Below are 57671 nucleotides of genomic sequence, written 5' to 3' on the forward strand. Positions count from 1 at the left end.
CGTCTGGATGTCGACCGAGCCGCTCGTCACGATGGAGTCCGCCAGGTCTCCCGCGCACATGTCCTGGGCCGTGGCGCCGGGATCGCTGTAGTGCGTGCCGCACTCGAGCTGCTGGAGGGCGGGGCCCAGGAGCACCAGGCTCGGAGGCAGCGTGTCGCTCACCGTCACGGTGCGCAGCAGGGAGATTTCGTGGCCCGCACCGTCCGCCACGCTGTAGGTGAGCGGGTAGGTGCCCGGCGTCTGGATGTCGACCGAGCCGCTCGTCATGATGGAGTCCGTCAGGTCTCCCGCGCACGTGTCCTGGGCCGTTGCGCCGGGGTCGCTATAAGGAGTGCCGCACTCGAGCTGCTGGAGGGCGGGGCCCAGGAGCACCAGGCTCGGAGACAGCGTGTCGGTCACCGTCACGGTGCGCAGCAGGGAGAGCGAGTGGCCCGCACCGTCCGCCACGCTGTAGGTGAGCGGGTAGGCGCCCGGCGTCTGGATGTCGACCGAGCCGCTCGTCATGATGGAGTCCGTCAGGTCTCCCGCGCACATGTCCTGGGCCGTGGCGCCGGGGTCGCTATAAGGAGTGCCGCACTCGACACCCTCGGTGGCGGAGCCCAGGAGCACCAGGCTCGGGGGCAGCGTGTCGCTCACCGTCACGGTGCGCTCCTCGGCCGAGATGGCGGTGTTGCCCGATGGGTCCGTGGCGCTGTAGCGGAGGGTGTAGCTGCCCGGCACGTTCGGGTTGGCCCTGGAGCCCGGCACCGCGGGCAGCACGCCGGCGCACACGTCCAGCGCGGTGGCGCCCGGGTCCTCATACCCCGGCGCGCCACACTCCACCTGCAGGTGCAGCGGCCCGTTGAGGGTGATGGACGGCGGCAGCGTGTCCGCCACCGTGACGAGGCGGTTCACCGGCTCGGCGTTGTGGCCCGCGGCATCCCTCACGGTGTAGCGGAGCGGGTAGCTGCCTGGCGCCAGGGGGTTCACCGTGCCGCTGCGGAGGAGCGCCTGTGTCAGGTCCCCGGAGCACAGATCCATCGCCGTGGCACCCGGATCGGTGTAGTGCGTGCCGCACTCCAGCGCGACCTGGGACAGGCCGTTGAGGTTGATGCGCGGCGGCAACGTGTCGGACACGTCGACCGTCCGATGCTTGGGAGCAGGGCTGTTGCCGGCCGCGTCCGTCACCTTGTAGTGCAGCGGGTAGCGGGCAGGCACGCCCGCCCTCACCGAGCCGGTCCGCTCCACCTCGAGCGGGCCGTCGCAGAGATCGTTCGCGCTCGCACCTGGGTCGAAGTAGGCGCCGCCCTGGGTGCACTCCAGCGAGGGGGCCGTCGAGCCGTGGAGCACGAGCGTCGGCACCACGCGGTCCAGCACCCTCACCTCTCCCGTGCACGAGCTGCTCAGCCCCTGCTGGTCCACGCACGTCAGGGTCACCGTGGACGTGCCAATCGGGTACGGGCTCGCGGGCGTCTGCGTGCAGCCCACCAGCAGTCCATCCGGGTCATAGGAGCCGTCGTCGATGCTGGCGGAGACGCCGCAGGTGGTCTCCGCGAACGTCGTCACGTCCTTGCAGAGCGCATGCGGCGGCTGGGGCGGAGGCGGCCGGTAGGGGAGCCTGCAGAACGAGGTGCACGCGCCAATCTCTCCGCGCGCATCGCCCGTCCGGCCGTTGTTGATGCCCAGGTCACACTCCTCGCCCTGGCTCGCGTCCACGAAGCCGTCGCCGCACCAGTGGAGGTGGCACGAGAAGGAGCAGGTGCTCCCCGGCTGCTGGCCCCGCACCGCCGGCATGCCGTTGAGGGCATCGCCCAGATCGCACGTCTCGTCCGGCGACGTCTCCGGGAGTCCACAGCCGGCGCTCTGCGGCTCGGCGCCTCGCACGAGCAGGTACGGCGTGCCCACGAAGGGCGTCTCCTGCTCCGGCTCGTAGAGGAAGTCCACGTAGGTCCGCTGCCCGGGGATGGGCGTCGCGGTGCTGCTCATCGCGATCGCCGCGAACGAGAAGTCGTGGTCCGGGTACCGGGTGAACACCGAGCGCGCCGCGCACCCGTTGCCCGTGAGCAGCCCGTCCCACAGGTCGCGAGAGATGAGGTCGTTCCACATCCCAAACATGTGGCCGCTGTCGGCGCAGCCCGGCACGCCCTGCACCTCGAAGGTGCCGAAGGGCTCCAGCAGCGTCACGGGCGTGGGCGTCGGCGCGTGCTGGTAGGCGCAGCCCAGCGCGATGTACATGCCGGTCCGCTTCTGCACGGAGTTGAGCACGTACCGGATGCCGTTCTCCACCAGCTCGGGCGTCTCGTTGTTCGTCGGGTCCGTGGCGAAGAGGGCGACGTCCCCGTCGACGATGATGCCCCACTGCTTGCGGCTCTCGACCGCGGCCTGGAAGGCGGCCGGGCCGCTCTGGCACGCGGCGTCGCCGATGATGAGGGCGCGGTACTCCATGAACTGCTGGGCAGTCATGTCCTTCCACTGCTCCGGCGTCACCACGTCGATCTGGGTGGAGGGGCTCGCGGAGGCCACCGCCTGGGCCTCGCGGCTGGCGAGCCCGCCGGCCACGCTGCTGCCCAGGATGAGCACCTTGTTGGTGCTGTTGGCGTTATCGAGGGCGCTGCTCACGGTCTCGAGAGCCGGAGCGGGAGCGGACGCCCCCTGCTCCTGATTACAGGCGCTGGTCGCCAGGGTGACGACCACGAGTGAGGCTCCCCAGACACCATGGCTGACCCAGCGGCGGTGATTGTCGGTGAGAGGCGCTGTCTTCATGCCTCCTCTTAAGAGCAACACCGGTGCCGAGCCCTGGCACCCGGCCACCCCCCGGAATCCCGTCACTTACGTGCGAGGGGGGCGGCATTCCGCAGCGGGGAGCGCGTGCGCTGCGGCGTCCTGCCACAGCCCGCCTCACTCCCGCGGGCGGCGCGGAGCAGCCCCCTGCGGGCGCTCACTCTCGGCGCGGCGCTCCGCGGAGGGTGGCTCGGCACCCTCGGGGCTCTCCTCGGGCGTCCCGCGATACTCGGCGAGCTTGCGATAGAGGGTGCGCCGATCCACGCCCAGCACGGCGGCGGCGCCCGACTTGTTGCCACCCATCGCCTCCAGCACCGTGAAGATGTAGCGCCGCTCCATCTCGTGCAGGGGCAGGAAGGTGCCACCCTCGGGCCCCAGGGTCGCGGGTGCGCTGCGGTAGGTCTTCACCTTCTCCGGCAGGTCTCGCACCGAGATCGAGCCACCCGAGGAGAACGCGACCGCGCGCTCGATGCAGTTCTGCAGCTCGCGCACGTTGCCAGGCCATGGATAGGCCACCAGCCGCTCCGCCGCCTCGTCCGACAGCGAGAGCTGCTTCTTGTTCGCCAGCACCGCCGCCTGCTCCAGGAAGCGCTGGGCCAGCAGCAGCACGTCCCCGGTCCGCTCGCGCAGCGGGGGCAGGGGGATGTGGAGCACGTTGAGCCGGAAGAAGAGATCCTCCCGGAAGCGCCGCTGGCGCACGGCCTCCTCGAGGTCCACGTTCGTCGCGGAGACCACGCGCACGTCGATGGACAGCTCGGCCGAGGCGCCCACCGGGCGCACCTTGCGCTCCTGCAGCGCGCGCAGCAGCTTGGGCTGCAGCCCCAGGGGCAGCTCGCCCACCTCGTCCAGGAAGAGCGTGCCGCCGTGGGCCTGGACGAACAGGCCCTGCTTGTCCGCGCGCGCGTCCGTGAAGGCGCCCTTCACGTGGCCGAACAGCTCGCTCTCCAGCAGGTTCTCCGGCAGCGCGCTGCAGTTGATGGCCACCAGCGGCCCGTCCTTGCGCCGCGAGCGCCGGTGCAGCGCTCGCGCCACCAGCTCCTTGCCCGTGCCGCTCTCGCCCGTGACGAGCACGGAGATGTCGGTGCCGGCCACGCGCTCCAGCAAGTCATACACCTCGCGCATGGGAGCGCTGGTGCCCAGCAGGTCCTCGAACCGTCGTGTCTGGTCCACCGTGCGCCGCAGCCGGGCTACCTCCTCGCGCAGGGCGCGCAGCTGCACCGCGCGCTCCAGCGTGAGCCCCAGGGCCGCGAAGTCCAGCGGCTTGGTGATGAAGTCATACGCGCCCGCTCGAATGGCCGCCACCGCCCGCTCGATGCTGCCGTGGGCAGTCATGATGACGATGGGCAGCTCGGGGTGGCGCTCGACGACCTGGCGGCACAGCTCGATGCCATTCATTCCACCGAGCTGTAGATCAGACACCAGTACGTCTGGCAGCTCTTGCGCCAGGCGCCCGAGCGCCGCATCCGCGGTGGTGACGACAGACACCTCGAAGCCTCGGCGGCGGAGCTGAGGGCTGATGAGCGCTCCCAGCTCCACATCGTCATCCACGACCAGGATCTTGGGGGCCATGCCTCACCGTGCCGGACTCTCAGCGCCGGCTTCTCCTCTGCCACTGGATACCACGTCGAACAATCCGGGGTCCCGCCTCATCCGCGGAGAAAAGACAGACAGGGAGTGGGCGTGAAGCAAATCCGCCAGCCACGAGCGCATCCAGCCAGACAGCCAGGAGCGGCCCTGATCCGTGGTGGACGGTGAGCGAGGGGCCTCGGGCACGAGCGAGGGGTCGCTGGAGAGGCTCTGCAAGGTTTCCGCCTGCCGCAGGAGCGGCTCCATGGCTTCGGTGATGGAATTGCGCGTGCCTGGCAGCTTGGGGAGGATTCTCAGACACGGCTCCTTCCAGCCCATCATCTCCAGGAGCACGGGCAGTCCCTCTCGTCCCTCACCGCAGGCATGGGTGAGCTGGCCGAAGGTGAGGTGGAGCTCCGCGGTGTGCTCGCCGGCGCTCACCTCCAGCACGTGGGTCTGCCGCTGCTCGAAGCAGTAGCGGAGGAACTCGACCAGCGTCACGCCGTGCCGCATGGCGTTGCTCGAGGCTCGCGACGCGTGGAGCTCCTGGCAACCCCGGGACGGGCGGCTCGAGGACAGCGGGCATGCAATCCCTCGCCCAGGCGCGAGGACATAGTGCAGGGGCTGCTGCGCGCCAGGGGCGCTGGCCAGGACGATGGGCAGCTCGAAGCCGTGGTCCATCAGGTAGGACAGGAAGTGGAAGCCATCCATCACCGGCATTCGCAGCTCGGAGAGCATCCGCTCCGCCTGCCCCCCCCCACGCCTTCCGCGCCGCCCTGCTTCCACGGTCGGTCATCTTCAGCGAGAGCTCGTCCTGGTGCAGATCGAAGCCACCTCGCATCCCGGCATTCACCTGCACGTCGTCGGTCTCGGACAGCTGGAGGCAGTTCATCGTGGCGGCTCCTCGCGGTGTGTGCCCCTCTCCGTAGAGCAACTCCGGTGCCGCCGACTGCTTGATGGCCAACCCCTTGGATCCTGGGCCTCTGGCCCGATCTCCCGGGTCCGAGGCGTCTTCCCCGGGTGGCATGGCTGCTGTTTTTTGCCACCGCTGTTCCGGACAGCCAGGGGTATTCCGCTACGGACGCTCCGGGGCCGAGGCTCCGCGCCCCTCAGGCGATCTCGATGCGGTTGCGGCCGTTGGCCTTGGCTCGGTAGAGCCGCTCGTCGGCGCGCTTGACGAGCTCCTCCAGCTGGACGCCGTCGTCGGGGACCACGGCCAGGCCCGCGCTGAACGTCACCTGGAAGCGCTCGCCCTTGTCGCCCTCGAAGGTGTGCCGGGAGAGCTCGGCGGCGGTGCGTGCCAGGATGTCCCGGGCGTTCTGCGCGGACTCTCCCATGAGCGCGAGCACGAACTCCTCGCCTCCCCAGCGACCTCGCACGTCCTCCTTGCGGAAGCGCGTGAGCAGCAGCCGTCCCAGCGTCGCCAGGACGCGGTCGCCGGCCAGGTGCCCGAACCGGTCGTTCACCTTCTTGAAGTGGTCCACGTCCAGCAGGCACAGCGCCAGCGGCTTGCGCCAGCGCTGGGTCTCGCCCAGCCGGGTGTGGAGCTGCTCCAGGAAGGGGCGGCGCATCAGCAGGCCGGTGAGCGCGTCCCGCTCCGCGCGCTCGCGCGCCAGGCGCCCGCGCTCCAGCCGCGCCTGGACCCGGGCCAGCAGCTCCTCGCGCATCACGGGCTTGGAGAGGTAGTCGTCCGCGCCCGCCCGGAAGGCCGCGACGCGGAACTCGTCCGCCACCAGTCCGGTATGCAGGAGGATGGGCAGCTCCTGCCAGGCGGGCATGGAGCGTACGATGCGGCACAGGTCCAACCCGCTCAGCCCCGGCATCTCCACGTCCATCAGCAGCAGGTCCGGGCGGTGCTCGGTGAGCGCCTCGAGCAGGCGGTAGGGGTCCGACAGGCTCACCACCTCGATGTGCTCGCTGGCCAGGGTGCGGGTGAGGGCGCGCAGCGCCAGCGGGTCGTCATCCAGCGCCAGCACGCGCGAGCGCTCGGGCCGCCGGGCCGCCACCATCCGCTCGACGGCGCCCATGAACTCCAGCGGGCTGAACGGCTGTGACAGGTACAGCGAGGCGCCCGCGTGGGCCGCCGCCACGCGGTGCTCCAGCGCGCCGTCCGAGGAGAAGAAGGTGAGGGGCAGGCCATTGTGGGCCCCGCTCTCGCCGCGCAGCTGCGCCGCCAGCTCGAAGCCGCCCTGGGGTGCCCCGGCATGCACGTGCAGCAGCACGCCATCCACCCAGTGCTGCTGCGCGATGGTCATGGCGTCTTCCGCGCTGCGGGCGGGCAGCACGCGGACCAGGCGCTCACGGCCCATCCGCTCCACCTCCGCCAGCCAGCGCGGATCGTCATCCACCACCAGCACCGTGCCGAGGACGCTGTGAGACGTCTCGTCCGGAGGCGAGGACAGCGTCGCGGCGGCCAGCAATTCCTGGAGCGCGGAGTGCACCGCGCCCCAGCTGCCGTCCCCGTCCCGGAGCTGGAGCAGCTGCTTCTCCACCTGTCCGGCCGCCAGGCTCACCTGGGCGAAGCCGTAGGAGCCCGCCGTGCCGTGGAGCTTGTGGGCCAGCTTGAGGCTCTCCTCCATCGCCTCGGGGACACCCAGCTGGGCCCGCTCCACCGCGTCCGCCAGCTCCTGGTGCTTCTCGCGCAGGCGCGCGCCGTACTCGGCGCTCAGCGCGGCGATGGCGGCGGCGAGGTCATCGTCCGCCACCGCCTCCGGCGTCTTCTGGTCCTTGGCGGCCAGCACCTGCTCCACCCAGACGAGCAGCTCGTGCGGCGTGTAGGGCTTGTGGAGGATGCGGGCCACCCCCAGCTGCTTGGTGAGCAGCTCGTGGCTCTTGAGATCCCTCCAGAAGGCGGAGGCGAAGAGGATGGGCAGCTGGGGCAGGGTCTGCCGGACCTCCTGGATGTAGCTGGCGCCCGTCATGCCCGGCAGCTGTCCGTCCACGATGGCCGCGTCCACCGGCGTGTCGGCCAGGATGGAGCGGGCCTCGTGGGCACTGCGGGCGGACTTCACTTCGTAGCCCCGCTCGTGCAGGTACGTGGAGACGAGCGACTGCAGATCCTCGTCGTCCTCGAGGAAGAGCAGGGTCCTCTTGCCAGTCATGAGGTGACCTTTCCTGAAGCCATCCCTGAAGCCATCCATGTCGCCATCGCCGGAGCCGCGGCTCAATCCGAGGGTAGCAGCCGCTTGATCTCCGAGGGCAGCGTCAGGGGATCGAATGGCTTGCCAATCACGCCAATCGCTCCCAGCTCCAGGTAGCGCGCCACCTCCTGCTTCTGGATCTTCGCCGTCATGAAGATGATGGGCAGGTTCGCGGTGGCTTCCTGGGCGCGCAGCTTGCCGAAGGTGGTCGGACCATCCAGCCCGGGCATCTGCACATCCAGCAGGATGAGGTCTGGCTGCTCGCTGGCGGCCTTCGTCACGGCCTCGGTCCCCGACGCGGCCAGTACCGTCTGCCAGCCCCCCACACGGCTGAGGCTGAGCTGCCCGATGGTGCGAATGTCATCCTCGTCATCCACCAGCAGCACCTTGCGAATCAACATGGCCCGTTTCCTCCACGTCGCGAGTGGGACTCCCCGAGGGAGCCTCGAGGGTGCTTCCACACCGCTGCAACTTTCCACTGGGCGACATTAGAGCTCCTAGGCAAGTTGGATGCCGAGCCCCTCAAACCTGTCAAACCCTGGAAATGACTGGATGTCTGGGTGCGTCAAGGAGGGCGCCCGGGCAGTCAAGGGTGTGCACTGGGGCAATTTGCGACATGGAGCGGAGGGAGGGGAATGCCTGTGATTTCAGGCGCATGGTCTCCCGGAGGTGGGGAGTGTGGCGTCTTGCCTCAGCAGGGGGGCAGGCAGGTGTGGCGCGGCGGGGCTACTCCCAGGATATTTCGAAGCGGCAGTCCAGGGGGCCCAGGGGCGTGCTCTGGACGGAGACGGCCTGCGGGTGGAGCAGCTCCATCGCCGTCCGGATGGCGCCCTCGTGGTACGTGGTCGGCATGAAGTCTCGCTTCATGTCGAGCAGGCAGCTCCGTGGCCCCGTCCACTGCACGGAGCGCTCGCCGTAGCTCACCGCCGTGCGGAAGAGGACGGGCAGGTTGGTCAGCAGCCGCCGCTCGTCCGTGCCCGAGAAGCTCAGGAATGTCCTGCCGGCCATGGAGGCCAGGAAGTCCTTCATCCCGCGCTGCCCCAGCTGGAAGAGCGCATCATCGAAGTCTTGCCGGCGGTAGCTGAGAGCTTGCGCGGCCGTGAAGGTGAGCCGGAGGAAGTCGAAGACGGAGTAGCTGAAGAAGTCGAAGAAGCGGGCCTGGCTGATCGTCGAGCGGCAGCGCCGCGCCGCCTCCTCGCCCGTGACGGTGCGCACCAGATCCAGCACGCCATTGAAGAACAGTCCGCGCACCGTGTCCGCCGCCGTCGCCCGGTCCAGCCGCTCCTTGAGGCTCAGCCTCGCCAGCGCTGGCATTGCCCTCTCCGCATTCAACCCAGACGTCATCATGATGGTCCTCCCAGCCACGCAAGCCATACGCCCTCCGAGAGCAACCGGGATGCCACGGCGGGCGAGCGTCCATGCGGTTGGGATGTCGAGGCCTTGCCCGGTCCACGCCGCTCGCGGCTGTGGTGCCCTGCGACGGAGAGGAGCGGAACGCGTCAGACCCTGGCTGAAAGGGAAGCGCGCTCGACTTGTCCTCACCTCGCTGTTTCCATTATCACTTGCGGCATGAGGGGCGGCGTGCGCCCCGCTCCGACGCTTCTGTGTCTGCCTCAGGGGGCGAAGTTGAGGATGACCGCTTTGCCTCGCAAGCAGGACGCCCTCGCGCGGCCCTCCCTGGGCTGGGGGTGGGCGGCGGCCCTGGCGGCGGCCCTGGGCGTGCTGCTCGCCACGCTGCCGGTCGCCCTCGCGCTTCAGGAGGAGCGCCGGAAGCACTTCGAGAATGAGCTGAACATCGAGCTGCGGCGCGCGAAGGAGAAGGTGGAGGCGCAGATCGAGGATCGCATCCTCGCGCTGGTGCGCATGGCGCGCCGCTGGGAGCGCAGCCCCGCCTCCAAGGAGGAATGGGAGGCCGACGCCACGTTCTACTACCAGCACTTCAAGAGCTTCCAGGCCATCGAGTGGGCCGATCCCAGCCAGCACATCCGGTGGGTCATCCCGCTGGAAGGAAACGGGGCGGTGTTGGGGCTGGACCTGGGCGCCGAGGCGCGGCGGCGTGAGTCGATACGCCAGGCCGAGGAGCGCGGGGAGGTGGTGGTCTCCCGGACCGTGGAGCTGGCGCAGCGAGGAAGAGGCTTCCTCGTCCTCGTGCCCATCGCGCGGCAGGGGCCCTCCCAGGGCACGCTCATCGGTGTCTTTCGCATCCAGGACACGCTGGAGACCATCCTGGGCCAGGACTTCCAGTCGCGCTTCGCGATGACTGTCTTTGATGGCGACGAGCGCATCTACCACCGGGAGTTGCCAGGAGAGCCCGAGCGCGGTGAGTGGGCCCAGGAGGGCACCTTCCAGGTCCGCAACGTGGAGTGGCGTGTGAGGCTTCAGCCCGCGCCCTCCCGGATGGATCCCCTCTGGTCGATGCTGCCCGGAGCGGTGCTCGCCGCGGGCGGGCTGGTGAGCGTGCTGGTCTTCATCGCCGTCTCCCTGGCCTTCAAGGACCGGTGGCGGGCGCGGCAGTTCGAGGCGCTCACCCGCTTCCAGAGCGCCATCCTGGATGGGACGAACTACGCCATCGTCTCCACCCACTCCAGTGGCATCATCCGCGTCTTCAACAAGGGCGCCGAGCGCCTGACCGGCTACCGCGCGGAGGAGGTGATTGGCCGGGTCACGCCCCTGATCTTCCACGATCCCCAGGAGCTGGAGGCGCGGGCGCGGCAGCTCTCCCAGGAGCTCGGCCAGGAGGTGCCGCCCGACCAGGTCTTCCTCGCCGCGCAGCGGCTGGCGGGACGCGGGGCGGACGGCGAGTGGACCTACATCCGCAAGGATGGGAGCCGGGTGTTGATCCAGCTCTCGCTCTCGGCGATCCGCGACGCCCAGGGACACATCAGCCAGTTCGCGGGCATTGCCTTCGACGTGTCGCTGCGCAAGCAGGCGGAGCTGGCGCTGGTGCAGGCCAAGGAGGCCGCGGAGGAGGCGGCTCGGGTCAAGTCCGACTTCCTGGCGCGGATGAGCCATGAGATTCGCACCCCGCTCAATGGCGTCATCGGGATGGTGGACCTCACGCTCGGCACGCCGCTGAGCCATCAGCAGCGGGACTTCCTGGAGACGGCCCAGCACTCCGCGCACGCGCTGCTGAGGCTCATCGATGATCTGCTGCACTTCTCGAAGCTCGAGGCGAGGAAGCTCCGGCTGGAGACGCTCCCCTTCCGCCTCCGGGATCTGCTGGGAGAGACGCTCAAGCCGCTCGCGCTGCGGGCCCACGCCAAGGGGCTCGAGCTGCTGATGGCCGTGCCCGAGGACGTGCCGGATGCGCTGGTGGGGGACCCTCACCGCCTGCGCCAGGTGCTGCTCAACCTGCTGGAGAACGCGCTCAAGTTCACCGAGCGGGGAGAGGTCATCGTCTCCGTCGAGCGGGAGGGGCACCTCTCGGGCCAGGTCCGGCTGCGCTTCTCCGTGACGGACACGGGCATCGGCATCCCGGAGGACAAGCTCGCCCACGTGTTCGAGGCGTTCACGCAGGCGGATGAGGCCACCACCCGCAAGTATGGGGGCACCGGCCTGGGGCTCTCCATCTGCTCGCAGCTCGTCTCCTTGATGGGGGGCCGGCTCCAGGCGGAGAGCAAGGTCGGCCGCGGCAGTCGCTTCCACTTCGCCCTGGCGCTCCCGCTGGACGGCGAGCCCCCCGCGAGAGGCCTGATGGCCAATGGGGAGCGCCTGAGCGGCCTCTCGGTGCTCGTCATGGTGGAGAACGCGAGCCATCGGCGCATCCTGGCGGAGCTGCTGCGTGGCTGGAGGATGGTGCCCCACGAAGTCTCGGAGCCTGCCGCCGCGCTCGCCGCGCTCGAGGCCCGGCACGCGGCGGGCTCTCCCATCCAGCTGGCCATCCTGGAGGTGAAGCTGAACGAGCGCGGCGGGTGGGACACGGCCCGTGCCATGCGCGCCGATCCTCGCGGAGCGTCGGTCCCCATCATCCTGCTCCTGTCGACGAACGAGAGCCAGGTGGCCGGCGTGCCGGAGCTCGAGCCCTGCGCGTGGCTGCTCAAGCCGGTGAGCCCCTCCGTGCTGCTGGAGACGGTGCAGTCCCTGCTGAGCGGCGGGCCCCGACGCCTCGTCTCCGCCTCCCAGCCCGGCGCGGGCGCGCCGACCCGCAAGCCTCGGGAGGTCCTCGTGGTGGAGGACAACGCCGTCAACCAGCGCATCGTCACCGTCCTGCTGGAGCGGGCCGGACACCACGTGTTCTCGGTGGGCACGGGGCTCGCCGCCATCGAGGCGCTCCGGACGCGGCACTATGACGTCGTGCTCATGGATGTGCAGATGCCCGGGATGGATGGGCTCGAGGCCACGCGCATCATCCGCTCCGAGGAGGCGCTCCGGGGAGGCCACGTCCCCATCATCGCGCTGACGGCGCAGGACATGAAAGGCGACGCGCAGCGGTGCCTCGACGCGGGGATGGATGGCTACATCGCCAAGCCGCTGAAGCTGGCCACGCTCCTGAGCGCCCTCGAGGAGCTCTCCGTCCCTGGCGAGGCCCGGCCGCCACCGCGGCCCTCCAGCGGAGAGCCGATGGACCGCGAGCGCCTGCTCGGTCATGTCGGCGGGGACGTCCAGCTGATGAAGGAGGTGGTGGAGCTCTTCCTCGCCGAGCGCCCGCGGCTCTGGGCGGCCCTCGACGAGGCCATGGCCCGGGGTGATGCGCGGGAAGCGGCTCGAGCCGCACACAAAGTGAAAGGCGCCCTCCTCAACCTCACCGCCGAGCCCGCCGCCGCCGCCGCGCGCAGGCTGGAAGAGGCCGCGCACCAGGGACACATGGAGGAAGCCCGGGAGGCGCTGGAGCGACTGAGGCTGGAGCTGGTGAGACTTCAGGGGGCCCTGGAAGAGTTGAGCTCCGAGGCCTGAGCGGAGAACCGGGGTGAGCTTGACTCGCGTACCGGTTGTAGGAAAGCTGCCCAGCCCTTCCACACGAGAGGTTCATGAAGACGACGGTGCTCATCGCCGACGATGAAGCAACCTCCCGGAGGATGCTCGAGGCGACGCTTCAGCGGTATGGCTATTCGACGCTGGCCGTGAGCGACGGTGAGCAGGCGTGGCGGGTGCTCCAGGGCCAGGAGTCCCCGACGATCGCGGTGCTCGACTGGAACATGCCGGGGCTGGACGGGCCGGAGATCTGCAAGCGCGTCCGGCAGCTCCAGGGGCGGCCCTATGTCTTCCTCATCCTGATCACCTCCAGGACGGATGGCGAGGCCACGGTCGCCGGACGCGAGGCCGGCGCCGACGACTTCATCCTCAAACCCTTTCATCCCCCGGATCTGCTGGCCCGCATCCACGTGGGAGAGCGCATCATCGCCGCGGAGCGGCGGCTGGCCTCCCAGCTTCAGCGCCAGAGCGTCCTCCATGCCGTGGCGCAGGCCATGGCGGAGTCCCGCGGCCTGGAAGAGGCCATCCGCTACATCCTTCAGCTGCTGTGCGAGGAGTTCCGCTGGGAGTACGGGGCGCTCTGGAAGCTGGGGGGGGAGCCAGGCGCCCTGCGCGTGGTGGAGACGTACACGTCTCCCGCCTCCGGGCTCGGGGAGTTCGAGTCCCTGTCCAAGGCCGGGGTGCTCCAACAGGGGCAGGCCCTGCCGGGCCACGTCTGGGCCACGGGGCGGCCCGAGTGGCTCACCGCGCTCTCCCATGAGGACGAGGGCAGCGTGCCCCGGGGGAGCGCGGCGCGCCAGGCCGGGCTGAGCTCCGGCTGCGCGGTTCCCCTCGTGGCCGAGCGCGAGCTGCTGGGCGTGCTGGAGCTGTTCGGGCGGGCACCGCGGCCGGTGGACGAGGATCTGCTCCAGCTGCTCGCGCAGATTGGCCGGGAGCTGGCCCACTTCATCCTGCGCAACCAGGTCCAGGAGGCGCTGCGCGTCAGCGAGGCGCGCACCCGGGCCGTCATCGAGCACATGCCCACCGGGCTCGTCATCATCAGCGAGCTGGGGCGCATCGAGACGATGAACGGCGCGGCCGAGCGCATCTTCGGCTACCTGCGGGACGAGTGCATCGGGCAGCCCTTCTCCCTGCTGGCCGCCGAGGCCACGGGCGATCGCGGCAGGCTGCTCGAGCAGGACAAGCGGCTGGAGCCGGGGCGCATCTGGGAGTGGGAGGGGCGCCGGAAGAATGGCGAGGTGTTCCCCTTCGAGCTCGCCCTCTACGAGCTGCCGGTGACGCAGGGGTACTGGTTCGCCGCGAAGATCCGCGACATCTCGGAGCGGCGCGAGGTGGAGCGGCTGAAGAACGAGTTCGTCTCCACCGTGAGCCACGAGCTGCGCACCCCGCTCACCGCCATCCTGGGCTCGCTCTCCCTGCTGCAGGGCGGCGTCGTGGGCAGCATCGATCCCCAGGCGCGAGGGCTGATCCAGATCGCCCACGCCAACGTCGAGCGGCTCATCCGGCTGGTGAACGACATCCTCGACATCGAGAAGATCGAGGCGGGGGGGCTCGAGCTGAGGCTGGGAGAGGTGGATCCGATCCAGGTCGTCTCCACGACGGTGGACGGCATCCGCGGGATGGCGCAGATGGCCGGCGTGCAGCTGGTCTCGGAGGTGGACGCGTCGCTGCGGGCCTGGGGCGACTTCGACCGCGTCGTCCAGGTGCTCACCAACCTGGTCTCCAACGCCATCAAGTTCTCGCCGCCGCAGGGCACGGTCCTCATCCGCCTGGCGGCGGATGGGGAACAGTGGGTGCGCTTCTCCGTGGTGGATCAGGGGCGGGGAATCGCGCCGGAGCAGCGGCACAAGCTCTTCGGCAAGTTCCAGCAGCTGGACGGCTCGGACCAGCGGCAGAAGGGCGGGACGGGGCTGGGGCTCGCCATCTCGAAGGCCATCGTGGAGCTGCACCGGGGGAGGATTGGCGTGGAGAGCCAGCCCGGGAAGGGGTCCACCTTCTGGTTCGAGCTGCCCGGCGTGGATGCGTCGGGGCTGCCGGCCTCATGAGGCCGAGGGCGGACGCTCCAGCAGGGGGCCGAGCAGCTCTCGCGCCGCGCGGGTGAGCTCCTCCTCGGCCGAGGGGCGCTTGAGGATGTAGCGGGTGTTGCCGAGCGTGTGCTGGCGCAGCTCGTCCTGGGACAGCTCGCGCACGGTGAAGACGATGAGCGGGGTGCTGCGCCCCTTGCCCTGGCGGAGCAGGTCCACCACCTCGAAGCCATCCAGCAGGGGCAGCAGGACGTCCAGGACGATGAGGTCCGGCGGCGTCTCCCGGGCGAGCGCCACCGCGCGCTCTCCATCCTCGGCCTCGTAGCAGGCCGCTCCCAGCCGCTCCAGGCACGAGCGCAGCAGCCGCCGCGCGTCCACGTCGTCATCCACCAGCAGCACGCGGGCCTGGCCCGGCTGGCGGAGCACCTCGCGCAGCGCGGGCAGGAAGCGCTCCTGCTGGAGGGGACGGGCCACCCAGGCCACCCGCTGCATGCGCAGCTCCTCGGTGGAGAGAGGCTCGGCCAGCAGGACGATGGGCAGCTCCCGCGTGCGCGCCTCCGAGCGCAGCCGCCGCGCCAGCATCAGCCCCTCGCCGTCCGGCAGCAGGGGCTCGAGGACGAGCACGTCCGGCGCCCCCGCCTCGAGCAGCCGCGAGGCCTCCTCCAGCGTGCCGGCGCGCAGCACGCGGTAGCCCTCCTCCGTCAGCAGGCCCCGCAGCTGCGTGGAGAGCTCCGTGTCCGCGGTGACGACGAGGACGTTGTAGCGCGACTCATCCCTCACCACGGGGGTGGCGCCTACTTCCACCCGCACCGCCGTGAGCGAGAACGTGAAGGTGGCGCCCTGGCCCGCCTCGCTGTGCACCTCGATGTGGCCGCCGTGCTGCTCGATGATGGCCTGGGAGATGGCCAGCCCCAGCCCCGTGCCGCCCTTGGAGCGGGTGTCCGAGCTGTCCAGCTGCTGGAACTTGCCGAACAGCTTCGCGTGCTTGTCCGGAGGGATGCCCGGCCCCTGGTCCTTCACGGCGATGCGCACCAGGCCTTGCATGTCTCGCGCCGCCTGGATCTCCACCACGCTGTGGGCCGGGGAGAACTTGATGGCGTTGGAGACCAGGTTGGTGAGCACCTGGATGAGCCGATCCCGGTCCGCTCGCACCTGGCCGGCGCCATGCACACTGGAGCTCAGCTTCACCTTCGCCGCGTCCGCCATGCCCTGCAGGCCGCTGAAGGTGGCCTCCACCAGCTCCTCCACCTCCACGGACTGCAGCCGCAGCTCCAGCTTGCCGGACTCGATCTTCTCCAGGTCCAGGATGTCATTGATGAGGCGGATGAGGCGCTCGGTGTTGGTGCGGGCGATGCGCACCATCTCCTGCACGGGCTCGGGGAGCTCTCCCAGCACCCCTCCTTCCATCAGCCCCAGGGAGCCGCGGATGGAGGTGAGCGGGGTGCGCAGCTCGTGGCTGACGGTGGAGACGAACTCGCTCTTCATCCGCTCCACCTCCCGGCGCTCGGAGATGTCGCGCACGTAGGCGGTGAAGCGTGGCGGGCTCTCGGCGGTGACGCGGATGATGGTGATCTCCGCGGGGAAGACGGAGCCGTCGGCGCGCAGCCCGGACAGCTCCAGGCGCGTGGCGCGGCCGGGCTCGACGTCCGCCTGGAGCGCGCGCACCACCGTGTGTCGCTGCTCGGGCGTGGCGGAGGCCGCCAGCCCCAGGGCCAGGAAGTCGCGTCGGAGCGCCTGCGCTCGCGGTACCCGGAAGATGCGCTCGGCGGCGGGGTTGAACTCCAAAATGCGGCTGTCCGCGTCCAGGGTGATGATGGCGTCCAGCGAGCCCTCGAAGAGGGCGGCCTTGCGCGCCTCGCTGTCGCGGAGATCCTCGTGCGTGGCCGCCAGCGCCGCGGCGTACTCCTCCAGGCGGCGCTCCAGCTCCTGGCGGGAGGTGATCCGCGCACACGTGGTGGTCATGTACGTCCACCGCGCCAGGGCGACCACCGCGTACGCGCTCAACAGCGCCATGCCTCCCAGCACGAAGATGCGCACGGGAGAGATGGAGACGCTCTCGGCGTATGCCCTGGGAGGGGGTGGCGGCAGTGGCTCGGGGTCCATTCCGAGGACGCCACACAGCGAAGCCAGCACCACCATCGCAAGGCCCATGGAGCGCTTCGAGAGGTGGGTCGTCTTGGGAGAGGTCATCATGGCGGACGGTCGGGCTCCCTGAGGGCCGCGGCTCCCCTCCCACGAGAAGGTTGCCAGGACCATGCCATGAGTGGACTTGAAGCAATTCGCGGGCGCCCCGAGGGGGCTGTTGTGTTTTACGACAGGGTGGTTGTGGGGATTTGCAAAACGCCACACCCTCCCCGGAACAAGGAGGAGGGTGTGAGGAGCGGCCGCGTGTCGCGAGAGGAGCCGGGACGGACTCAGGCCCCTTCCGCGGCGAGGCCGTAGCGCTCGAGCTTGCGGTAGAGGGTGGTGCGGTCGAGGCCGAGGATGCGAGCGGCCATGGTCTTGTTGCCGCCGACGGCCTGCATGACGCGAGAGATGTAGCGGCGCTCGACTTCCTCCATGGGAACGAGCTCGGAGGGGTCATCGCTGGCGACGACGACGTGGGAGGGCTGGAAGGAGCGGATGCGCTCCGGGAGGTCGTCTGGGACGAGGTGGTCGTTGCGAGTGAGTGCGACGGCGCGCTCGACGCAGTTCTGCAGCTCGCGGACGTTGCCCGGCCAGGAGTATCCGGAGAGGGCCTTGGCGACTTCGGGAGACAGGCCCTTGACGTCCTTTGAGGCGCGGGTGGCGAAGTGTCGAAGGAAGTGCTGAGCCAGGACGAGGACGTCGGCGCCGCGAGCGCGAAGAGGGGGCAGGTCGACCTGGATGACGTTGAGGCGGAAGTAGAGGTCCTGTCGGAACTTGCCCTCGGAGATGGCGGACTCGAGGTCCTTGTTGGTGGCGGCGATGAGGCGCAGGTCGACGGGGACTTCGGCGTCAGCACCGACTGGGCGGACCTTGCGCTCCTGGAGGGCGCGAAGGACCTTGACCTGGAGGTGGATGGGCATGTCGCCAATCTCGTCGAGGAAGAGGGTGCCGCCGTCGGCCTGCTGGAAGAGGCCGGCGCGAGCGCCCTTGGCGTCGGTGAAGGCGCCCTTGGCGTGACCGAACAGCTCGCTCTCGAGGAGCTGCTCTGGGACGGCGGCGCAGTTGACGGCGATGAAGGGACCGTCCTTGCGTCGGCCCTTGCTCCACAGGGCGCGGGCGACCATCTCCTTGCCAGTGCCGCTCTCGCCGATGATGAGGACGGAGGACTCGGACTGTGCGACGCGGCCAAGCAGGTCGAACAGGCGCTGCATGGCGGGACTGGAGCCGAGCAGCTCGGCGAACTGGCCGCCTTCGGCCACCACCTGACGCAGGCGTTTGACTTCCTCGCGGAGGCGGTGGTGCTCGACGGCGCGAGAGAGCGTCATGCCCAGGGCGCCCATGTCGGGAGGCTTGACGGCGAAGTCATAGGCGCCCGCGCGAAGGGCGCCGACGGCGGAGTCGAAGGTGCCGTGCGCGGTGAGGACGACGACGGGCAGGTCCGGGCGGACGGAGGCCACGCGCTGGCAGAGCTCCAGGCCGCCCATGCCGGACATGTTGAGGTCGGTGAGGACGACATCGACCTCCTCGGACTCCAGAGCGGTGAGGGCCGCGGCGCCGGAGGTGCGGAAGACGGTGTCGAAGTCCATCGCCTTGAGCTTGAGGGCGAGCAGACGACACAGATGGTCGTCATCATCCACGATGAGCACGCGCCCCTGCATCGCGAGACCGTCCTTTCTCAGGGGCGGCCGTGCCGGAGGCCCCCCTTCCAACTCTTGCGAACTCGAGGGGATCATGAGGCCACCTTTCCTGGCACTGCCGCCCAGCCGTCATGGCGCGGCAGCAGGCCATTGAGAAACTCCTTCACGATGCGCGCCATCTCCTCCTCGGAGGAGCGGCTCTTGTGGAGGTGACAGGTGGTGCCCAGCGTGAGCTGGCGCTGATCCTCCAGGGTGAGCTCCCGTCCGGTGAAGACGATGAGCGGCGTGGTGCGGCTCTTGCCCTGGCGCAGCAGGTCCACCACCTCGAAGCCGTCCATGCGTGGCAGGTTCACGTCGAGGATGATGAGGTCGGGTGGCTTCTCGCGAGCGAGGGCCACGGCTTTGTCCCCATCGGAGGCCTCGAGGCATTGCACGCCCATGCGCTCCAGGACGGTGCATAGGATGTGCCGCAGGGACGGATCATCGTCCACCACCAGGACCCGGGCCTTGCCGGGCTCGCGCAGGGCGAACCGGAGCGTGTTGAGGAAGCGCGTCTCGTCGAAGGGCTTGACCAGCCAGTTGACGCCCAGGGGCGCCAGCAGCCCCTCGCTCTCCGGCAGGTGGGGAGACACCACGAGGATGGGGAGCTGGTGGGTGCTCGGCTCTTCGCGGAGGTGCTGGACCAGCTCCAGGACGTTGCCGTCCGGCACCTGGTTGTCGAGCACCAGGGCATCCGGTGCCCCGGCCTCGATCATCCGGCGCGCTTCCTGGAGGCACGCGGTGCGCAGGACGCGATAGCCCTCGGACTTGAGCAGGCCGCGCAGCAGGCCGTGGAGGGGCTCGTCCGCGGTGACCATGAGGACGCTGTGGCGGGACTCGTCGCGCACCGTGGGCACCGAGGAGGAGTCCATGCTGACGGCCGGGATGGCGAAGGTGAAGATGGAGCCCTGCCCCGGATCGCTGTGGACCTCGATGCGGCCGCCGTGCTGCTCGACGATGGACTGGGAGATGGCCAGCCCCAGCCCCGTGCCGCCCTTGGAGCGGGTGTCCGAGCCATCCAGCTGCTGGAACTTGCCGAACAGCCGCCCGCGCTGCTCGGCGGAGATGCCCTGGCCGCGGTCGATGACGGAGAAGCGCACGGCGCCCCGCGCGTCCCGCGTGGCGCTGACCTTGACCACGCCCCTGGCGGGGGAGAACTTGATGGCGTTGGAGACCAGGTTGGTGAGCACCTGGATGAGCCGGTCGCGATCGCCGCGCACCGGTCCAGCGCCCGCGGTGGAGGAGCGCAGCGTCACCTGCGCCGCGTCGGCCATGGCGCGCAGCCCGGCGAACGTGGCATCGATGAGGTCAGAGACGTCCAGGGCCTGGAGCTTGAGCTCCAGCTTGCCGGACTCGATCTTCTCCAGGTCGAGGATGTCGTTGATGAGGCGGATGAGGCGCTCGGTGTTGGTGCGGGCGATGCGCACCATGTCCTGGGCCTGCGGGGGCAGGGTGCCCATGATGCCGTTCTCCATCAGCCCCAGGGAGCCACGGATGGAGGTGAGCGGGGTGCGCAGCTCGTGGCTGACGGTGGAGATGAACTCGTTCTTCATGCGCTCCACCTCCTTGCGCTCGGAGATGTCACGCAGGTAGATGCTGAAGAGGATGGGGCCATCGCCCCGCACCCGGAAGACGGTGAGCTCGGCGGGGAAGAGGCTCCCGTCAACGCGCATGAGGCTCAGCTCCAGGCGTCGAGCCCGGCCGGGCTCGGCATCCGGCCGCAGCGCCCGAGCCAGGGCCTCGCGCGCTTCATTCGGCAGGGTGGCGGGGAGCGCCAGGCGCCGGAAGTCCCGTCCCACGGCCGCGGCGCCGGGCAGGCGGAAGGTGAGCTCGGCGGCGGGGTTGAACTCGAGGATGCACCCGGCCTCATCCAGGGTGATGATGCAGTCCAGCGAGCCCTCCAGGATGGCGGCCTTGCGCGCGGCGTTGTCGCGCAGCTCCGCGTTCACGGCGGAGAGGGCCGAGGTCCGCTCCGCCACCCGGCGCTCCAGCTCGCGGTTGAGCGTGTCGAGCATGCGCCCGGTCTTCCCCAGCCGTACCAGCACCGCCATGACGAAGCCGCCGAGCACCAGGGCCAGGAGGAAGAGCAGGGTGTGGGCGCGCTGGGCACGCTCCACCGCCTCGTCGTAGAGCTGGAAGTAGCCGATGACGAGCCATCGCGCCTGGGCGTTGAGGGCGTGCTTTCGCAGCGTCCGGAGCGCGTCAACCGCCTCGCGCCGGTCAGCCCCGCGTGCGTCCAGCTCCGCGAGCTTCGCCAGCTGCGCCTGGGTGATCTCCAGCGCCTGCTGGTAGTCCCCCAGCCGCTTGTCCATCCGCGCTCGATCCTGCTGTCGGAGGAAGCTCGGATAGGCCTTCAGCGCCTCGGCCTTCGCGCGCAGCGCGGCGAACTGCGCGGACCAGGAGCCGGGGGGGCTGGCCAGTCCCAGGCGGGCGTCGAGGATGCTGTCGTTGAGCGAGATGCTGTCCACCCAGAGCGCGCGCAGCTGGGAGCGGTAGCGTAGGTGCTCGGCCGGGGAGCCCTGCCGGCCGAGGATGAAGAGGACGGACAGCAGCACCAGTGCCCCCATCGCGAGCACCACGGAGCGTCTCGAGGGACGAGGGATGCGAGCCGGTGTCTCCATCACTTTGTCGGGCTGCGTCAGAGGGCAGCAGCAACCATGAGCAAGTGGGATGCCAGCTTCCACGGAGCGGTCAACCACGGGAAACCACAGGGCTCCTGCGACTCCAACGGCTCCCCCCTGGATTCCGGGCCTGTGCACCGTGGCGTTTTGCGACACGGCCCGGAGGTTGGAGAAAGCGTCTGCTTTCAGGGAGATAGGCGGCGTGCCCGAAGGCGTGTGGCATCCTGCCACAGCCAGGAGCGCTACACGCCGCGGCCCGGGTTCTAGCGGGGCTGGGCTGGCACCACGAAGAGCGTGACGCTGGCGGCCGGCACGGAGGTGAAGAGGGACGTGCCCGACAGGGGCACATCCGCCTTGCGCGTGAGGGTATTGGCAGAGGTGAGCTGCCAGACCTGAGCCGGCCTACCCGGCTGGAAGCCCGCGAGGTTGACGGCGAGGTTGGCTCCGCTCGTGAGGTGCTTGGTCACCACCATGAGGGTGAGCGCTCCGTCCGAGGAGCGCCGCGCCGCGAAGGCGGACACCGTGTCGGGGTCTGGCACCGTGGTGGATACGCTCACGTCTCCGAAGGTGGAGCGCTGGCCGTCATAGTTCCGGTAGAGCTTGATGGCCTTGTAGGTGGGCGTGCTGGCGGCGGGCGTGCCCCAGCGCACGGCCATGTCCAGGCCCTCGCGGCCGAAGATGCCCAGCAGGTCCGCCTGGGCGGTGGCGCCGTTGATGTGCCCCTCGGCTCCCCAGTTGTACTCGGTGATGGCGGTGCGCGTGCCGGGGTAGTGTGCATTCACCCAGCCGCGCAGCCGGGGGATGAGCTGCACCCTGTCGGCGATCCAGGACGCGTCCACGTAGTTCGGATCCCACAGTGAGCGGGTGGAGCGATTGCGCAGCAGCTGCATGGCCTGGGTGGTGTTGTTGCTGAACTCACCGCCCTGCGGGTAGTAGTGGACGCTCAAGACATCGAGCGCGCGCCGGCCGGTGCCGATGGAGGCGCGGCGGAGCTGATCCAGCAGCCAGGGCAGATAGTCCCACCCACCGTGCGCGGCGCGGTCGGGCAGCGCGGCGGGCGGCGGGTAGTTGTTGCGCTGGGCGTACTGCTGGTCGTACCCGCTGTAGAGGTAGCCGCTCCAGCCCCACTCCTCCGGGCCGACGAGGAGCGCGCCCGGGTCCACGGCCTTCACGGCGGCGCCGTAGTCGAGCATCCGGTCTCGCACCTGCTCCATGGTGGCGCCGGTGGGGTGCACGTCCCGGTGCGTTGCATGCCAGAGGCTGGGTTCGTTATCGAGGATGTAGTAGCGCAGCCCGCCCGCGGCCGAGACGCCCCAGCGGTTGACCAGGTGCTGCACCCAGCCGCGCTGAAAGGCAGGCGTGGAGGGTACGCTGGCATCCGTGGGATTGTTTCCTGTCACAAGCTGACCATTGGTGCGGATGCCATTGCCCGCGTCCGGGAACCACTGCCAGTCCCGGTCGGACTGGGCGCCGTATCGTGAGATGGAGAAGCTGGCGAGCTTGCCGCGGCTCGCGCCGAGCTTCGCCACCCAGCCCACCATGGGCACGGTGAGCATGGGCTGGGCCCCGGCGGCGCGGCTTCCCGTGATGAAGGTGTCGCCGGCCTCGCCAGGGGTGGCGCTGGGCTCGGGCACGCTCTGGAAATACCAGTCACTGCCACGGTTGAAGGCATTGAGCTGCCAGTTGTAGCGGCTGGTGTGGTTTCCACCGCTGCGGTGGAGCGGGATGTTGAGGTCCGCCAGCTGCGCCGGGGTGGCGTTCGCCATGCCGTAGATCTCCGGAGAGATGGGGCGCTGGCCCGCCGCCACATTGACGTTGATGCTCACCGAGAGGCGCGGTGGGGACTGGGAGGTGTCCGGGTCCGAGGCGTCGCTCGGAGCGAGCTGGGCCGCCTCCTCGAGCAGCTCGGAGCCCATCTCCTGTCCGCAGCCTTGAACCGTCAACACAGCCACCAGGCTCGTCTTCATCCATGACAGTGCGAACATTGGTGATACTCCTTCCCTCGCATGGACGTGAGACACACATGGAGCGCTGTTGTTGTCCCACGTGTGTTGCATGTTTCACGTGTGACAATGAGCAATGAGAATGCCAGCGGGACCGAGCCGCCAGAGGGTTGATATCACCGGGTATTGTTTCAAACCTGCTCGTCAGGCCATGTGGCGCGTCACGACAAGGAGGGGCAGAACGCGCCACTGGCACGGAGGGGATGGCTGCACCAGGGCACCGATCAGTTTGAGACGTAGCGCCGGCGGTAGATGGGGCTGGCAACGGGCGGGAGGGAGCGAGGCGTTCCAGGGGAGAGCCAGAGGGTCGCTGGCACCCGGGGGGAAGCACGGACACACGCTCCAGGGTCCACAGGTCGCGGGTCCCTCGTCACGGTGCGGGTCCCCCCGGCGGCTGCCGGGTCCGCCCGCACCGGCCGTCCCGCTCGCCCAAGGCCCACCGCTCTTGTGGAGCCCTCTTGAGGAACGGGCGGGCCCGGTGGTCGGAGCCCAGGGGGCCCGGGTGCCGCCGGTCCGCGGGCGCACCTGGGGCACCTGGTGGCGTTGCCCCCACTGCGCCACCCGCGCCCCCGGGGTGAGCCCCTGATCCGTGAGGGGTGGGAGAGCGGGACGCCGGGGCGGGCGGACCCGTCCAAACGGGGGGACCCGCCCCGCAGCGAGGGGCCCGCGACCTGTGGCTCCCAGCTCCGTGGATCCGTGCCTGCGGCCCTCGGGCTGAGCCTCCAGTCACAACCTCGAGGGCTCAGCCGCGCGAGGACGGAGGCTTTTCGGGAGCGCCCTCCGTGCCTTCCCCGGTGAGGGCGAAGCGCTCGAGCTTACGGTAGAGGGTGGTGCGATCGAGGCCGAGGATGCGAGCGGCCATGGTCTTGTTGCCGCCGACGGCCTGCATGACGCGAGAGATGTAGCGGCGCTCGACTTCCTCCATGGGAACGAGCTCGGAGGGGTCATCGCTGGCGACGACGACGTGGGAGGGCTGGAAGGAGCGGATGCGCTCCGGGAGGTCGTCTGGGACGAGGTGGTCGTTGCGAGTGAGTGCGACGGCGCGCTCGACGCAGTTCTGCAGCTCGCGGACGTTGCCCGGCCAGGAGTATCCGGAGAGGGCCTTGGCGACTTCGGGAGACAGGCCCTTGACGTCCTTTGAGGCGCGGGTGGCGAAGTGTCGAAGGAAGTGCTGAGCCAGGACGAGGACGTCGGCGCCGCGAGCGCGAAGAGGGGGCAGGTCGACCTGGATGACGTTGAGGCGGAAGTAGAGGTCCTGTCGGAACTTGCCCTCGGAGATGGCGGACTCGAGGTCCTTGTTGGTGGCGGCGATGAGGCGCAGGTCGACGGGGACTTCGGCGTCAGCACCGACTGGGCGGACCTTGCGCTCCTGGAGGGCGCGAAGGACCTTGACCTGGAGGTGGATGGGCATGTCGCCAATCTCGTCGAGGAAGAGGGTGCCGCCGTCGGCCTGCTGGAAGAGGCCGGCGCGAGCGCCCTTGGCGTCGGTGAAGGCGCCCTTGGCGTGACCGAACAGCTCGCTCTCGAGGAGCTGCTCTGGGACGGCGGCGCAGTTGACGGCGATGAAGGGACCGTCCTTGCGTCGGCCCTTGCTCCACAGGGCGCGGGCGACCATCTCCTTGCCAGTGCCGCTCTCGCCGATGATGAGGACGGAGGACTCGGACTGTGCGACGCGGCCAAGCAGGTCGAACAGGCGCTGCATGGCGGGACTGGAGCCGAGCAGCTCGGCGAACTGGCCGCCTTCGGCCACCACCTGACGCAGGCGTTTGACTTCCTCGCGGAGGCGGTGGTGCTCGACGGCGCGAGAGAGCGTCATGCCCAGGGCGCCCATGTCGGGAGGCTTGACGGCGAAGTCATAGGCGCCCGCGCGAAGGGCGCCGACGGCGGAGTCGAAGGTGCCGTGCGCGGTGAGGACGACGACGGGCAGGTCCGGGCGGACGGAGGCCACGCGCTGGCAGAGCTCCAGGCCGCCCATGCCGGACATGTTGAGGTCGGTGAGGACGACATCGACCTCCTCGGACTCCAGAGCGGTGAGAGCCGCGGCGCCGGAGGTGCGGAAGACGGCGTCGAAGTCCATCGTCTTGAGCTTGAGGACGAGCAGACGACACAGATGGTCGTCATCATCCACGATGAGCACGCGGCCTTTCATCGAGAAACCTTCTCTCCTCAAGGGCCTGCCGCGCAAGGGGCCGTTCCGCCCCCCGGTCGGCTCCAGGGCATTAATCGTCCCCTGACTGTGAGACGCAAGGCACTACATCCAGCTCGATCAACTTCCCTTCCGTCGCGGGGATCTCCAGCCTGGCGCGGCACACCCCGCCCGCGTAGGTGATGCGCGCCTCGTGGGTTCCGGTCGGGACTCCCTCCAGCTCGAACTCACCCTTGCTGCCGATGGGCGAGCGGAGGACCTCGCTGCCCACCTCGAGGGTGAGATCGCCGTAGGCGAGGACGGAGGCGTCCGTGCCATGGAGGGCGACGATGCCACGGATGGGACGGATGCGACGGGTGGGGAACACGACGGCGGCGCCGCGTCGGGAGTAGGGCGCGACGAGCATCTCCAGGTTCGGGACGCCAAAGTCCTCCGGGACATCCTGATCGGAGATCGACAGTCGGTTGCCGTGGTACGGGAGCAGGTTCGGGATGAGCGCGTTGCCCTGCTGGTCGGTCTGGGCGACCTCGCGGTTGTTGAGGAAGACCCGCGCTCCGGACAGGCCGGGCACACGCACCAGCGCGAAGCCTTGGTCGATGGGACGCGCCAGCATGAGCTGACCGCCGACGGCCACGACGCTGCCTGCGAGCTCCGCCGTGGGCGTGAGCGCTCCTTGAATCCACTCGAGCCCCGCCGAGTATCTGCCCATGGTGCCCTGATAGCTCGCCATCGCCTCTCCCCAGGGATGCGCCGCGGCCTCGGCACGCACGCGGTAGCCGAAGCCGGTCTCGTTGGGGATGGTGCTGCTGACCTCCACTCCGGCGCTCGGGCTGGCGGCATCCTTCCGGCCCGAGACGCTGCCCGTGGTGTGGGCGCCCAGCATGAAGTGGACCGTGAGCAGGCTGGTGAACTCCGTGCCGGACACCTTCCGGTGGAGGGCGCCTCCAGACAGGGTGAGCGTGCTCGTGTCGCTCAGCCGCAGCGTGCCGATCAGGGCGGCGCGCGACTGCGCGCCTACGTCCCGGTAGACCGCCGTGGAGAACTCGCCGCCGAGCCGGAAGCTCTGGTTGAGCGACACGCTCACGTGCGTGCTGGCGTTCAGGAGCGGGCGGTCATACGCCGACGCCAGGGACAGCGTGGCGTAGGAGCGGCTCATGCCTCGGAGGAAGGCCTGCAGCCCCAGCCTCCCGGTGACGTACCCATAGGACACGGAGCCCGCCACGCCGGGGCGGTTCTCCTCGATGCTGCCGGCCACCGCCAGCTCCAGCTCGCCAATGGGCAGTCCGAACGAGGCCGTGGCCCCACCGCTGGCGAGCCCTCGCGCCAGCTCCAGGCGCAGGCCCCCCGTGAGCCGCGGGCTCAGGCCTCTGCGGTACCTCCCCAGGAAGGCCGGCCCGCCGTAGTGGAAGCTCTCCGTGGCCAGCTCCCTGCGTCGCAGCCCGAGCGAGAGGTTGAAGGCCGAGACGCCCGGGGCCAGGAGCCCGGCCGACACGTACTCGAGGCTCTCCACCAGGCGCTCCCGACCGAAGGCATCGCGCAGCACGTACCGCGTGCCCACCTGGCCTCGGGTGAGCGGCAGGTTGGCCAGCTCGAAGGGGCCGGGGGGGAGCTCCGCGTGGCGGATGCGGTTGCCATTGACGAAGACGTCCACCGTGGAGGGCGTGGCCACGCTCCCCGAGAAGTGGGCCGAGGGCGTCTGCAGGAAGTAGGGATCGAGCTCGAAGTTGCGCGAGAGGTGGAGTCCTCCGATGACGGCTCCACCGCCCAGCAGCCCGCTGCCCACCTGGTCATCTCCCACCACGGTCCTCAGCATCTGCCCGGGCTTGTCCACCGTGAGCCGGGACAGTCCCCGGACGGGGCGGCTGCCGGGACGCCAGAACGCCGTGGTGGAGACCAGCAGCTCGCCGATGCCCGCCGCCGTCTCGGTGGACAGTGTGAGCTGCCGACCGCGCAGGCTCGCCCCGTAGTTCATGAAGGCGCTCGCGCCCTGGTTGAGCTGGAACCGCGCGGGACGCAGGCTGGAGCGGAGATCCACCCGGGTGAGGGGCAGGAGCTCGGGAGGCAGCGTCAGGTTCAGCTGCGCGCGCTCCTCGTCCACCTCGTAGGTCACGCTCGGGCTCAGCGAGCGGAGCGACACGTAGGCCTTCCCCTCGAGCGTCTCCCTGCTTCCGCCCAGCGCCTTCACGTCGACCTGGGCCCGCTGCAGGTCCTCCACGGGCAGCAGCACGTCATCCTCTCGGAGCACCGGGAACACCTCGTCCCGGAGCGAGTGGTTCAGCTCGAGCACCAGCACCGCGCGCGTGCCGGCCCCGGCGCCAACGGAGGCCAGGGGGAGCAGCATGAGCAGGACGAGGAGCAGCCGGGAGCATCCGCCCTCGAGGCCCGTCCAGGCATGAGGCGACCGCTGCACGCGCTGTGGGAGAGGGAGGAAGCGCATGGGCTCGAGACATCAACGACCGCAGTGGTTGCCCGACAGCGCGGCGGTGGCGGGGAAGGTTCCGCTGTCGGTCTCGACCTTCACCGACAGCTCGCGGAGGCGGTGGCAGAGCTCGCCCGGCACCTGGAGCGAGAACTGGCGCTCGTCTCCCGCGAGCACGTACCAGCCGACCTGCGCCTGGTCGAGCACGGTGCGGCCCTCGGCATCCCGTCCCTTGACGTAGGCCTTCTTCGCGAAGACGTGGGTGTTGCCGGTGTTGCGCAGGGAGAAGGAGACCGCCCCATCCTGAAGCGCCAGGCCCTCCACTCGCCCCTGGGGGGCGCTCTTCGCGGGGGCAAAGAACAGGGGAATGGACATGCGGGTGAGCACGTGGATCTGCGTGCCAGCGCTGCTCGGAGGCTTGTTCGTGGGCAGCTGCTCCACGATGATCCGGTAGGTCTTCTCCTCGTCTCCCGCGGTGAGCTGGCCGCCGACCCGGATGTTGCGCGACTGCCCCGGCTCCACCATCAGCAGGGAGGGGAAGTGGGTGAGGTCCCGGGTCGGTGAGAGCTCCACCCTGCCCTGGGCATCCTGCGTCCACTCGTACAGCGAGACCTGGAGGCGGAGGGACTCGGCGCTCGAGTTCTGGACCGCGAGCAGCGCCGTCCGGGTCTTGTCATTGAGATCGATCCGCACCGGGTTCACCTGGAAGTCAGCGGCCAGGGCCGAGCCGGCGGGCACCATCCCCACGGTCGTTGCGAGCAGGAGCCGGGTCCACCAGGGAGCGTTCGGGTTCTTGAGGGACATGGGGGTTCTCGGAGGAAGTGAGGCGGAAGGAAAGCAGGAGGGGAGCCGCGGACGCGGGTCCCCTCCTGGGTCATGATCGAGGAACGCTGGTCAGCCCTCTAGAACGAGACGGTGGCGAGCAGGGTGTCGGCGTAGGCGCCGGCCGGGACGTTCTGGCCACTGGGGATCTTCGCGTAGACGGTGTGGTTCTCCGCGGAGCCCGTGCCGATGGACCCCTTGCCCGAGTTCGAGGAGTCGCCCCAGAGCGTGGTGAGCGCCGCGTCCTGGTAGAGCTCGTAGTTGAGGTAGCTCGTCCCGAAGTTCATGCGGCGCAGCGGGGCGTCCGGGGACGAGGCGGCGTCGGCGTAGGAGCCCTCACCGAGCATGATGGACAGCGGCGCGTCCTGGGTGCAGGTGACGCTCACCGAGCTGGTGCCGTTGCCGGGCTGGCCGCTGGTCGGGCTGAACGCACCGAACGCGAGGGCGGTGGTGCTGATGGTGCAGCTGTTCGACACGGTGGCGCTGACAGACATGTTGGCGGTGGCGGTGCCGGCCAGGGCGGACGAGCCGAGCAGGAACGCGATGGAGGCGCACAGGGTGGACAGGCGGTTGTTCTTGATCGTCTTCATGACAGACTCCTTGGTGGGTTTTGAGGTGGCTTGTTGCGCCAGGCTTCATTGCCTGGACGCAGACTCACTAAGCACTCGGTGTGCCACGCCCCTCGCGCGTGCCTCCCGAGGGAAGACGTGCGGTGGTGCCCGTGCGGCCATGTCGCGCTTCGCGACGATGTGGCTGGACACGGCGTTCACGGGCGCGGAAGGTTCGTCCATTCCCCCTTGGACATGGCCTGGAGGCCATGAAGGAGCATGACGTGATGAGAAGCCTGGGTGTGTTGGTGGGGCTGCTGGCGCTGACGGCGGTGGCGAAGCCCGTCCAGAAGCCCGTGAAGTACGAGCTGAGCGGGACGAAGCTCGAGGGTGTGCTGATCTACGACGACGCGGTGAAGACGCCGCGCCCGGGCCTGGTGCTGGTCCCCAACTGGCTGGGCATCAACCCGGCCAACCTGAAGCAGGCGGTGGAGATCGCGGGCAAGGACTACATCATCTTCGTCGCGGACATGTACGGCGGGACGGTGCGGCCCAAGACTACGGACGAGGCGGGCAAGGTCTCGGGCGCGGTGAAAGGCGATCGCGTCCTCATGCGGGCCCGAGTGAACAAGGCGCTGGAGATGCTGCGCGCGGAGGGCAAGGCGGTGGGGCTGGACGGCAAGAAGCTGGGCGCCATCGGGTTCTGCTTCGGCGGCACCAGCGTGCTGGAACTGGCGCGGAGCGGCTCGGACGTGGCCGGGGTGGTGTCCTTCCACGGCGGGCTGGATGCGCCCACGCCGGCGGACGGCAAGGGCATCACCGCCAAGGTGCTCGCGCTGCACGGGGCGGAGGATCCGTACGTGCCGCCCGCGGAGGTGACGGGCTTCCAGGAGGAGATGCGCAAGCTGAAGGCGGACTGGCAGCTGGTGTCCTACGGCAACGCGGTGCACAGCTTCACCGACGTGGACGCCAACGTCCCCGGTCAGGCTCAGTACAACGCGAAGGTGGCCAAGAGGGCCTACAAGGCGATGAATGACTTCTTCGCCGAAGCCTTCGGCGGCTGAGCCAGGCGCTGCCTCGGGCCGGCAAGCAGGTTCGGCCCTGAGGAGCGGCACGCTCGGATAGGATGGCTCCGCCCGCGATGCCCCCCAGGGCTGGAGCCTCCATGTCCCCCATCCTTCGTGCCCTCACCCCCCTGGCGCTCGCCGGGCTGCTCACCCACTGCGCGACCTCCTTGGGCGCGGGGGGCGCGGCGGGAGACGCCGTGACACTGCGCTTCGCGTGGCCGGCGGGGTTCTCCTTCCAGGTGGACTCCTCCACGACGACGAGCGAGAACAAGCAGCCCCCGGAGCAGTCGGCGCAGAGCCTCCTGGTGCGGCTGGAGGAGCAGGGCGGGGAGCGGAAGCTCATCACCGAGCAGGTGATGTCGCCGGAGGAGAAGGAGGCGCTCGAGAAGCTCGGGCTGATGTCGATGCCCGTCATCGTCGTGGGGCCCAAGGGAGAGCTGCGCCGCATCGAGGGCATCGAGTCGCGAGTCGAGCAGATGGCCCGGCAGGCCGAGGACCAGGGGCTCCCGAAGGAGCAGCAGACCGAACTCTCCGAGCTGATGCGCGAGGCCCTGGAGCAGGCCACGCGGACCTGGTGGGAAGCGCTGGTGGGGAAGTGGAGCGGGCTCTCCCTGAAGCCGGGCGAGGTGGTCGAGCGGAGGAGCCAGACGACGGTGCCGCGGCTGGGAAGCAGCGCGGACACAGTGGAGCGTGTGTCCCTGAAGGAGCGGGTCGCCTGCACCGAGGGAGCCGCGGAGCAGCGCTGCGTGAGGGTCGTGCTGGAGTCCTCGCTGGATCCGAAGGGGCTCGAGCAGGCGCAAGCGGGGGCGTTGAAGAGGCTGACGTCCCTCATGAAGGCGAGCATGGGCCGGCGGGATGAGGCGATCCCGGAGATGAAGGTGACGCAGCTGAGGATCGACAGCACCGTCGAGTTCATCGCCGAGCCGGACACCCTCGTGCCCCACCGCCTGCGCACCGTGAGGAGCTCCCTCCTCGTGCTGCAGTTCCCCGATGGAGCTTCGAACAACATCGAGCTCCAGAGCGAGCAGCTCGAGCGCTTCACGCCCCAGGCTCGCTAGGAGCGCGCGCCCCCGCGCTTCTTGTAGGTGAGCAGCGGGGCCAGCGTGGCCACCACCCGGACGAGCCCCGCCTCCACCAGGTCCGTCACCACCCGGTCGATGGCCTTGTACGCGGGCGGGGCCTCCTCGAAGAGCAGGTCGCGGTCCTCGCAGATGACGTGGCTCTTGAAGGAGGTGCGGGTGAGGGACTCGGCGCTGAAGCGCTCGCGCATCCGCTCACGGGCGGTGGTGCGGTTCCACTTGCGGCCGGCGCCGTGCGCCAGGCTGTGCGCGCTCGCGGAGCCCTCTCCCACCGGGAGGACCAGGTAGCTCAGCGCGCCGCGGCTGCCGGGAATCACGACGGGGCCCTGGTCCGAAGGCGCCGCGCCCTTGCGATGCAGCCAGCAGGTACAGCCCTCCACCTCTCGCGACACGACGCTGTTGTGGCAGACGTCCAGGACGCGCCGGCCGCTGGCGCCGATGCCGTCCATCATGCGGTGGGCGATGAGCGCCCGGTTGGCTCGGCCCCAGGCCACCGCGTGGTCATGCCGCGCCAGGTACGCCCGCGCCTCGTCCGAGTCCTCCGCGAGGCCGCCGGCGCCGTGCCGGTCCACATGGGCCCTCAGCGTCGCCTCGCCCAGCCCGCGTGAGCCGGAGTGGACGAGCAGCAGCAGCCGGTCCTCCCTCAGCCCCAACGACGCGAAGGCCGGCGCGTCGTGCACTTCATCCACCCGCTGCACCTCCGCGAAGTGGTTGCCTCCGCCCACCGTCCCCAGCGCCTCCTCGAAGCCGGAGCTCTTCACCCCTTGCTCCGCGAGGAAGGCCGCCGTGTTCCCTTCCCACGGCCCATCGAGATCCAACCGCGCCGCCCACCGCTCTGGCTTCGCCTTGCGCACCGCCAGCTCCACGTCCCACAGCCCCATGCCACAGCCGATGTCATTGCCGACGAGGAAGGGGTAGAGGAAGCCCTCGGAGGCGAGCGCGGCGCCCACCGGCGCTCCCTTGCCTGGATGGAGATCCGGCAGCCCTACCGCCAGGCGCATGCCGGGAAATCGCGCCACCGCTTCCAGCTGCCGGAGGGCCTCGCCTTCCATCCAGGATTGGGAGGAGGCAATGACTCGAACTCGGGCGCTCGGGGGACTCGCAGTGGGGGAGGTCATCATGGGCCGCCGGACGCCAGGCCCGAAAACCTCCTGACGCTCCGACGCCCCGCGTCACTTGTGGTACGGCTCACCCTTGATGAGGGTGAAGGCGCGGTAGAGCTGCTCGACGAGCACCAGCCGTGCCAGCCGGTGTGGCAGCGTCATCCGGGACAGCGAGAGCGTGAGGTGGGCAGCCTGGCGGACGCTCTCGTCCAGCCCCTCGTCTCCGCCGATGACGAAGAGCAGATCCTTCGCGCCCGTCTGCGCCTTGGCCACGTATCGGCTGAGCTCCACCGAGTCCAGCTGCTTGCCGCGCTCGTCCATGGCCACCAGCCAGTCCTGGGGCTTGAGGCGCCCGAGGATGGCCTGGGCCTCGGCGGCCTTGGCATCTCCGGGCTTGAGCTTCTTGCCGCTGGCCTCGGGCAGCTCCACCAGCTCGAAGCGCGTGTAGTGCGCCAGTCGAGAGGCATACTCCTGGACGCCCGGCGCGAAGAGGCCCGAGCGGTCCTTGCCTATCGAGAGGAGGCGGACCTTCAGGAGAGCTTCTCCCGGGGCGCGTCGGCCCAGAGGCCCTCGAGATCGTAGAAGGCGCGCACGTCGTTGAGGAACAGGTGCGCCACCACCTCGCCGTAGTCGAGCAGCACCCACTGGCCCGTCTCCGTGCCCTCGGTGCCCGTGGGGTGGAGGCCGTCCTCCGTCTTCACCTTGACGTGGACGTTCTCGGCCATGGCGCTCACCTGTCGGTCGCTCTCGCCCGAGGCCAGGACGATGTAGTCCGCGTAGGAGGCCATGCCGCGCACGTCCAGCACGAGCACGTCCGAGGCCTTCTTGTCGAGCAGCAGCTGGGCAATCTTGTGCGCCAGCGCCTTCGCGCGGGGGTTCTCGGGTGGGCCGGCGGGCAGCTCCGGCGGCGCCGCGGGGAGGGTGGACTTCTTCCGCGCCCCCTTGGTGGGTGCCAGCCTGCGGCGCGCCGGGAGCTTCTTGCCCGTCGGCTTCTTGCCGCGCGCCGCCGGTGTCTTCTTCGCGCCACTCTTCGCCTTCTGGGAACTCGTCTTCTTCTTCTTCAGTGCCATGTGTGGGGGGCCACCCTAGCGCACCTGACCGCGTCCGTGGACGACGTACTTCTGACTCGTCAACTCTCGTAACCCCATGGGGCCGAAGGCGTGCAGCCGGCTGGTGGAGATTCCAATCTCCGCCCCCAGCCCCAGCTCCCCCCCGTCGTTGAAGCGCGTGGAGGCGTTCCACATCACCCCGCTGGCCGTCACCTCCCGGGTGAAGCGGCTGGCCGCCGCCTCGTCCGCGGTGACGATGGCCTCGGTATGTTCACTGCCGTAACGGGCGATGTGCGCCAGCGCCGCGTCCAGGTCCTTCACCACCCGTACGGCGAGGATGAGGTCCAGGAACTCGCGGCCGTAGTCGTCCTCGGCGGCGGGCTTCACCGGCACGCCGGCCCGGCTGAGCACCGCCACGGTGGTGGGGCAGCCGCGCAGCTCCACCTGCTTGTCCACCAGTGCACGGGCGACGGTGGGCAGGAAGCGCTCGGCCACGGCCCGGTCCACCAGCAGACACTCGGCGGCGTTGCAGACGCCGGGGCGGCTGGCCTTGGCGTTCACGGTGATGCGCGCGGCCATGTCCAGGTCCGCCGCCTCGTGCACGTACACGTGGCAGACGCCCTTGTAGTGCTTCACCACGGGGATGCGCGCGTTCTCCGCCACGAAGCGGATGAGCCCCTCGCCGCCTCGGGGGATGCACAAATCGATGAGCCCCTCCAGCTTGAGCAGTTCCAGGAGGGACTCGCGCTCGCCGGCGGGCACCACCTGGATGGAGTGCTCGGGGAGCCCCGCCTCTTGCAGGCCCGCCTGGAGCGCCTGGGCGATGGCCTGGTTGGAGCGCGCGGACTCGCTGCCGCCGCGCAGGAGCACGGCGTTGCCGCTCTTGAGGCACAGGGCGGCGGCGTCGCTCGTCACGTTGGGGCGGGACTCGTAGATCATCAGCACCACGCCCAGGGGCAGGCGCACCTTGCGAATCTGAAGGCCGTTGGGGCGCTTCCAGTGCTCCGTCTCCTCGCCCACGGGGTCCTTCAGGTCCGCCACCGCTTCCACGGCGCGGGCCATGGCCTCCAGGCGCTGGGCGTCCAGCAGGAGCCGGTCCACGAAGGCCGCGTTCCTGCCCGCCGAGCGGGCGGCCGACACGTCCTCGGCGTTGGCGGCGAGGATGGCGGGGGCGGCCGAGCGCAGGTGGCGGGCCATGCTCCGCAGCGCCTCATCCTTCTGGCGCGTGGGGGCGATGGCGAGCGTCCGGGAGGCCGCCCGGGCGTTCTCGGCGAGGGGGCGCACGTCTTCCTTGGCAACCGTCATGGCTCCTCCTCTATCAGAGGTGCATGAGCAATGCCCGGTTGGCGCGAGGCTCAAGCCATGAAGCCCAGGTCCTTCACCGAGAAGTGCGAGAGGTTGGGGAAGATGAGCTCCAGGTCCGTCTCGGACACCCCGAACCAGCGGGCCAGCGTGGCCGCGTACTGGTCCACGGAGAGCGCGGGCAGCAGCGCGCCGTTGCCCAGCAGATCGGGGCTGAGGAAGTCATCGCCGCTGGCGGACCGCAGGCTGTAGTCGGGGAAGCGGCCGTACAGGTCCCCGCCCTTGACGGCTCCGCCCATGACGAAGTGGTGCGAGCCCCACCCATGGTCCGAGCCACCGCCGTTGGTGCCCAGGGTGCGGCCGAACTCGGAGGAGGTGAAGGTGGTCACCTGGTTGCGCATCCCCAGGCCTCCCAGCACCGCGTCGAAGTAGCCCAGCGCGTGGCTCACCTGCGAGAGCAGGTTGGCGTGGTCCCTGAGCTGGTTCTGGTGCGTGTCGAAGCTGGACAGGCTGGCGAAGAACACCTGCCGCTTGACGCCCAGGGCCTGGCTGGCGGTGATCATCCGGGCGATGATCTGGAACTGGTGCGCCAGCGGGCTGTACATCTTCGTGTACGTCAGCGGGTTGTCGTACTGCAGGAGCGGATCCATCCAGAAGGGCGCGCTGCCGTAGGGCGCCACGTTGGGGTTGGGCAGCGCGCCGCGCAGGATGCGCTCGCTGTTCATGGAGCGCTGCGACACCGCCACCACGTCCGCTTCGAGCACGTGGCTGCTCCGACTGCCGCCCACCACCCGCTCCAGCGCCGAGGCCAGCTGCGTGGAGCCATACACCTGGTTGCCGCCGTCCGAGCCCATCCGGATGGCGCCCGTCGCGCCCAGCTGGTACTGGCGCGCGGCGTTGCCCACCAGCCACAGGGCGTTGCCGGTGGCCGACACGCAGGTGAAGTTGCTGGCGCTTCCGTTGGCCGCCAGCATCAGGTCCCCCATGCGCCCGCCCCAGCCCTTGAGGTTGCCTTCCGGCTGGAAGGCCTGCCAGACGGCCTGCTGATCACTGTGGGAGAAGAGCTTGGGCGGGCGGGGGTAGTCGGAGGTGTTGTACTGCTCCTTGGTGGTGGGTTGGCACAGCGGGCCCACGTTGGGCACGATGGCCAGGCGCTTGAGCGCGAACAGCTCCTGCAGCCGCGCGAGCCTCGGGTTCAGCGCGAAGGTGCGGCCCCGCGCGTTGACGGGGGAGATGGGCAGCAGCTTGCTCGGGTCCAGGGCCAGCACCTCGAGGCTGCTCGCGCGCGCCGTGGTGTAGGCCCTCCAGGAGCTGGCATCCGTGGCGAGCACGGTGTTGAAGGGATCATTGCCACCCGTGAGGAACAGACAGACCAGGGCCTTGTAGTCGGTGGGGGCGCTCTGGGCGGCGGCCTCGCCCAGGGACATCAGGTTCAAGGCGAACGGCGCCCGGGCCACCCCCAACAGCGAGGTCAGCAGGCCGGTGCGGCGGAGGAACTCTCGGCGAGAGGTAGCGCGGCTCATGGAGGCCTTTCGGGGCTCACTTCTGGACGATGAACTCGGGTGAGGCCACGGTGAGGAGCGCGGCGGCGCGCACCCGGTTGCGGCGCGCCGCCTCCACCTGGGCCTGGTTGGAGCCGTTGGGCACGGGCACCAGGATGGCGCCCACGGCGGCCACGAGCTCGCTCCGCAGCGTCGGGGGCATCTGCCCATAGAGGAACAGCTGGTTCATGCGCTCCACCAGCTCGGTGGGCGAGTCGGCGAGCGCCAGCTCCGGCGACGAGCCGCTCACGTTGAAGTCCAGCTGCACGTCCCGGCGCGTGGCCCGCGCATCCAGCCCGAAGTGGCCCACGCCATACTGGAGCGCGTCCCGCATGAAGTTCACGTAGCCCGCCGCGGAGGTCTCGTGGACGAGCTGCATCTCGGGCACGGTGAGCCCCAGGGCTCCGGCCTGGGTGCCAGGGGGCACATGGCCGGGCATGAAGAAGTTGAACACGCTCGGGGCGCGCAGCGGCGTCTGCCCCAGGAGGTAGCTCGGGTCATCCGTGAAGCCCACCAGGAAGGAGGCCGAGTCGGAGTGAGCCCTCAGCGCTCGCAGCACGTTGGTCAGGCGCACCACCGGCTCGCGAATCTTTCCGAAGGTGGGGTCCGCCAGCTTCGTCATGTCCCGGGCCTCGGGATCCAGCAGCACCGCGCGGATGACGGCCTTCATGTCCCCGCGGACGCCCGCCCCGTTGTTGGCGAAGGCCGAGGCCACCCGGTACACGTAGTCCGGCGAGGGGTGGCTGGTGACGAGCCGCTGGATGAGCTGCCGGGCCAGGAAGGGCCCCACGTTGGGGTGCTGGAACAGCGTGTCCAGGGCCACCTGGAGGCTGGCGGCCGGATCCGACTCGGCCTGGGGAGCGATCACCGCCCTGAGGAAGCGCTTCTCCTGCCGCGAGTGGTACTGGGGATAGCTGCGCATCGCCCTGTAGAGCCGGGTGAAATCCTGCTCTCCCTCGGCGGTGCGCCCCGCGTAGAAGCAGTTGATGTCCGGGCCGGCGGGGCAGGCCCAGCTCCAGCCGGTGAACACCCGGGCCAGGTTGACGACGTCGCTCTGCGAGTAGGTGAGCAGGGCAGTGCCATCCGCGCCCAGCACCCGCGTGCCGTCCGGGTTGAGCACGTGCAGCCCGATGGAGAACAGCTGCATCACCTCGCGTGCGAAGTTCTCGTCCGGGTGACGCCCCAGCAGCGCGTTGCCCTTCTGGTTGCGGATGTGGGACAGGTACAGGCCCATCATCGGGTGGAGCGACACCGCCTCCAGCAGCTCGCGGTAGTTGCCGAAGCCCTTCTGGCCCAGCATGTCCAGGTAGCCGGCCGCGCCCTGCGGGCTCTCGCCCACGGAGGTGTCCACCATGGAGATGACGAGGATCTCGGACAGCGCGAAGGCCACGCGCTGGCGGAGCTGATCCGTGCCGGTGACGGCCTGCTTCCAGAAGCTGTCGAGCACCTCGCGCTGGCCGGCGCTGGCCAGGGGCTGGGTCGCCTTGAGCCGGCTGTCCGCGGCCTCCCAGGAGAGCCGGTGCAGGCTCTGGGGCAGCGCGAACTGCTCGTCGAGCCAGGCCCTGTAGCCGATGGCCATGAGCCGATCCACCTCCGCGTCGGTGGGGCCGAACGTCGCCTGGGTGAGGAAGCGCGCCGCCTCGGCGCGGGTGGCCGGTAGGTCGGAGGGGGCCAGTGGGCCGCCACCGTCCGTGTTCATGCCTCCGTCCGACATCGACGCGTCCCCGTCCTCCTCTCCGCACATGGGGCTCGAGAAGCTGCCGCCGTGGGCGAGCCCCTCGTCGGAAGCTCCGCCGCACGCGAGCAAGCCCCAGGCCGCCACGAGGGTGAAGAGGGGAACGAGGAGGTGACATCGCGGACGAGAGGCCCGGGCGTCTGAGAAGGGATTGGACGGGAGACGCATGAATATTTGATACAAAAGCGAAGAATTTCCATGCACGAGACTTTGGCCTGTCCTGGAGTTCAGGATGCCTTTTGACCCGGTAAAGACAGACATGGCTTTGTGCTCTGGACACCCAGGTGTGGGAGGGCACGCGGGGGGCTTGACTCAGGGGCTGCGAGCAGTGGAGGGCCAGGGGCGCACGTCTCCCTTGGCAACCGTCGTGGCTCTCCTCTATCAGGGGGGCATGAGCGATGCCCGGTTGGAGCAGTTCAAGCAGATGGCGGCGGAGTTTCCCGACTCGCCCATGGCGCACTTCTCCCTCGGCAAGGCGTATCTGGAGCGCCGGCAGTATGCCGAGGCGGTGAAGAGCCTGGAGGCGGCGGTCCGGCTGGATGCCAGCTATGCGGCGGCCCTGGTGTCCCTGGGGGATGCCCACGTGGGAGCGGGGCAGGAGGCCCAGGCGCGCGAGGTGCTCGGAAGGGCGCGGGAGCTGGCGCTGGCCCAGGGCCACCCGGGGCTCGCCGAGGAGATAGACGAGCGGCTCTCGGAGCTGTCCTGAGCAGGCCGGGGCGTTGATGTCCAATTCTGGCGAGCGCCCCGGATCCAGGCCTGCCATCTCTTCCTCCATGGCACCTCAAGATCTTCTCGATCAGGACCTCTGCTACCGGGCGCTCTCGGGGAGGGATGCTCGGTTCGACGGGCGGTTCTTCACCTGCGTGAAGACGACCGGCATCTACTGCCGGCCCATCTGCCCCGCGCGGACGCCGAAGCGTGAGAACTGCGTCTTCGTCCCGAGCGCCGCGGCCGCCGAGGCGCTGGGGTATCGCTCCTGTCTGCGCTGCCGGCCGGAGACGGCGCCGGACACGCCCGCCTGGGCTGGGACCGAGGCGAGCGTCGCGCGGGCCCTGAGGTTGATCGACGAAGGGGCGCTGGATGAGGGCTCGGTGGAGCAGCTCGCCACGAGGCTGGGGGTGGGCGTGCGCCAGCTCCACCGCGTGTTCGTGCGGCACCTGGGGGCGAGTCCACACGAGGTGGCCAGCAGCCGGCGCTTGCTGGCGGCCAAGCAGCTCATCACCGAGACGTCGCTGCCGTTCAGCGAGGTGGCCAGCGCCGCGGGCTTCCAGAGCCTGCGCCGGTTCAATGATGCGGTGCGGAAGGCCTACGGTCGCAGCCCGAGCGCCCTGCGTCGTCCCACGAAGAGCACGGAGGCGGGGGCTTCGGCGGCCATCTTACTCCGGCTCGGCTATCGCCCGCCGTTCGACTGGGAGCGGGTCCTAGCCTATCTCGGAGGGCGAGCGATCCCGGGGGTCGAGGGGGTGACGGCGGAGACCTACCGTCGGACCTACCGCCTGGGCGGCGGCACCGGCCTCATCGAAGTCTCTCACCAGCCGGAGCAGCGCTCCCTCTCGGTTCGCATCGACGGTGCGGGGACCGCGCCTGTTCGGCAGATCGTGGCGCGCCTGCGCAGGCTGTTCGATCTCAACGCGGACCCCGCGGCCATCGGCCTGGCGCTCGGAGGCGATCCGATTCTCGGGCCTCGCCTCGCGCGGGCGCAGGGCCTGCGCATCCCCGGCACGTTCGAGCCCTTCGAGCTGGCGGTCCGCGCCGTGCTGGGCCAGCAGGTCTCCGTGAAGGGAGCGACGACGCTGGCGGGACGCCTGGTGCAGCGCAGCGGCAAGCCGGTGGGCGACGCGCGAGATGGGCTCACTCACCTCTTTCCGACGCCCGAGGAGCTGGCCCAGGCGGACCTGTCCGGGCTCGGGCTCACGGGGGGACGCATCCATGCCTTGAAGAGCCTGGCGGCGGCGTGCGCGTCGGGGGCGTGTGAGCTGAAGCCGGGCCAGAGCCTCGAGGACAGCGTGGCGCGGCTCGTGACGCTGCCGGGCATCGGCGAGTGGACGGCGCACTATGTGGCGCTGCGCGCGCTCGGTGAGCCCGATGCGTTCCCCACGGCGGACCTCGGCCTTCGCAAGGTCGCGGGCGGCGGCGTGGCCATCGAGCCTCGGGTGCTCGAGCGCATGGCGGAGGCCTGGCGCCCATGGCGGGGCTACGCGGCGCTGTTGCTGTGGACGGAGCCCATGCTCGACGCAGTGCCGAGCGTGGCGGCCTGAGCGCGGAGGACACAAACATGAGAATCCCCATGGCGGATGCCCTCGCCACCACGCGTCTCGACACTCCCATTGGAGAGCTGCGGCTCGCCGCGAGCCCGGAGGGCCTGGTCGCCATCCTCTTTGCTTGCGACGAGAAGACGCTGCCCGCGGCGCGAGGCACCGCGCCTGCTCGGGCTCACCTGGACCGGGCCTGCACGGCGCTCCAGGAGTACTTCGCGGGCCGCCGGACGACTTTCGAAGACGTGACGCTCGCGGCGGGTGGAACGGAGTTCCAGCGTGAGGTGTGGCGCGCCGTGAGCGGCATTCCCTTCGGCCAGACGGTCAGCTACGCCCGGGTGGCAACCCGGATTGGCCGCCCCAAGGCGGTGCGCGCGGTGGGGCTCGCGAACGGGCAGAACCCGATTCCTCTCATCGTGCCGTGCCACCGGGTGATCGGCTCCAACGGGAGCCTCACGGGGTTTGGCGGGGGCCTGCCCACGAAGAAGTGGCTGCTCGAGTTCGAAGGGGCGCTGGCAGCCGCGCATCGCTCCTAGGAGATGACGCCGCGCAATTCGGCGCGGATCGCATCCGCCCGGTGGCGGATGTAGACGTCCGGGTGGGCCGCCGCCAGCCGGAGCACCTCCGCCAGCCGGCTCCGGAGCCCCGAGTCCATCGCTCTCCAGTCGATGCCGGCCAGCTTCGTGAGCGCCGTGCGCCGCACGTCCAGGTCCGTCTCCCGCTGGAACGCATCCAGCAGGCCGCGCGCCGTCTCCTTCACCGAGTCCGCGTCCGGAGGCGGGCACCAGTACAGCGCCCGCATCGCCCCCGCCTTCTCGGCGTCCACGCCCTGCCGCATGTACCAGAGCAGCCGCTCGTGCACCTGCGCCAGGCCCACGCCTCGCACCGCCGCATCCACGAAGTGCCGGTTGCGGCTCGGGTCCTGCTCGTAGATGGCCGCGCAGATCAGCGGCTCGAGCAGCTTCGGGTGCACCGACTCCGTCAGCCGCACCAGCCGCACCACGAACCACTTCTTCCGCTCGTCATAGAGCGCGCTGCCCAGCCACTTCAGGTCCTCCTCCGAGGCCTGCAGGTAGTGCGCCGCCATGGCCGGCAGCCGGGCCGCCTCCTCGTTCGCCTCGGAGTGAGCGGAGGGCGGCTCCGTCTCTCCTGGGTATGGGTAGGCCATGTGGAAGCGGCTCAGGCGCAGGAAACCCTCCGCCCGGGCTTCCCAGTCCCGCGTGTCCGGGTGGCTGCGCGCGATGGCCTCCAGCACCGCCGCGCGCAGGCGCAGCCGCTCGATGCCCAGCATCTCCAGCGCCAGCTCGCCATGCCCCGGCGAGTCCAGCGGATCCGCCGGCCCCGCCGTCACATCCAGCCGGTCCGGCCGCAGCGCCAGCAGCAGCGAGCCCGTCGTCTGCAGGCCCAGCAGGTTGCCCTCGTCCTGCACGTGGAGGATGACCGAGGCCAGCGGCCCCGACAGCTCCTTGGGGCCCTGCAGCACCAGCGGCTCCGGCGTCACCGCCAGCTCCTCCAGCGGGTGCTCCACCCGCTCGGCCGTCAGCCCCAGCGCGGCGCACGCGGTGCCCGCATGCCCGGTGTCTCGCACCAGCGCGCGCAGGAGATCTCCCGTCGTCAGGTGTGGGCCTCGCGAGAGCTGCTTCGCACGGACCAGGTTCTCTCCCACTTCACGGCCGAGTCCCTGCTCGTGGGCATAGGCGGACCAGTCCAACGGGTGTCTCCTTCCCTGGAATGAAGAGGGGCGCTGCCTGAGAAGCGCCATGCTCGCACATCCCGGCGCTCGATGATCTCTCCCACCCCCCGCGCCTTCGTGCGGAAGGCCACAAGTCTACCCGGACCTACATGCGCCAGGTCAGCCCCACCCCCGCAACCTGCCGGAGATAGGACAGCTCGTTGCGCGGCAGGCGGGTGCCATAGAGGGAGTAGGACAGCTCCACGTCCAGGTGCTCGCCCATGGGGCGCGCCAGCTTGAGCGACAGCGAGTTCTGCCCCTCGTCCTCCTCCAGGAGGACGATCTCCGGCGAGAGGTAGATGCCGTCCGGGTAGCGGCTCAGCCCCAGGGCTCCCTGGGCCAGCAGGGTGACGTGCCACGGCAGCCGTAGCCCCGCGCTGGCGCTCAGCCGGTGCCGCAGCATCGTCTCGCCGAAGCTGTTGGAGCTGATCTCCTGGAAGGAATAGGTGAGCCCCAGCGCCACCGGTCCGCGGTAGGTGTAGGTGGCTCCCGCCGCCAGCGCCCCGTCCCTCCGGCGGCCCAGGGAGAAGCCCTCGAGCCCCTCCGGGGGGAGACGCGCCTCCACGCTGTAGCGCCGCGCGCCGTAGTCCCCGAAGACGCTCAGCGAGTGGCGGCGGTTGAAGCGGTAGCGCCCCAGGAAGCCCACCTCGGAGCCGCCGAAGTTCGCCTGCCAGTCCGGGCGGTAGACGAAGCGGTGGGCTCCGGCGCGGATCCGCAGCGCCAGCCGCACGTCCGGCACGTACTCGAGGAAGACACTGGCCCCCAGGTCCGAGTAGTCCCGGCTGCCGCCGCGCCGGTCCTTGGCTCGCCCCTCCACGCCCAGGCCCAGCTGGGTGCCCAGGGCCGTGGAGCCCTCCAGCGCCGCGGCCTGCACCAGGACGTCCTCGGTGGGGTAGCGGATGTACTTTCGGCCTCCCAGCTCATAGCGGCCCACCAGCTGGAGGCTCTCGCCGGTGACGCGGCCCTCGCCAGCGGCCAGCAGGCTCAGGCCCATGTCCGGCAGCGGCGCCGGCGTCTGGGAACTGTGGAAGTCCCGCGGCGCGTTCGAGTCCACCATCAGCCGGGTGGTGAGGCGCAGGGCTCCCTCCGTGTCGGCGGCGCGAGCTCCCCCAGGGAGCACGAGAGCGGCGAGCAGGAGCGTGGAGAGGGGCCGTAGCACGCACACCCACCATACCGTGGGCTTTGCCTGCACGCCTTGTTCACGAGAAGCCGGGGCCGCCCGCCTCGCCGGTGACGGGGCGACGGACCCCCGTTACAGTCCCCTCATGCGTCTCGCATCTCTGATCCCCCCCTGGGCCTGCCTCGCGCTCGTCGCCTGCGCCCCTGCCTCCTTTCCTACGGAGCTCAAGGGCGAGAGCACCGTGCCCTCCGGCCCCCCCGGCACCACCACTGGCCTCAACGCCTTCCCCCCCATCGCCAGCTTCAGCGGGCTGGACTTCAACCAGAACCAGGACTTCAAGAACCAGGGCATCACCAAGGACGAGGTCAGCTCCGTGCGCGCCAAGTCCCTGGAGCTGCGGCTGCTGAGCCCCGGTACCGCGGACTTCACCTTCCTGGACACCCTCGAGTTCTTCGCCAAGGCCGGCGATCAGGAGGAGCGCATCGCCCGCAAGCAGGACATCTCCCGGCTGAGCCTCTCCGCTCCCAACCCCGTGCTGAGGATGGACATGGTGGACGCGGAGCTGCAGCCCTTCGTCGCCGCGCCCTCCATGAGCTTCATCGTCCGAGGCAAGGGCCGCATGCCCGAGCAGGAGGTGCGCCTGCAGGCCGTGCTCGTGCTGGATGTGCAGGTGGACCTGTTCTGAGCCGGCCCGGGGGCGCCTACTTCAGCTCGCGCACCCGGCGCTCGATGGCCTGGGCGCGTGCGTCCAGGTCCTTCGCCAGCGACTCCAACTGCCTCGCCTCGGCCTCGAGGGTGGCCAGGTTGTCGAAGTCTCCGGCGGCCAGCTGCTGCGCGCGCACCCGGTTCACCTCGGGCCGGTGATCGCTCGCGCGGACGGGCTCCGACGCGGTGGACACGCCCGGGGTGGTCTCCGGCGGCGGGCGCTGCGGCGTGCCATCATTCTCGATCAACAAGCCCGGAGGGCCGTCGCGGGGAGGCGTCGGCTCCGCCTGGAGGTCCTTGTTGGAGTTCATCCGCAGGCGCATGCGCCGGTCCTGCTCGTCGAACATGGCCTCCTCGCCGAGGAAGTCATTCATCCGGCGCTCGAGATCCTTCTCCTCGCGCAGCTCGGCGATGCGCGTCTTCAGCGCGCCCAGCCGCTGCTTCACCTTGTCCTCGGAGTCGCGCAGCGCGTCCGCCTGCTCGAGCAGATCCTCGGGGTCATCGCTCGCGTCGGCGGGGCTCAGGGCCGGCACGCGCGAGGCGGGCAGGGCCGCGCGCACCGCGTCCCGCTCGGTGCGCAGCTCGCGCATCCGCGACAGGAGCCGGGAGCGCTCCTGCCTGTCGCTCGTGGCGTCCCACGCCGCCCGCACCCGCGCCAGCTCCTCGGACAGCGCCGCGTGCAGCGCCACGTGGGCGCGCTCGGACTCGCCCTCCGCGCTCGCCACCGCCTGCGCCAGCCCGGTCAGCTCGCCGCTCAGCTCCTGCGAGCGCCGCAGCGCCTGATCCAGCTCCGCGCTCGAGGTGAGCTTGCCCTGGCGCTCCGCCTTGAGCGTCTCGATGCGAGAGGCCAGCCCGTTCAGCTCTCCGCGCAGCGCCTGCTGCCGCTCGCGCAGCGCGCGCACCCCCGCGCGTGCCGCCTGGGCCTGCGTGCGTACCGCCTCCAGCCCCGAGGCCGCCCATGCGGGCGCTCCAACGAGCAGGCACAGCAGCAGCAGGGGCAGGGGGCGCTTCATGACTCCCCCATCCTCAGCAAAGCAGATGCCAGCTCGCAAGCCCGCACTGGGCTTCCGCTGCGAACAGAAGCCCAGCAGTTCCGAGGGGTTCGGAACCGGGGGCGCACACCCCCGAGCGGGCTGGGGCGGTGGAAAGTCACGGGGGAGCGGACGTAACCATGGTTTTTCGAGGGTTCAACCCTCCTCGGGGGCCTCCCCCTTGGAGATGAAGCCGTACTTCTCCAGCTTGTAGTACAGGGCGGACGTCTTGATGCCCAGCAGGCGAGCCGTCTCCGTCTTCACTCCGCCGGCTTTCTCATAGGCCCGGGCGATCAGCTGCCGCTCGATGTCCTCGAGGATGTCTGGCAGCGGACGGTCCCCGTGGGGGATGGGCAGGCCGGTGGCGTCCGTGCGCGGCGTGCTGGTGCTGAGGTGCGAGGGCAGGTCCGCCTCGGTGAGCACCTCGCCCTCGGCGAAGACGAGCGACTGCTCGATGACGTTCTCCAGCTCGCGCACGTTGCCGGGCCACGCGTGGCGGGCCAGGGCGCGCAGGGCGCTGTCGTCCAGGCCCTTCACGCGCCGGTTCACCCGGGGGGCGTGCTTGGTGACGAAGTGGCGGGCCAGGGCGGAGATGTCCTCGGGGCGCTCGCGCAGCGGGGGCAGCATGAGCGGGACGATGTGCAGCCGGTAGTAGAGGTCCTCCCGGAAGCGGCCCGCCTTCACCTCGGCCTGCAGGTCGCGGTGCGTGGCGCTCACCACGCGCACGTCCACCTTGAGCGTCTCCTCGCCGCCCACGCGTTGGATCTCCTTCTCCTGGAGCACGCGCAGCAGCTTGGTCTGCACGGAGGGCGGAATCTCTCCAATCTCGTCCAGGAAGAGGGTGCCGCCGTCGGCCAGCTCGAAGCGGCCCAGCTTGCGCTTCACCGCGCCGGTGAAGGCGCCGCGCTCGTGGCCGAACAGCTCGCTCTCCAGCAGCGTCTCCGCCAGGGCCGCGCAGTGCACGACGACGAAGGGGCCGTCCTTGCGCGGGGACTGGTGGTGGAGCATCCGGGCCACCAACTCCTTGCCGGTGCCGCTCTCGCCGCGCACCAGCACGGTGGCGTCGCTGGCGGCGGCCTTGCGCACCTGGGCCAGCAGCTTCTGCACCGGCTCGCTCTCGCCCACCAGGGTGCCATGGGTGAGGGCGGCGTCGGCGTCATGGGCGGCGGTGCGCGCGCTCAGCTTCTCCACCTGGCGGCGCGTGTTGGCCAGCTCCAGCCCCTTCTCCACCTTGGCGCGCAGCACGTCCGGCGGGAAGGGCTTGGTGATGAAGTCGTAGGCGCCCTCCTGCATCGCCTGCACGGCCGTCTCGATGGTGCCGAAGGCCGTCACCACCATCACCACCGCGGCGGGGTCCAGCGCCTTGAGGGCCTTGGTGACGGCGATGCCGTCCATCCCGTCCATCTTCAGATCCGTGACGACGAGATCGAACGGGGACTTCTTGTAGGCCGCCAGCCCGTCGGCGCCCGAGCGGGCCGCGGCGACGGTGTGCCCCGAGCGGGTGAGGGTGACGGTCATCCCCTCGCGGAGGGTGTCGTGGTCATCGATGACGAGGACGCGAGCCATGGCTGCCTTCTCCCCCAGGTCGGGGGCGGGTGTCACTACAACACATGGCGTCGGCTCGCGGCACCCGGGGACGCGCGCGCCTGTCCGCCACCAGAAGCCGCTGGCGCCGCGTGGCCACATGCGCTTTATCCGCGCCATGGCCTCGACGACGGACTCCGCCCTGCTGGAACTGCTCTCCCACCACGCGCCCGCGGACGCCAAGGAGCGCGAGGACCTGGAGCGCATGCGCGCCTTCGCCTCCGAGCTGCCCAGCCCCTTCTCCCGCTCGCAGCCCACGGCGCACTTCACGGGCAGCGCGGTGGTGGTGGACCCGGCGGGTGAGCGCGTGGTGCTCATCCACCACGGGAAGCTGAAGCGGTGGCTGCAGCCCGGAGGGCACGCGGAGGTGGAGGACGGCGGCAGCATGGAGGCCTCGGCGCTGCGCGAGGCCCGCGAGGAGACGGGCTGCCAGGTGCGGCTGCACCCCGCCGCGCCGCGCCCGCTGGACGTGGACGTCCACCGCATCCCCGCGCGAAAGGACGAGCCCGAGCACCTCCACCTGGATGTGCGCTACCTGGTCATCGCGGAGAACCCGGAGGCGCTGGTGCATGATCCGAACGAGTCCTTCGGCGCCCAGTGGCTGGGGTGGGCCGAGGCGCTGGAGCGGGCCGATGAAGCCCCCTTGCGCCGGCTGCTGGAGAAGGCCCGCGCCGCCGCGCTCGGCGGCAGGGCGGGTTGAGACTCGGAAGGTGGGCAGGCATGGGCTCAACCCATGGCGGGGGGAGTGGGACACCCAGTGAAGGGGGGCGTCCAGCTCTCCTGAATTGAGAGCTTTCCGCGCTTTTTATTTGGAAGGGCAGTTCACAGCGGCGGATTTCTTGGCTTGAATGGCGCCCGTGGATCCTTCCAACGACGATCAGCTCATTCGCGACTTCTCCAAGCGCGGGAGTCTGCTGTTCCTGATGTGGGTGCTGGCACCCTTCCTCATCTGCGCGTACCTCATCGCCATGGCGCTGGGAGTGCCCAGCACCGAGGCGCTGACGTCCGTGGTGCAGTACATGCTGCCCATCTCGGCACTGTGCTGCGTCGCGTACCCGTACGTGGCGCTGCGCTATCTGGCCTCCGAGACGCTGCGGCAGCTGCCCGGGGACGCTCCGGGAGACAGGCTGCGGCGCATCCTGCGGATGCCCTGGCGCGCCAGCCTCTTCATCTCGTACGCGGCCTGGACGGTGGGAGGCTTCGCCTTCGCGCTCATCGTGAGCCTGGTGCACGACAAGGGGCCCATCCGGGTGCTGCTGGGCACGCTGATCGCGTTCTGCTTCGGCGTGGTGGTGTCCTTCCCGTTCGGCATCAGCCTGGAGAGGCTGGGGCTGCCGCACGCGATGAAGGAGCGCAAGGCGCACGCGTCGCTGCTGCTGCAGGGCTCGGGCGCGTTCTGGCCGCGGCAGACGTGGTTCCTGCCCTTCACGTTCGTGGCCTCCATCATCGCCACGCTCATGCTGTGCATCTGCGTGGTGGTGGTGAAGCTGCTGGGGCTGCGCGACGCGCTCCACGCGCAGCTGGTGGCGGAGGGCGCCACGAAGTCCGCGCAGACGATCCAGGACTTGAGCGGCTCGATGTTCTCGGACCTGGCCTTCGTGCTGCCGTGGGTGGCGGTGCTGGCGCTCATTCTTCCCACCATCACCGCGTGGATGCTGGCGCGGCGGCAGGCGCAGGGTGCCAGCGCGGTGGGCAAGGCCATCGAGGGCCTGGCGGTGGGGCGCATCTCCTCTCCGGAGTGGGTGTCCACGGATGAGATTGGCGACCTGGCGTTCGCGCTGAACTCGGTGCTGGGCAAGCTGCGGCAGATCCCGGAGACGCTGGCGTCGTCGGCCACGCGGCTGGTGGCGGCGGGCAAGGAGCTGAGCGAGGCGAACAACGAGCAGCAGCAGAGCCTCAACCAGCAGGCGGCGGCGATCCAGGAGACGCAGGTGACGTCCCAGGAGATCAAGCACACCTCGCAGATGACGTCCGAGCGGGCCGAGTCGATGCTCCGGGTGGCGCGGCGCGCCGAGGAGCTGGGCCACGAGGGCGAGGCGGCCATCGAGCAGTCCATGCAGGGCCTGGCGACGATCCAGCAGTTCGTGGACGCGATGCAGGTGAAGCTGAACCGGCTGGCGGAGAGCGCCACGCAGATCGGCGAGATCACCGAGGCCGTGAAGGACATGGCGGACCAGTCGAACCTGCTGGCGGTGAACGCGGCCATCGAGGCGGCGCGCGCCGGAGACAACGGCAAGGGGTTCGCGGTGCTGGCGCGGGAGATTCGAGCGCTGGCGGACCAGTCGGTGAAGAGCACCACGCGCATCCGCACCATCCTGGGCGAGGTGATTGGCGCCATCCGGGCGGCGGCGCAGATGGTGGAGCAGGGCTCTCGAGACATCGCGGGCGGCCTGGAGCGCATGAGGGCGTCCAGCAACAGCCTGCGCGAGCTGTCCAAGCTGTCGCAGGAGAACTCGGCGGCGATGCGGCAGATCGTCGCGGCGGTGAATCAGCAGAACGCGGGCATCTCGCAGATCTTCAGCGCCATCGCGGACCTGTCGCAGATCATGGACAGCACGCTCAAGCGGCTCGAGTCCACGCAGCAGGCCACGGGCACGCTGGAGGCGGTGTCCACCGAAGTGAGCGAGATGGCCCAGCAGTTCACCGTGAACTGAGCTGCTCGAGGCTCGGGGAGCGAGGCCCCTCTCAGGAGGGGCTCCTCGTGCCGAGCGGCAGCGTCAGCGTGAACGTGGTGGCGCCCGGCGTGGAGGTGAACTCCAGCTCTCCGCCGTGCGCCCGGACGATCTTCCGCGCCAGCGGCAGCCCCAGCCCCGTGCCCTTCTCCCGCGTGGTGAAGAAGGGCTCGAAGATGCGCTCGCGCTCGGCCTCGGGGATGCCGCTCCCGTTGTCCCGGACCTGGATGGCGTAGTGCCGCGCCTCGGCCCGCCCCGTCACCTGGACATGCGCGCCCGGCGGCGAGGCCTGCACGGCGTTCTTCACCAGGTTCACCAGCGCGGCCGTCAGCAGGCTCCCGTCCGCCTCCAGCCGGGCGGGCGCCGCCTCCAGCTCCACCTTCACGCCCTTGGCCTCCGCCTCCATGGCCAGCAGCTCGCACGCGCTCGACAGCAGCGCGGGGGCCTCCACCGGTGCCCGGGCCAGCGGCTGCTCGCGGGCGAAGGCCAGGAAGTCCTCCACGATGCGCTGCAGGTACGCCACCTCGCGCTGGATGCGGCCCACGTGCTCGGCGGCGTCGGTGGCGCTGCCGGCCCGCAGGTCCTCCGCGAGCAGACCGGAGAACAGCTCGATGCCCCCCAGCGGGTTGCGCACCTCGTGCGCCACCCCCGCCAGCATCAGCTTGAGCTGCCGGTCCCGACTCTCCAGCGCCCCGCGCATCTCCTCCAGCTCCCTGGCCAGCACGCCAATCTCCCGGGTGGGCTCGGGCGGCACGGGCGTCGTCAGGTCTCCCCGCCCGATGCGCAGCGCCGAGTCCATCAACCGCCGCAGCGGCCGGGCCAGCCCGCGGGCCGTGAGCACCGCCACCGCCGCCAGCACCGCCAGCGCCACCGCGGTGGCCACCGTGAAGGTGCGTGAGAGCTGCGCCAGCGGACCGAAGAAGGCCGCGCTGCCCTCCACGGCCACCGCGCCCACCACCGTGTCTCCCTGCAGCACCGGCGCGTAGCCCGTCTTGTAGAGCCGTCCGTCCGAGCCCTTGAAGAGCACCTGGCTGGCCGCGCGCTCCCCGGCGAACACCCGCGTCAGCTCCAGCCTGTCCCTGGCCAGCTCCGGAACCTCCACGCCCACGGGCAGCCCGCCGCCCACGTCCACCCGCACCCGCCCCTGCACATCCACCGCGAACACCCGGCGCACGCCGCTCGACTTCTGCACGTCCGCCAGCAGCCGGGTGAGGTTGCGCCACGTGCGCGTGCCCTGGACGTCGTCCCCGGGCTCGATGGTGAGCATCCGCTCTCCGCTCACCTGGCTGGCTGTCGCGGCGGCGATGGCCGACAGGCTCTGCCCCAGTTCCTCCTCCAGGATGGAGCGCGCCAGCGCGTAGCTCGCCGCTCCCGTGAGTCCGAAGAGCGCCAGCGTGGGCAGCAGGAACGCGATCAGCAGCCGCGCCGAGAGCGAGCCCAGCGCGCCGCGCAACCCTGAAGTCGGAGGAGGGGGGTCACTCATGGCGCTCGGCTCAGCCCGCCTTCTTCTCCTCGGCGGCGTCCTTCTCGAAGAGGCTCTCCAGCTCCGCGCGCGCCCGGGCCGCCATCTCGCTGAGCTTCTTCTCGTCCTTGTGGTACGGGTAGGTGGCCAGCATCAGGTCCTCGTCATGCTGCCGGAAGCGCTCCAGCGTCTTGCGGCTCTCCGAGTAGGTCAGCCCCAGCTCCTGGAGGATCTCCCCCGTCATCTCCAGGCTGGAGACCCACGTCTCGCGCATGATGTGCTTGATGCCCAGGTTGAGCAGCCGGTAGGCGTGCTGCCGGTTTCGGGCCCGCGCGAAGATGGTGAGGTGCGGGAAGTGCTGAATCACCGTCTCCGCCGTCCGCACCGACGCCTCTACGTCGTCGATGGCGAGCACGAAGATCTTCGCCTTGTCCGCCCGCGCGGCCCGCAGCAGGTCCAGCCGCGAGGCGTCCCCGTAGTAGACCTTGTTGCCGAACCGCTTGATGAAGTCGATGTGCTCGGAGCTGATGTCCAGCGCCGTGAAGCCGATGCGCTTGGCGCGTAGCAGTCGTGCCGTCACCTGTCCCACCCGGCCCATGCCGGCGATGAGCACGGGGTTGTCCTCCGAGGGAGCCACGTCGAACTCCCGGTGCGTCTTCCTCGTGAGCCGGGGGCGCAGCCACCGCGCGTACGCGGTGAACAGCAGCGGGGTGGTGACCATGGAGAGGCTGACCACGACGACCATCAGGTCCGCCAGCTTCGCGTCCATCACGTGGAAGCCCACCGCGAGCCGGAACAGCACGAAGGCGAACTCGCCGCCCTGCGAGATGACGATGGCCATGCTCAGCGCCTGCTCGTTGCCCCCGAAGGCCCAGCGGCCGATGGCGTAGAGCGCCGCCGCCTTGAGCACCACCAGCCCCAGCACCAGCCCCAGCACCAGGAGCGGGCTCGTGGAGACCAGGCCGATGTTCACCGACATGCCCACGGCGATGAAGAACAGCCCCAGCAGCAAGCCCTTGAAGGGCTCGATGTCCGCCTCCAGCTCGTGCCGGAACTCCGAGTCCGCCAGGAGCACGCCGGCGAGGAATGCGCCCAGCGCCATGGACAGCCCCACCGCGCTCACCAGCGCCGCGGTGCCCATGACGAGCAGCAGCGCGGTGGCGGTGAACAGCTCCTGGCTGTGGAACGAGGCCACCACCTTGAACACCGGACGCAGCGCGTAACGGCCCGCCAGGACGACGCCGACGAGCACCCCCGCGCCCTTGAGGGCCGCCAGCCACGTCGGCTCGGTGGACGGGGTGTCCGAGGTGCCGAGGAGCGGCAGCAGCGCCAGCAGCGGGATGACGGCCAGGTCCTGGAACAGCAGGATGCCGAAGGAGGCCCGGCCGTAGTCGGCCGTCAGCTCGTTCTTCTCAGCCAGCAGTTGGAGGGCGAAGGCCGTGGAGGACAGCGCCAGGCCCAACCCGACGATGAGGGCCGTGGAGGCCTGCAGCCCGGCCACCATCCCTGCTCCCGCCAGCAGCACCCCCGTGCCCACCACCTGCGCCCCACCCAGTCCGAACACGGACTTGCGCAGCTCCCAGAGCCGGGAAGGTTGCAGCTCCAGTCCGATGAGGAACAGCAGGAGCACCACGCCGAACTCGGCGAAGTGCAGGGTGCTCTCCACCTCCGAGATGGCGCCGATGCCCCAGGGGCCGATGATCATCCCCGCCGCCAGGTAGCCCAGGACGGAGCCCAGCCCCAGGCGCTTGAACAGCGGGACGGCTACCACGGCGGCCGCCAGGAAGATGAGGGCCTGCTGGATGAAAGACATGTTCTCCTCATTGCACAGGCTCCCGCCCGGGAACAATCTCCTGTGCCTCGCCGGGTAGAGTGAGGGCATCCTCCGGGGCCTGATGGAGCCGCTTCCTACCGCCTTCCTCCTCGTCATCGCCGGCGTGCTGATGGCGCTGAGCGTCCTGCTCAGCCGCGCCTCGAGGCGCTTCGGGCTCCCTGTGGCGATGCTCTTCCTGGGCATCGGCATGGCCGCGGGCTCGGACGGGCCCGGGGGCATCGAGTTCAACGACTATGGCGCCGCCTTCCGCCTGGGCACGGTGGCGCTCGTCCTCATCCTCTTCGACGGCGGCCTCAACACGCCCCTGTCCGCCGTGCGTGCCGCCATCCGCCCGGCCTCGGTGCTCGCCACGGTGGGCGTGGTGGCCACGGCGGGCTTCACGGGCGTGGCCGCGCACCTGCTGTTCGGCTTCTCCTGGCCGGTGGCCCTGCTCTTGGGGGCCATCGTCTCCTCCACGGACGCGGCGGCCGTCTTCTCCGTGCTGCGCGGCAGCGGGCTGCACCTCAAGCGCCGCGTGGGCACGACGCTCGAGCTGGAGTCCGGCCTCAATGACCCGATGGCCGTCATCCTCACGATGACCCTCACCCAGAACCTGGTGAGCGGAGCGGCGCTGGCCTGGCGGGAGGTGCTGCTGGATATCATCATCCAGATGGTGGTGGGCGGCGGGATGGGCCTGGGGATTGGCTGGGTGGGCCGGCAGATCCTCAAGCGGCTGCGCCTGCAGGCAGCGGGCTTGTATCCGGTGATGACGCTGGCGCTGGCCTTCCTCGCCTTCGGCGTGCCCACGCTCTTCCAGGGCAGCGGCTTCCTGGCCGTGTACACGGTGGGCGTGATGATGGGCAACGAGACGCTGCGCTACCGCACGGGCCTGCTGCGGGTGCATGACGCGCTGGCGTGGCTCTCCCAGGTGGTCATGTTCCTGGTGCTGGGGCTGCTCGTCTTCCCCGAGCAGCTGCTCGATGTGGCCTGGGTGGGGCTGGGGCTCAGCCTCTTCATGGCCTTCGTCGCCCGTCCGCTCGCGGTGCTGCTCTGCCTGCTGCCCTTCCGCTTCCCGGCGGGGGAGATCGTCTACACCGGCTGGGTGGGGCTGCGCGGCGCGGTGCCCATCATCCTCGCCACCTACCCGGTGCTGGCCGGGGCGCCGGATGCCAACGCGGTCTTCAACGTCGTCTTCTTCATCGTCGTGGTGAACGGCTTCATCCCCGGCGCCACCGTGCCCTGGGTGACGCGCAAGCTGGGGCTGGCGGCCAACGTGCCAGAGCCGCCCCCCGCCGTCCTCGAGATCGCCTCCACGCAGCTGCTCAACGGCGAGCTGAGCGCCTTCTACATCGAAGCGGCCTCGGCCACGGCGGGGGCGCGCATCGCGGAGCTGCCGTTCCCGCCCGAGTCCGCCGCCATGCTCATCGTCCGCGGCCTGGAGCTGCTGGCGCCCAAGGGCGACACCGTCCTCCAGGCCGGGGACCACGTGTACGTCTTCTCTCGCTCGGAGGACCTGCCCTTCCTGCGCCTCATGTTCGGCCAGCGGGAGGACGAGTAGGGGGCTGACCGGATCCGCTTTACGGGATGCCACTGCGCGTAGTACCTGCATTCACATGCGCTCCGGAGCCCTCACAGCACCGCTGCTGATCCAGGGACGGGGAGCGCTCTGGCGAGTGCTGGCGGCCAGTGGGGTCCTCCTGGCACTCGGAGTGTTGGCGGGGGCCTTCGAGCCCGAGGCGCCGGCCGGGGTCTCCGTCACGCTGGAGCGAGGCTCCCGGGAGGGCGCCCAGGTCGTTCGTGGGGCCAGGCCCTCGCTGGGAGCCGCTGCCCAGCGCTCCGGCATGCAGTCCCGCTCCTCGGCGCTTCAGGAGCAGGACGCCATCGCGGGGGGCTCGCAGTCGTCCGGCTCGCTGCCACAGCAGGTGCAGGCGCCGCGCGGGCGGGTGAGGTTCCAGACGGACACGCAGGCGGTGCTGCGGCTGGTCCGCGAGCGGCAGGACGCCATCATCACCGCGTTCTCGCACCGGCTGCGCGATGCCTCGACGCCCGGGGCCGCCAGCCACCCGGCGGATCGCCCGAGCATCGTCACCAGGCCCCTGCGCGGTCCTCCCGCCCCCGGCTGATGTGCCCCTGAGTCGCGGCCCCCCGGGCCGCCCTTGCTGTCCGGCCATCCGCCCTGGCTCTCGCCCGAGGTCCGCGTCCGCGGAGCTCCGTGTGGGGGCGGGGTGCCTCTCCGTTCCAGGTGAACTCCCATGCATGGCGCTCACGAGCTTCTGCAGGCCATCGCGGTGGTCCTGTGCGTCGCCGCGGTCACGACGGTGCTGTTCCAGCGACTGCGCCAGCCCGTCGTCCTCGGCTACATCCTCGCCGGCCTCATCGTCGGCCCCTATGTGCCCATTCCGCTCGTCGCGGACGCGGGCGTCGTCCATACGCTCTCGGAGCTGGGCGTCATCCTCCTCATGTTCTCGCTCGGGCTGGAGTTCAGCCTGCGCAAGCTGTTCTCCGTGGGGCCCACGGCGGGGCTCACCGCCGTCATCCAGTGCAGCCTCATGGTGTGGCTCGGCTTCGTGGTGGGCCGCGCCTTCGGGTGGACGTCGCTCGAGAGCATCTTCACGGGTGCGCTCATCGCCATCTCCAGCACGACAATCATCGCCAAGGCGTTCGATGAGCAGGGCATCCGAGGCCGGCTGCGCGAGCTCGTCGTCGGCGTGCTCATCGTCGAGGACCTGATCGCCATCCTCCTCATGGCGATGCTCACGGCGGTCTCCACGGGCAGCGGCCTGTCCGCGGGGGGCCTGGCGCTCACCGTCGGCAAGCTGGCGGCGTTCCTCGTGGGGCTCGTGGTGGTGGGGCTGTTGATCGTCCCTCGGGCCATGCGGGCGGTGGTCCGGCTCAACCGGCCGGAGACGACGCTGGTGGCCAGCGTGGGCCTGTGCTTCGCGGTCTCGCTGCTGGCCCAGGCGTTCGGCTACTCGGTGGCGCTGGGCGCCTTCCTGGCGGGCTCCCTGGTCGCCGAGTCCGGGGTGGAGAAGGAGGTGGAGCACCTGGTCCAGCCCGTGAAGGACGTGTTCGCGGCCATCTTCTTCGTGTCGGTGGGCATGCTCATCGATCCGACGCTCATCGCCCGCCACTGGGTGGCCATCTTCGTGCTCACGGTGGTGGTCATCCTCGGGAAGATCCTCAGCGTGTCGCTGGGCGCCTTCCTCACGGGCAATGGCACCCGCACCTCCGTCCAGTCGGGCATGAGCCTGGCGCAGATCGGCGAGTTCTCGTTCATCATCGCCAGCCTGGGGCTCACGCTGAAGGCCACCGGTGAGTTCCTCTACCCGGTGGCGGTGGCGGTGTCGGCCGTCACCACGCTGACCACGCCCATGCTCATCCGCGCCTCGGACCCCGTGGCCACCTTCGTGGACCGCAAGCTGCCGAAGCCGCTGCAGACGTTCGTGGCGCTGTACGGCAGCTGGGTGGAGCAGCTGCGAAACGCTCCGCCGCGCCAGACACGGGGCGCCAATGTCCGGCGGCTGGTGAGCCTGCTGCTCGTGGATGCGGTGCTGCTGGTGGGCCTGGTGATCGGTGCCTCCCTCTCGCTCGACAAGGGCTCCGCCTTCGTCGAGGAGAAGGCGGGCCTCGATCCGGTGCTGGCGAAGCGGCTCATCATCGGGGGCGTCTTCGTCCTCAGCCTGCCGTTCCTCGTCGGAATCGTCCGGGTGGCGCGCCGCCTGGCGGCGGAGCTGTCGGCGGTGGCGCTTCCCCTCAAGCCGGAAGGGAAGACGGACCTGGCGGCGGCGCCTCGGCGGGTGCTCGTCGTCACGCTGCAGGGAGTCATCGTGCTGCTGGTAGGCGTCCCGCTGGTCGCCATCACCCAGCCGTTCCTCGGTGGGTTCGCGGGCCCGCTCATCGTGCTGGCGCTCCTCGTGGCGCTGGGCATCTCCTTCTGGCGCAGCGCGACGAACCTGCAGGGGCACGTCCGGGCGGGAGCGCAGGTCCTCGTCGAGGCCCTCGCCGCGCAGTCCCACGCGAAGGCGCACGGCGCCGAGCACGGCGCCACGCCTGAACCCCTGGCACAGGCCCATCAGCTGCTGCCCGGCCTGGGCACCCCGACGCCGGTGCGGCTGGAGGAGACGAGCCCCGCGGTGGGCAAGACGCTGGCGGAGCTGAACCTCCGGGGCGTGACGGGCGCCACGGTGCTGGCCATCCACCGAGAGGGCGCGGATGTCTCCATTCCCACGGCGGGGGAGGTGCTCCAGCCCGGGGATGTGCTGGCGCTGGCGGGGACGCATGACGCCGTGGAGGCCGCCAGGGGCCTGCTGACGGCGCCGGCGTCATAGGGCCACCGCGCCTCAGTCGAACATGGCGCTCAGCGCCTCGCCGAGCGTCTCGACGCCGACCACCTTCAGCCGCGTCTCCTCCAGGCGCCGAGCGCTGCCGCTGGGCAGCACCACGCGCTGAAAGCCCATCTTCACGGCCTCGGCGAGCCGGGGCTCCACCTGGCCCACCGCGCGCACCTCGCCGGCCAGGCCCACCTCGCCGAGCACCAGCGTGTGTGGGTCCATCGGCCGGTTCTGCAGACTGGACACCAGCGCCGCGCACACGGCCAGGTCGCACGCGGGCTCGGACAGTTGCATGCCGCCGGCCACGTTGACGAACAAGTCACAGCCCACCAGGGGGATGTCCTCCTTCTTCTCCAGCACGGCGGCCAGCAGCGCCACGCGGTTGCCGTCCACGCCGATGGCCGTGCGCCGCGCGGTGCCGTAGCCCGTGGGCGCCACCAGCGCCTGCACCTCCACCAGGAGGGGCCGGGTGCCATTGAGCGTGGATGTCACCACGCTGCCGGACTTGCCCACCGGGCGCTCGGCCAGGAAGAGGGCGGAGGGGTCCGGCACCTCCACCAGGCCCAGCCCCTTCATCTCGAAGACGCCGATCTCGTTGGTGGAGCCGAAGCGGTTCTTGTGCGCGCGGAGGATGCGGAAGGGGTGGCCGCGCTCGCCCTCGAAGTAGAGGACGGTGTCCACCATGTGCTCCAGCACGCGAGGGCCGGCGATGGAGCCCTCCTTCGTGACGTGGCCCACGATGAAGGTGGGTACCCCCGAGCGCTTGGCGAAGGCCATCAGCCGCCCGGCCACCTCGCGCACCTGGGTGATGCTGCCCGGCGCGTTGCCCAGCTCTGGCAGGTACATCGTCTGGATGGAGTCCACCACCAGCGCGGTGGGCTTGAGCGACTCGGCGGCGGCGAGCACCCGGTCCGCGTCCGTCTCGGCGAACAGGTGCAGGGCCTGGCTCTCCACGCGCAGGCGCTCGGCGCGCATCTTCGTCTGCCGCAGGCTCTCCTCGCCGGAGACGTAGAGCACCGGCCCATGACGGGACAGCCGATCCAGCGCCGCCAGCAGCAGGGTGGACTTGCCGATGCCGGGGTCCCCTCCGAGCAGCACCAGCGAGCCGTCCACCACGCCGCCGCCCAGCACGCGGTCGAACTCGGCGATGCCGGTGCGGCGCCGCACCTCCGCCTCGCCGCTCACGTCCTTGAGGAGCACCGGCTTGGAGGCTCCGCCCGAGGCGCCCCAGGCCGGGCGCTTCTCGTCCACCTTCGCCGCGGTCTCCTCCAGGAGCGAGCTCCAGGCGCCGCAGTCCGGACACTTCCCGAGCCACTTCGCCGTCTGG

40 protein-coding genes (2 of these 40 only partly in view) are annotated in these 57671 nt (G+C 70.2%); 13 read left to right on the forward strand and 27 right to left on the reverse strand.

Annotation, left to right across the window (positions count from 1 at the left end; translation table 11 throughout):
• The 6 genes from KY572_RS10065 to KY572_RS10090 all read right to left on the reverse strand — a co-directional run.
• Positions 1-2742, reverse strand: partial view of an immunoglobulin-like domain-containing protein gene (locus tag KY572_RS10065; protein ID WP_224242329.1) — the 5' portion only. Its footprint begins 3426 nt before the window's first position; only the first 2742 of its 6168 coding nucleotides appear in the window; its start codon is at positions 2740-2742; its stop codon lies beyond the left edge, outside the window.
• Between the two features lie 135 nt (positions 2743-2877).
• On the reverse strand, positions 2878-4329 hold the full coding sequence (locus tag KY572_RS10070; protein WP_224242330.1) for a sigma-54-dependent transcriptional regulator: 1452 nt from the start codon (positions 4327-4329) through the stop codon (positions 2878-2880).
• A 3-nt stretch (positions 4330-4332) separates the two neighbouring features.
• Complete coding sequence (locus KY572_RS10075) at positions 4333-5064, reverse strand: response regulator (RefSeq protein ID WP_224242331.1); 732 nt, start codon at positions 5062-5064, stop codon at positions 4333-4335.
• Positions 5065-5435: 371 nt separating this feature from the next.
• Positions 5436-7427 carry a response regulator gene (locus tag KY572_RS10080; RefSeq protein WP_224242332.1) on the reverse strand — a complete coding sequence of 664 codons (1992 nt, stop codon included), beginning with the start codon at positions 7425-7427 and terminating at the stop codon, positions 5436-5438.
• Between the two features lie 62 nt (positions 7428-7489).
• Entirely contained in the window at positions 7490-7867 is a 378-nt protein-coding gene (locus KY572_RS10085) for a response regulator (protein WP_224242333.1), read from the reverse strand.
• A gap of 325 nt (positions 7868-8192) precedes the next feature.
• Entirely contained in the window at positions 8193-8780 is a 588-nt protein-coding gene (locus KY572_RS10090; RefSeq protein WP_224242334.1) for a DUF2378 family protein, read from the reverse strand.
• 318 nt (positions 8781-9098) lie between these two features.
• Between KY572_RS10090 and KY572_RS10095 the strand changes: the two genes are divergently transcribed.
• Positions 9099-12359 carry a response regulator gene (locus tag KY572_RS10095; protein ID WP_224242335.1) on the forward strand — a complete coding sequence of 1087 codons (3261 nt, stop codon included), beginning with the start codon at positions 9099-9101 and terminating at the stop codon, positions 12357-12359.
• Between the two features lie 74 nt (positions 12360-12433).
• Complete coding sequence (locus KY572_RS10100; protein ID WP_224242336.1) at positions 12434-14422, forward strand: ATP-binding protein; 1989 nt, start codon at positions 12434-12436, stop codon at positions 14420-14422.
• On the opposite strand, the gene KY572_RS10105 is transcribed toward KY572_RS10100, so the two are convergent.
• The 8 genes from KY572_RS10105 to KY572_RS10145 form a co-directional block, all read right to left on the reverse strand.
• On the reverse strand, positions 14417-16594 hold the full coding sequence (locus KY572_RS10105; RefSeq protein ID WP_224242337.1) for an ATP-binding protein: 2178 nt from the start codon (positions 16592-16594) through the stop codon (positions 14417-14419). The genes KY572_RS10100 and KY572_RS10105 overlap by 6 nt on opposite strands.
• Before the next feature lie 221 nt (positions 16595-16815).
• Positions 16816-18186 carry a sigma-54-dependent transcriptional regulator gene (locus KY572_RS10110; protein ID WP_224242338.1) on the reverse strand — a complete coding sequence of 457 codons (1371 nt, stop codon included), beginning with the start codon at positions 18184-18186 and terminating at the stop codon, positions 16816-16818.
• A 71-nt stretch (positions 18187-18257) separates the two neighbouring features.
• On the reverse strand, positions 18258-20783 hold the full coding sequence (locus tag KY572_RS10115; protein ID WP_224242339.1) for a response regulator: 2526 nt from the start codon (positions 20781-20783) through the stop codon (positions 18258-18260).
• A 305-nt stretch (positions 20784-21088) separates the two neighbouring features.
• The gene (locus KY572_RS10120) at positions 21089-22810 is read right to left on the reverse strand and encodes a glycoside hydrolase family 44 protein (RefSeq protein WP_224242340.1); all 1722 of its coding nucleotides are present in this window, start codon (positions 22808-22810) and stop codon (positions 21089-21091) included.
• A 760-nt stretch (positions 22811-23570) separates the two neighbouring features.
• Complete coding sequence (locus tag KY572_RS10130; protein ID WP_224242341.1) at positions 23571-24977, reverse strand: sigma-54-dependent transcriptional regulator; 1407 nt, start codon at positions 24975-24977, stop codon at positions 23571-23573.
• Between the two features lie 70 nt (positions 24978-25047).
• Positions 25048-27411 carry a fimbria/pilus outer membrane usher protein gene (locus tag KY572_RS10135; RefSeq protein ID WP_224242342.1) on the reverse strand — a complete coding sequence of 788 codons (2364 nt, stop codon included), beginning with the start codon at positions 27409-27411 and terminating at the stop codon, positions 25048-25050.
• A 12-nt stretch (positions 27412-27423) separates the two neighbouring features.
• Positions 27424-28197, reverse strand: coding sequence for a fimbrial biogenesis chaperone (locus tag KY572_RS10140; RefSeq protein WP_224242343.1), 774 nt, complete (start codon positions 28195-28197; stop codon positions 27424-27426).
• A gap of 98 nt (positions 28198-28295) precedes the next feature.
• The gene (locus KY572_RS10145) at positions 28296-28805 is read right to left on the reverse strand and encodes a Csu type fimbrial protein (RefSeq protein WP_224242344.1); all 510 of its coding nucleotides are present in this window, start codon (positions 28803-28805) and stop codon (positions 28296-28298) included.
• Positions 28806-29050: 245 nt separating this feature from the next.
• Between KY572_RS10145 and KY572_RS10150 the strand changes: the two genes are divergently transcribed.
• Together KY572_RS10150 and KY572_RS10155 are read left to right on the forward strand one after the other, a co-directional pair.
• Positions 29051-29827, forward strand: a complete 777-nt coding sequence (locus tag KY572_RS10150) for a dienelactone hydrolase family protein (protein ID WP_224242345.1) — start codon at positions 29051-29053, stop codon at positions 29825-29827.
• 101 nt (positions 29828-29928) lie between these two features.
• Entirely contained in the window at positions 29929-30888 is a 960-nt protein-coding gene (locus tag KY572_RS10155) for a hypothetical protein (RefSeq protein WP_224242346.1), read from the forward strand.
• On the opposite strand, the gene KY572_RS10160 is transcribed toward KY572_RS10155, so the two are convergent.
• The 6 genes from KY572_RS10160 to KY572_RS10185 are packed head-to-tail and all read right to left on the reverse strand — an operon-like array spanning position 30885 to position 37618.
• On the reverse strand, positions 30885-32030 hold the full coding sequence (locus KY572_RS10160; RefSeq protein ID WP_263451546.1) for an RNA ligase RtcB family protein: 1146 nt from the start codon (positions 32028-32030) through the stop codon (positions 30885-30887). The two genes, KY572_RS10155 and KY572_RS10160, sit on opposite strands and share 4 nt — an antisense overlap.
• A 51-nt stretch (positions 32031-32081) precedes the next feature.
• Positions 32082-32546, reverse strand: coding sequence for a 23S rRNA (pseudouridine(1915)-N(3))-methyltransferase RlmH (locus KY572_RS10165; RefSeq protein ID WP_263451580.1), 465 nt, complete (start codon positions 32544-32546; stop codon positions 32082-32084).
• The gene (gene rsfS / locus KY572_RS10170) at positions 32543-33082 is read right to left on the reverse strand and encodes a ribosome silencing factor (protein WP_224242348.1); all 540 of its coding nucleotides are present in this window, start codon (positions 33080-33082) and stop codon (positions 32543-32545) included. Before rsfS ends, KY572_RS10165 begins: the two co-directional genes overlap by 4 nt.
• A gap of 15 nt (positions 33083-33097) precedes the next feature.
• Positions 33098-34366 (reverse strand): glutamate-5-semialdehyde dehydrogenase, encoded by a 1269-nt coding sequence (locus KY572_RS10175; protein ID WP_224242349.1) that lies wholly within the window; start codon positions 34364-34366, stop codon positions 33098-33100.
• 50 nt (positions 34367-34416) lie between these two features.
• Complete coding sequence (locus KY572_RS10180) at positions 34417-35886, reverse strand: DUF1501 domain-containing protein (RefSeq protein WP_224242350.1); 1470 nt, start codon at positions 35884-35886, stop codon at positions 34417-34419.
• Between the two features lie 16 nt (positions 35887-35902).
• Positions 35903-37618 carry a DUF1800 domain-containing protein gene (locus KY572_RS10185; protein ID WP_224242351.1) on the reverse strand — a complete coding sequence of 572 codons (1716 nt, stop codon included), beginning with the start codon at positions 37616-37618 and terminating at the stop codon, positions 35903-35905.
• Between the two features lie 388 nt (positions 37619-38006).
• Between KY572_RS10185 and KY572_RS10190 the strand changes: the two genes are divergently transcribed.
• The 3 genes from KY572_RS10190 to KY572_RS10200 all read left to right on the forward strand — a co-directional run bounded on the left by KY572_RS10190 (position 38007) and on the right by KY572_RS10200 (position 40430).
• Positions 38007-38345, forward strand: a complete 339-nt coding sequence (locus KY572_RS10190) for a tetratricopeptide repeat protein (RefSeq protein WP_224242352.1) — start codon at positions 38007-38009, stop codon at positions 38343-38345.
• Positions 38346-38412: 67 nt separating this feature from the next.
• The gene (locus KY572_RS10195; RefSeq protein ID WP_224242353.1) at positions 38413-39897 is read left to right on the forward strand and encodes a DNA-3-methyladenine glycosylase 2; all 1485 of its coding nucleotides are present in this window, start codon (positions 38413-38415) and stop codon (positions 39895-39897) included.
• Between the two features lie 17 nt (positions 39898-39914).
• Positions 39915-40430 carry a methylated-DNA--[protein]-cysteine S-methyltransferase gene (locus KY572_RS10200; RefSeq protein ID WP_224242354.1) on the forward strand — a complete coding sequence of 172 codons (516 nt, stop codon included), beginning with the start codon at positions 39915-39917 and terminating at the stop codon, positions 40428-40430.
• Here KY572_RS10200 and KY572_RS10205 read toward each other — a convergent pair.
• Both KY572_RS10205 and KY572_RS10210 read right to left on the reverse strand, forming a co-directional pair.
• Positions 40427-41605 carry a hypothetical protein gene (locus KY572_RS10205; protein WP_224242355.1) on the reverse strand — a complete coding sequence of 393 codons (1179 nt, stop codon included), beginning with the start codon at positions 41603-41605 and terminating at the stop codon, positions 40427-40429. The genes KY572_RS10200 and KY572_RS10205 overlap by 4 nt on opposite strands.
• 127 nt (positions 41606-41732) lie before the next feature.
• Complete coding sequence (locus tag KY572_RS10210; protein ID WP_224242356.1) at positions 41733-42785, reverse strand: hypothetical protein; 1053 nt, start codon at positions 42783-42785, stop codon at positions 41733-41735.
• 106 nt (positions 42786-42891) lie between these two features.
• On the opposite strand from KY572_RS10210, the gene KY572_RS10215 reads away from it, so the two are divergent.
• A complete protein-coding gene (locus tag KY572_RS10215; protein ID WP_224242357.1) occupies positions 42892-43431 on the forward strand; it encodes a hypothetical protein in 540 nt (179 codons plus the stop codon).
• 16 nt (positions 43432-43447) lie between these two features.
• On the opposite strand, the gene KY572_RS10220 is transcribed toward KY572_RS10215, so the two are convergent.
• Positions 43448-44464, reverse strand: coding sequence for a TetR family transcriptional regulator (locus tag KY572_RS10220; protein ID WP_224242358.1), 1017 nt, complete (start codon positions 44462-44464; stop codon positions 43448-43450).
• A 174-nt stretch (positions 44465-44638) separates the two neighbouring features.
• Entirely contained in the window at positions 44639-46048 is a 1410-nt protein-coding gene (locus KY572_RS10225) for a sigma-54-dependent transcriptional regulator (RefSeq protein ID WP_224242359.1), read from the reverse strand.
• A gap of 136 nt (positions 46049-46184) precedes the next feature.
• On the opposite strand from KY572_RS10225, the gene KY572_RS10230 reads away from it, so the two are divergent.
• Together KY572_RS10230 and KY572_RS10235 are read left to right on the forward strand one after the other, a co-directional pair.
• Positions 46185-46766 (forward strand): NUDIX hydrolase, encoded by a 582-nt coding sequence (locus KY572_RS10230; RefSeq protein ID WP_224242544.1) that lies wholly within the window; start codon positions 46185-46187, stop codon positions 46764-46766.
• A gap of 157 nt (positions 46767-46923) precedes the next feature.
• Positions 46924-48720, forward strand: a complete 1797-nt coding sequence (locus tag KY572_RS10235; protein ID WP_224242360.1) for a methyl-accepting chemotaxis protein — start codon at positions 46924-46926, stop codon at positions 48718-48720.
• 31 nt (positions 48721-48751) lie between these two features.
• On the opposite strand, the gene KY572_RS10240 is transcribed toward KY572_RS10235, so the two are convergent.
• Together KY572_RS10240 and KY572_RS10245 are read right to left on the reverse strand one after the other, a co-directional pair.
• Positions 48752-50221 (reverse strand): sensor histidine kinase, encoded by a 1470-nt coding sequence (locus tag KY572_RS10240; RefSeq protein ID WP_224242361.1) that lies wholly within the window; start codon positions 50219-50221, stop codon positions 48752-48754.
• A 10-nt stretch (positions 50222-50231) separates the two neighbouring features.
• Positions 50232-52013, reverse strand: a complete 1782-nt coding sequence (locus KY572_RS10245) for a monovalent cation:proton antiporter-2 (CPA2) family protein (RefSeq protein WP_224242362.1) — start codon at positions 52011-52013, stop codon at positions 50232-50234.
• 82 nt (positions 52014-52095) lie between these two features.
• On the opposite strand from KY572_RS10245, the gene KY572_RS10250 reads away from it, so the two are divergent.
• From KY572_RS10250 to KY572_RS10260, 3 genes are all read left to right on the forward strand, one after another.
• The gene (locus KY572_RS10250) at positions 52096-53571 is read left to right on the forward strand and encodes a potassium/proton antiporter (protein WP_224242363.1); all 1476 of its coding nucleotides are present in this window, start codon (positions 52096-52098) and stop codon (positions 53569-53571) included.
• Between the two features lie 55 nt (positions 53572-53626).
• Positions 53627-54136, forward strand: coding sequence for a hypothetical protein (locus KY572_RS10255; RefSeq protein WP_224242364.1), 510 nt, complete (start codon positions 53627-53629; stop codon positions 54134-54136).
• Positions 54137-54265: 129 nt separating this feature from the next.
• The gene (locus tag KY572_RS10260) at positions 54266-56341 is read left to right on the forward strand and encodes a cation:proton antiporter (protein ID WP_224242365.1); all 2076 of its coding nucleotides are present in this window, start codon (positions 54266-54268) and stop codon (positions 56339-56341) included.
• 12 nt (positions 56342-56353) lie between these two features.
• Here the strand turns inward: KY572_RS10260 and radA are convergent, their stop codons facing one another.
• Positions 56354-57671 carry the 3' portion of a DNA repair protein RadA gene (gene radA / locus KY572_RS10265; RefSeq protein WP_224242366.1) on the reverse strand. 44 nt of this gene lie beyond the right edge of the window, so only the last 1318 of its 1362 coding nucleotides appear in the window; its start codon lies beyond the right edge, outside the window — the gene reads right to left on this strand; it ends in the stop codon at positions 56354-56356.

Origin of the sequence: Hyalangium gracile, from assembly GCF_020103725.1 — a bacterium.
GTDB lineage: Bacteria > Myxococcota > Myxococcia > Myxococcales > Myxococcaceae > Hyalangium > Hyalangium gracile.

Coding starts and splice junctions, on each gene's coding strand:
- KY572_RS10100 (WP_224242336.1), top strand. CDS start 12,434: ATGAAGACGACGGTGCTCATCGCCGACGATGAAGCAACCTCCCGGAGG.
- KY572_RS10090 (WP_224242334.1), bottom strand. CDS start 8,780: ATGCCAGCGCTGGCGAGGCTGAGCCTCAAGGAGCGGCTGGACCGGGCG.
- KY572_RS10245 (WP_224242362.1), bottom strand. CDS start 52,013: ATGTCTTTCATCCAGCAGGCCCTCATCTTCCTGGCGGCCGCCGTGGTA.
- KY572_RS10230 (WP_224242544.1), top strand. CDS start 46,185: ATGGCCTCGACGACGGACTCCGCCCTGCTGGAACTGCTCTCCCACCAC.
- KY572_RS10105 (WP_224242337.1), bottom strand. CDS start 16,594: ATGATGACCTCTCCCAAGACGACCCACCTCTCGAAGCGCTCCATGGGC.
- KY572_RS10240 (WP_224242361.1), bottom strand. CDS start 50,221: ATGAGTGACCCCCCTCCTCCGACTTCAGGGTTGCGCGGCGCGCTGGGC.
- KY572_RS10160 (WP_263451546.1), bottom strand. CDS start 32,030: ATGATGACCTCCCCCACTGCGAGTCCCCCGAGCGCCCGAGTTCGAGTC.
- KY572_RS10185 (WP_224242351.1), bottom strand. CDS start 37,618: ATGTCGGACGGAGGCATGAACACGGACGGTGGCGGCCCACTGGCCCCC.
- KY572_RS10120 (WP_224242340.1), bottom strand. CDS start 22,810: ATGTTCGCACTGTCATGGATGAAGACGAGCCTGGTGGCTGTGTTGACG.
- KY572_RS10155 (WP_224242346.1), top strand. CDS start 29,929: ATGTCCCCCATCCTTCGTGCCCTCACCCCCCTGGCGCTCGCCGGGCTG.
- KY572_RS10200 (WP_224242354.1), top strand. CDS start 39,915: ATGAGAATCCCCATGGCGGATGCCCTCGCCACCACGCGTCTCGACACT.
- KY572_RS10150 (WP_224242345.1), top strand. CDS start 29,051: ATGAGAAGCCTGGGTGTGTTGGTGGGGCTGCTGGCGCTGACGGCGGTG.
- KY572_RS10070 (WP_224242330.1), bottom strand. CDS start 4,329: ATGGCCCCCAAGATCCTGGTCGTGGATGACGATGTGGAGCTGGGAGCG.
- KY572_RS10260 (WP_224242365.1), top strand. CDS start 54,266: ATGCATGGCGCTCACGAGCTTCTGCAGGCCATCGCGGTGGTCCTGTGC.
- KY572_RS10140 (WP_224242343.1), bottom strand. CDS start 28,197: ATGTCCCTCAAGAACCCGAACGCTCCCTGGTGGACCCGGCTCCTGCTC.
- KY572_RS10110 (WP_224242338.1), bottom strand. CDS start 18,186: ATGCAGGGGCGCGTGCTCATCGTGGATGATGACGACCATCTGTGTCGT.
- KY572_RS10180 (WP_224242350.1), bottom strand. CDS start 35,886: ATGAGCCGCGCTACCTCTCGCCGAGAGTTCCTCCGCCGCACCGGCCTG.
- KY572_RS10215 (WP_224242357.1), top strand. CDS start 42,892: ATGCGTCTCGCATCTCTGATCCCCCCCTGGGCCTGCCTCGCGCTCGTC.
- KY572_RS10220 (WP_224242358.1), bottom strand. CDS start 44,464: ATGAAGCGCCCCCTGCCCCTGCTGCTGCTGTGCCTGCTCGTTGGAGCG.
- KY572_RS10085 (WP_224242333.1), bottom strand. CDS start 7,867: ATGTTGATTCGCAAGGTGCTGCTGGTGGATGACGAGGATGACATTCGC.
- KY572_RS10075 (WP_224242331.1), bottom strand. CDS start 5,064: ATGCTCTCCGAGCTGCGAATGCCGGTGATGGATGGCTTCCACTTCCTG.
- KY572_RS10095 (WP_224242335.1), top strand. CDS start 9,099: ATGACCGCTTTGCCTCGCAAGCAGGACGCCCTCGCGCGGCCCTCCCTG.
- KY572_RS10080 (WP_224242332.1), bottom strand. CDS start 7,427: ATGACTGGCAAGAGGACCCTGCTCTTCCTCGAGGACGACGAGGATCTG.
- KY572_RS10135 (WP_224242342.1), bottom strand. CDS start 27,411: ATGCGCTTCCTCCCTCTCCCACAGCGCGTGCAGCGGTCGCCTCATGCC.
- KY572_RS10195 (WP_224242353.1), top strand. CDS start 38,413: ATGGCACCTCAAGATCTTCTCGATCAGGACCTCTGCTACCGGGCGCTC.
- rsfS (WP_224242348.1), bottom strand. CDS start 33,082: ATGGCACTGAAGAAGAAGAAGACGAGTTCCCAGAAGGCGAAGAGTGGC.
- KY572_RS10225 (WP_224242359.1), bottom strand. CDS start 46,048: ATGGCTCGCGTCCTCGTCATCGATGACCACGACACCCTCCGCGAGGGG.
- KY572_RS10175 (WP_224242349.1), bottom strand. CDS start 34,366: ATGACGGTTGCCAAGGAAGACGTGCGCCCCCTCGCCGAGAACGCCCGG.
- KY572_RS10250 (WP_224242363.1), top strand. CDS start 52,096: ATGGAGCCGCTTCCTACCGCCTTCCTCCTCGTCATCGCCGGCGTGCTG.
- KY572_RS10145 (WP_224242344.1), bottom strand. CDS start 28,805: ATGAAGACGATCAAGAACAACCGCCTGTCCACCCTGTGCGCCTCCATC.
- KY572_RS10130 (WP_224242341.1), bottom strand. CDS start 24,977: ATGAAAGGCCGCGTGCTCATCGTGGATGATGACGACCATCTGTGTCGT.
- KY572_RS10255 (WP_224242364.1), top strand. CDS start 53,627: ATGCGCTCCGGAGCCCTCACAGCACCGCTGCTGATCCAGGGACGGGGA.